At 65.6% G+C, this 42,675-nt stretch carries 36 protein-coding genes and 4 tRNA genes; 29 read left to right on the forward strand and 11 right to left on the reverse strand.

Annotated elements, in window-relative coordinates:
- The 4 genes from HMPREF3174_RS02375 to HMPREF3174_RS02390 form a co-directional block, all read right to left on the reverse strand.
- A partial coding sequence (locus tag HMPREF3174_RS02375; RefSeq protein ID WP_168160554.1) for an exo-alpha-sialidase occupies positions 1-2,928 on the reverse strand: 2,928 nt, incomplete at its 3' end.
- A gap of 396 nt (positions 2,929-3,324) precedes the next feature.
- Positions 3,325-3,400 (reverse strand) — tRNA-Phe (locus HMPREF3174_RS02380).
- A gap of 35 nt (positions 3,401-3,435) precedes the next feature.
- A tRNA-Asp gene (locus HMPREF3174_RS02385) sits at positions 3,436-3,509 on the reverse strand.
- Positions 3,510-3,544: 35 nt separating this feature from the next.
- Positions 3,545-3,617 (reverse strand) — tRNA-Glu (locus tag HMPREF3174_RS02390).
- A gap of 260 nt (positions 3,618-3,877) precedes the next feature.
- Between HMPREF3174_RS02390 and HMPREF3174_RS02395 the strand changes: the two genes are divergently transcribed.
- The 13 genes from HMPREF3174_RS02395 (at position 3,878) to pstB (ending at position 17,292) form a co-directional block, all read left to right on the forward strand.
- The gene (locus tag HMPREF3174_RS02395) at positions 3,878-5,404 is read left to right on the forward strand and encodes a mechanosensitive ion channel family protein (RefSeq protein ID WP_070447700.1); all 1,527 of its coding nucleotides are present in this window, start codon (positions 3,878-3,880) and stop codon (positions 5,402-5,404) included.
- The gene (gene msrB, locus HMPREF3174_RS02400) at positions 5,401-5,802 is read left to right on the forward strand and encodes a peptide-methionine (R)-S-oxide reductase MsrB (protein WP_070447703.1); all 402 of its coding nucleotides are present in this window, start codon (positions 5,401-5,403) and stop codon (positions 5,800-5,802) included. Before HMPREF3174_RS02395 ends, msrB begins: the two co-directional genes overlap by 4 nt.
- Positions 5,786-6,751: an endonuclease/exonuclease/phosphatase family protein gene (locus tag HMPREF3174_RS02405; RefSeq protein ID WP_083297654.1), complete on the forward strand. Its 966-nt coding sequence runs from the start codon at positions 5,786-5,788 to the stop codon at positions 6,749-6,751. The genes msrB and HMPREF3174_RS02405 overlap by 17 nt, the downstream gene beginning before the upstream one ends.
- Positions 6,752-6,760: 9 nt before the next feature.
- On the forward strand, positions 6,761-7,264 hold the full coding sequence (locus tag HMPREF3174_RS02410; RefSeq protein WP_070447711.1) for an AEC family transporter: 504 nt from the start codon (positions 6,761-6,763) through the stop codon (positions 7,262-7,264).
- Positions 7,257-8,294 carry an EamA family transporter gene (locus HMPREF3174_RS02415; protein ID WP_083297655.1) on the forward strand — a complete coding sequence of 346 codons (1,038 nt, stop codon included), beginning with the start codon at positions 7,257-7,259 and terminating at the stop codon, positions 8,292-8,294. Before HMPREF3174_RS02410 ends, HMPREF3174_RS02415 begins: the two co-directional genes overlap by 8 nt.
- A gap of 215 nt (positions 8,295-8,509) precedes the next feature.
- Positions 8,510-8,586 (forward strand) — tRNA-Lys (locus HMPREF3174_RS02420).
- 183 nt (positions 8,587-8,769) lie between these two features.
- Positions 8,770-9,384, forward strand: a complete 615-nt coding sequence (locus tag HMPREF3174_RS02425; RefSeq protein WP_070446212.1) for a hypothetical protein — start codon at positions 8,770-8,772, stop codon at positions 9,382-9,384.
- A gap of 240 nt (positions 9,385-9,624) precedes the next feature.
- A complete protein-coding gene (locus HMPREF3174_RS02430; RefSeq protein WP_210382918.1) occupies positions 9,625-12,054 on the forward strand; it encodes an RNA degradosome polyphosphate kinase in 2,430 nt (809 codons plus the stop codon).
- Positions 12,055-12,063: 9 nt separating this feature from the next.
- Positions 12,064-13,020 (forward strand): NUDIX hydrolase, encoded by a 957-nt coding sequence (locus HMPREF3174_RS02435; RefSeq protein ID WP_062613197.1) that lies wholly within the window; start codon positions 12,064-12,066, stop codon positions 13,018-13,020.
- A 120-nt stretch (positions 13,021-13,140) separates the two neighbouring features.
- Entirely contained in the window at positions 13,141-14,277 is a 1,137-nt protein-coding gene (locus HMPREF3174_RS02440; RefSeq protein ID WP_070447719.1) for a phosphate ABC transporter substrate-binding protein PstS, read from the forward strand.
- Between the two features lie 59 nt (positions 14,278-14,336).
- Positions 14,337-15,449, forward strand: coding sequence for a phosphate ABC transporter permease subunit PstC (pstC, locus tag HMPREF3174_RS02445; RefSeq protein WP_068538727.1), 1,113 nt, complete (start codon positions 14,337-14,339; stop codon positions 15,447-15,449).
- On the forward strand, positions 15,446-16,489 hold the full coding sequence (pstA, locus tag HMPREF3174_RS02450) for a phosphate ABC transporter permease PstA (RefSeq protein WP_068538586.1): 1,044 nt from the start codon (positions 15,446-15,448) through the stop codon (positions 16,487-16,489). The genes pstC and pstA overlap by 4 nt, the downstream gene beginning before the upstream one ends.
- A gap of 23 nt (positions 16,490-16,512) precedes the next feature.
- Positions 16,513-17,292 carry a phosphate ABC transporter ATP-binding protein PstB gene (gene pstB / locus HMPREF3174_RS02455; RefSeq protein ID WP_062613203.1) on the forward strand — a complete coding sequence of 260 codons (780 nt, stop codon included), beginning with the start codon at positions 16,513-16,515 and terminating at the stop codon, positions 17,290-17,292.
- Between the two features lie 221 nt (positions 17,293-17,513).
- On the opposite strand, the gene HMPREF3174_RS02460 is transcribed toward pstB, so the two are convergent.
- The 3 genes from HMPREF3174_RS02460 to HMPREF3174_RS02470 all read right to left on the reverse strand — a co-directional run bounded on the left by HMPREF3174_RS02460 (position 17,514) and on the right by HMPREF3174_RS02470 (position 19,470).
- A complete protein-coding gene (locus tag HMPREF3174_RS02460) occupies positions 17,514-18,518 on the reverse strand; it encodes an inorganic phosphate transporter (RefSeq protein ID WP_070447722.1) in 1,005 nt (334 codons plus the stop codon).
- Between the two features lie 3 nt (positions 18,519-18,521).
- Positions 18,522-19,151 (reverse strand): DUF47 domain-containing protein, encoded by a 630-nt coding sequence (locus tag HMPREF3174_RS02465; protein ID WP_070446264.1) that lies wholly within the window; start codon positions 19,149-19,151, stop codon positions 18,522-18,524.
- Between the two features lie 127 nt (positions 19,152-19,278).
- Positions 19,279-19,470, reverse strand: a complete 192-nt coding sequence (locus tag HMPREF3174_RS02470; protein ID WP_062613210.1) for a hypothetical protein — start codon at positions 19,468-19,470, stop codon at positions 19,279-19,281.
- Here HMPREF3174_RS02470 and HMPREF3174_RS02475 point away from each other — a divergent pair.
- From HMPREF3174_RS02475 to HMPREF3174_RS02510, 8 genes are all read left to right on the forward strand, one after another.
- Positions 19,469-21,028 (forward strand): alanine/glycine:cation symporter family protein, encoded by a 1,560-nt coding sequence (locus HMPREF3174_RS02475; protein ID WP_062613212.1) that lies wholly within the window; start codon positions 19,469-19,471, stop codon positions 21,026-21,028. The two genes, HMPREF3174_RS02470 and HMPREF3174_RS02475, sit on opposite strands and share 2 nt — an antisense overlap.
- 315 nt (positions 21,029-21,343) lie before the next feature.
- Positions 21,344-22,174: a hypothetical protein gene (locus HMPREF3174_RS02480; protein ID WP_143601971.1), complete on the forward strand. Its 831-nt coding sequence runs from the start codon at positions 21,344-21,346 to the stop codon at positions 22,172-22,174.
- A gap of 9 nt (positions 22,175-22,183) precedes the next feature.
- Complete coding sequence (locus HMPREF3174_RS02485; RefSeq protein WP_062613215.1) at positions 22,184-22,792, forward strand: heme-binding beta-barrel domain-containing protein; 609 nt, start codon at positions 22,184-22,186, stop codon at positions 22,790-22,792.
- Positions 22,792-22,983 (forward strand): hypothetical protein, encoded by a 192-nt coding sequence (locus HMPREF3174_RS02490; RefSeq protein ID WP_070446268.1) that lies wholly within the window; start codon positions 22,792-22,794, stop codon positions 22,981-22,983. The genes HMPREF3174_RS02485 and HMPREF3174_RS02490 overlap by 1 nt, the downstream gene beginning before the upstream one ends.
- Positions 22,980-24,062 carry a CAF17-like 4Fe-4S cluster assembly/insertion protein YgfZ gene (locus tag HMPREF3174_RS02495; protein ID WP_070447725.1) on the forward strand — a complete coding sequence of 361 codons (1,083 nt, stop codon included), beginning with the start codon at positions 22,980-22,982 and terminating at the stop codon, positions 24,060-24,062. Before HMPREF3174_RS02490 ends, HMPREF3174_RS02495 begins: the two co-directional genes overlap by 4 nt.
- 8 nt (positions 24,063-24,070) lie before the next feature.
- On the forward strand, positions 24,071-24,403 hold the full coding sequence (locus HMPREF3174_RS02500) for a DUF2516 family protein (RefSeq protein WP_062613221.1): 333 nt from the start codon (positions 24,071-24,073) through the stop codon (positions 24,401-24,403).
- The gene (gene dtd, locus HMPREF3174_RS02505) at positions 24,403-24,852 is read left to right on the forward strand and encodes a D-aminoacyl-tRNA deacylase (protein ID WP_068538593.1); all 450 of its coding nucleotides are present in this window, start codon (positions 24,403-24,405) and stop codon (positions 24,850-24,852) included. Before HMPREF3174_RS02500 ends, dtd begins: the two co-directional genes overlap by 1 nt.
- Before the next feature lie 240 nt (positions 24,853-25,092).
- Positions 25,093-27,723, forward strand: a complete 2,631-nt coding sequence (locus tag HMPREF3174_RS02510; RefSeq protein ID WP_062613225.1) for an ATP-dependent Clp protease ATP-binding subunit — start codon at positions 25,093-25,095, stop codon at positions 27,721-27,723.
- 196 nt (positions 27,724-27,919) lie between these two features.
- On the opposite strand, the gene rbsK is transcribed toward HMPREF3174_RS02510, so the two are convergent.
- The 4 genes from rbsK to HMPREF3174_RS02530 form a co-directional block, all read right to left on the reverse strand.
- Positions 27,920-28,819 (reverse strand): ribokinase, encoded by a 900-nt coding sequence (rbsK, locus tag HMPREF3174_RS02515; protein ID WP_062613227.1) that lies wholly within the window; start codon positions 28,817-28,819, stop codon positions 27,920-27,922.
- Complete coding sequence (locus HMPREF3174_RS02520) at positions 28,819-29,835, reverse strand: aldose 1-epimerase family protein (RefSeq protein WP_070447728.1); 1,017 nt, start codon at positions 29,833-29,835, stop codon at positions 28,819-28,821. Before HMPREF3174_RS02520 ends, rbsK begins: the two co-directional genes overlap by 1 nt.
- A 32-nt stretch (positions 29,836-29,867) precedes the next feature.
- The gene (fucP, locus tag HMPREF3174_RS02525) at positions 29,868-31,229 is read right to left on the reverse strand and encodes an L-fucose:H+ symporter permease (protein WP_070447731.1); all 1,362 of its coding nucleotides are present in this window, start codon (positions 31,227-31,229) and stop codon (positions 29,868-29,870) included.
- A gap of 225 nt (positions 31,230-31,454) precedes the next feature.
- Positions 31,455-32,408 (reverse strand): sugar-binding transcriptional regulator, encoded by a 954-nt coding sequence (locus HMPREF3174_RS02530; protein WP_070447734.1) that lies wholly within the window; start codon positions 32,406-32,408, stop codon positions 31,455-31,457.
- 334 nt (positions 32,409-32,742) lie between these two features.
- Between HMPREF3174_RS02530 and HMPREF3174_RS02535 the strand changes: the two genes are divergently transcribed.
- From HMPREF3174_RS02535 to HMPREF3174_RS02570, 8 genes are all read left to right on the forward strand, one after another.
- Positions 32,743-33,762 (forward strand): DUF7973 family transport facilitator, encoded by a 1,020-nt coding sequence (locus tag HMPREF3174_RS02535; RefSeq protein ID WP_062613233.1) that lies wholly within the window; start codon positions 32,743-32,745, stop codon positions 33,760-33,762.
- Positions 33,763-33,918: 156 nt separating this feature from the next.
- Positions 33,919-34,770 carry an HAD-IIA family hydrolase gene (locus tag HMPREF3174_RS02540; RefSeq protein ID WP_062613234.1) on the forward strand — a complete coding sequence of 284 codons (852 nt, stop codon included), beginning with the start codon at positions 33,919-33,921 and terminating at the stop codon, positions 34,768-34,770.
- A gap of 164 nt (positions 34,771-34,934) precedes the next feature.
- A complete protein-coding gene (locus tag HMPREF3174_RS02545; RefSeq protein WP_082661124.1) occupies positions 34,935-36,518 on the forward strand; it encodes an FGGY-family carbohydrate kinase in 1,584 nt (527 codons plus the stop codon).
- 11 nt (positions 36,519-36,529) lie between these two features.
- A complete protein-coding gene (locus tag HMPREF3174_RS02550; RefSeq protein WP_070445992.1) occupies positions 36,530-37,318 on the forward strand; it encodes a DeoR/GlpR family DNA-binding transcription regulator in 789 nt (262 codons plus the stop codon).
- On the forward strand, positions 37,311-38,678 hold the full coding sequence (locus HMPREF3174_RS02555; protein WP_082661125.1) for a sn-glycerol-1-phosphate dehydrogenase: 1,368 nt from the start codon (positions 37,311-37,313) through the stop codon (positions 38,676-38,678). The genes HMPREF3174_RS02550 and HMPREF3174_RS02555 overlap by 8 nt, the downstream gene beginning before the upstream one ends.
- Before the next feature lie 49 nt (positions 38,679-38,727).
- Positions 38,728-40,389 carry a ribulokinase gene (locus HMPREF3174_RS02560; RefSeq protein ID WP_070447737.1) on the forward strand — a complete coding sequence of 554 codons (1,662 nt, stop codon included), beginning with the start codon at positions 38,728-38,730 and terminating at the stop codon, positions 40,387-40,389.
- Positions 40,390-40,391: 2 nt separating this feature from the next.
- The gene (locus tag HMPREF3174_RS02565; protein ID WP_082661126.1) at positions 40,392-41,165 is read left to right on the forward strand and encodes an L-ribulose-5-phosphate 4-epimerase; all 774 of its coding nucleotides are present in this window, start codon (positions 40,392-40,394) and stop codon (positions 41,163-41,165) included.
- Entirely contained in the window at positions 41,158-42,642 is a 1,485-nt protein-coding gene (locus tag HMPREF3174_RS02570) for a xylulokinase (RefSeq protein WP_070445998.1), read from the forward strand. Before HMPREF3174_RS02565 ends, HMPREF3174_RS02570 begins: the two co-directional genes overlap by 8 nt.
- Positions 42,643-42,675: the final 33 nt, after the last annotated feature.

The raw sequence follows: 42,675 nt of genomic DNA on the forward strand, positions 1-42,675 counted from the left end.
GTCAGGCCCCGGCTCGGGGTCAGGCCCCGGCTCCGGCTCAACAACCTTCGGCGACACCGTGATCGTGAAGGTCTTGGAGGACGTGCGCGGGATGCCCGTGCCGTCGTCGGCCTCCGTGACAGTCACCGTCACCTCGAAGGCCTCTTGCGCGGCATTATCCACCGCCGGCGTGCCCGAAATGACGCCGGTCGCGGCATCGATCTCCAGGCCCGCGGGCAGACCTTCGGCCGTGAACGTGTCGGCCAGCGCCGGGTCATTACCGGTGGTCTTCAGCTGGATCGGCGCGATCTGCGTGCCATCTGTCGCCTTCACGTTGCGCACCTGGTTCAGCTCCAGCTCGAACGGTAGCTTCTTCGTCAGGTACTTCAGGGTGAAGTTCACGTAGCCGATCTTGTTGAACACATCCGGCTCCATGAGCAGGCCGATCGAGCCGTCGGGCTGCACCGCCATCGTGGTGTAGCCTGTTCCGCCCTGGCGCACCTGGCGGGAAATCGGCCAGGTGGTGCCGTCGTCATAGCTCATCTTGACCGTGCCGTTCGTGCGCCCAGACTCCGTGTTCGAGAACAACAGCACCTTCGAGCGCAGCGTGCCCTTCTCGGCCGTCGGGAACGCGCGGATGATCTGGGCGTTGTTCGTGGCGTCCACGAGGTTCTTGTCCACGTGGATGTCCTGCCAGGTCACGCCGCCGTCGTCGGAGGTTGCGACGATACGGTAGCCCGACGCTGTCCCACCCGACACGCGCGAGTTCAGCATGAGCCGGCCGTCGGACAGCTCGACAATCTTGTTCTCGTCGTACTGCCAGCGGCCGTTCGTCGGCGCGCCCTCCGTGGCCGAGGCGAACTCGCCACCGTGCCAGGTCTTGCCGTGGTCGTCCGAGTAGATCGTGATCGCCTGGAACGTTGATCCCTTGACACGGCACGCGGCCTGCTGCAGCAGGCGGCCCTTGTACGGTTCGTGCATCTTCTGGATGCCCGCGCCCGACGTCGCGAAACAGCCGTCCAGCTGCGCCGCGCGCGCCCCGAGCACCTCGTTCGTGATGATGCGCGAGGACCACGTGTAGCCGTTATCGGTGGAAGACGTGAGCGCGAAGTTCATCGTCTTGCGGTAGGTTTCATCCACATTGCCGTTCTCGTCCACGCGGTAGCCCGGGCCGTTCGGCAGACCCGCGTCCAGCGAGCCGACGTGGAAGTTGAAGATCTCGCCCGTCGTGTAGTCAACCACGTACGACGGGTCCGACCAGCCATAACGCTCACCCGCCGGCGCAACCTTGCCCTCGGCGATGACCGTCATCGGGCCCCAGGTCTTGCCGCCGTCGGTGGAGCGGCGCTGCACGATCGAGTTCTCATTCGGCGAATCGCCGCCGTTCCACGCGCCGTTGGTGGGGCGCAGGTCGTAGGAAGCGAGAATGTCGCCGTTGGAGGCCACTGCGATCGCGGGGATGCGGATGTTGTAAGCCGACGTGTTCGACTCCAGGATCTGCAGGTCGGTCAGATTCGCCTCCAGTCGCGGATCCGCGTTTGGCGGGGTGAACGCCGTCGCGGCCGGGCGGATGGTGGGGGTCGGCGTCGTCGCGCGCGCGGTCTCGACGCTCGTCCGGTCACCTTGGGTCGCGTTCACGACGACGTCGGCCTGCGCCTCCCCACGCTCCAGGTCATCGTCGGTGACGGCGTACGGCAACTCGCAGCTGTGGCTCTGGCCGGGGGCGATGGTGGCCTGGCAGTCGCCAGCCGAAATCGAGATGTCGGCGTCGGTGGGATTTTCCACGGTCAGCGTGGCGGTCAGCTCGTCGCCCACCTGGTAGTTGCCCTTGCCCGTGCCGGCCGTGAACTCGAAGGAGGTCACCTCCGCAAGCTTCGCCACGACCTCCGTGGGCTCACCCGTAAACGGGGCGAACGGCGTCGTGGCACCCGAGTAGCCCGTGTTCTCGTAGTACTGGAACGTGATCGACGGGGTAAACGAGCCGCGCTCGACGTCCTCGGCCGTCACCGTGTACGTGGGGAACGGACAGGCCTTAGTGGCGCCCGCCTCGAAGGTGTTCCACTTACAGCCCGACCAGTTATCAAGGTTGGAGTCGGTGGCCTCGAAGGAGCGGGTCTTGCCCGTGTCATTCGTGACGTTGATGGTGTAGCGGATCACGTCGCCCACCTGGAACGGGGCGCCATCCGGGTTCGGGTTCGTCACCGCGAACGTGGCCTTCAGCGTGGGGACCTGCGGCTCGGGCTCGGGCTCGAGGCCGTCGATCTCGGCGCGGACCTCGTCCGCCGTGAGTGCGCGGTTATAAATCTTCAGCTCATCCACGACGCCGGTGAAGCCCTCGCCGCCCAGGATATCGAGCGGGGCCGCCACCGGGTTGGTGATTCCCCAGGACTTCAGCTCAAGAAGGCTGCCGTTGACGTAGAGGGCGATGCCCTTCGTGGAGGAATTCGTGGCGGTGATGTGCGTCCACGTGTTGTTGGCGAGGGTGTAATTGTAGGTCAGCACCCCGCCCGCCCCCGGCAGCACGTGGAAGCCGATCTTGTCCTCCCGATTCTCGGCGAGGCGCTGGGAAACCGCGCGGACGCCGTCAGCGGACTGGATGATCGACGCACGACCTGTGGCCGTGGGCGCCTTCACCCAAAAGCCGATTGACCAGTCGTGGGGGAGGTTGAGCTCCGGGTAGGTGATCTTGGCGCCGTCCTTGATTTCTACCGCCTTGCCGACCTTGCCCTCGACGAGCGGCAGGTCGCCCGTGGGGGTGCCATCGCGGCTACCCCACTGATCCTTCGTGGCGGATTCATCGAAGGAATAATAGGAGATGTGAGTATCGGCGGGGGCGCCCGAGTCGGCGACCGCCACCGGTGTTAGTGGGGCGAGGGGCGTCAGAGCGAGCGCCCCGATGGCTGTGGCGGCGAGTGTCCATTTCCTCCGCCAGGCTCCGGCTTTCTTCATTCGATTGTCCTTTCGCGTCATTGCGATGGTGTGGCCGCATCGGTGCGGGCACGACGGAGGTCAGTTGTCTGACAACCGTACCGTCAACATTAGGTGAGGTCGGCGCCGGGCGCAATGGATTTGACGCGATGGAGTGGTCAAAAAGGCCGGCTTTGAGGCCGGGCTGCCGGGGGCGCCGGCGGAAGTCGTGAATCTGGGGTGGGGCAGGACGGTATGCGAATCGGTAGCCGGTATTTTCACGAGTTGTTTTGGCCGGATCTCCGGTCAGACCTCCGGGGTTCGGTTTTGTGGTGCAGGGTTGGGTCTATGCCGGGTTGGGTCTATGCCGGGCCGGGTCTGCGCGGACTGGGCCTGTGCCAGGCCAGGCAAAGAAAAAGACCCCCGCGGGGGTCTTGGTGGTGGCTCCGACCGGCGTCGATCCGGTGACCTTTCGATTTTCAGTCGAACGCTCTACCAACTGAGCTACAGAGCCTTAAGAAAAAGCCCGGATTGCCGGGCGTTTCCTTGCGACCCTGACGGGACTTGAACCCGCGACCTCCGCCGTGACAGGGCGGCGCGCTAACCAACTGCGCTACAGGGCCAGATGTGGAATTTCTTCCTGCTTCTGGTGAAGCCGTACCCCCAACGGGATTCGAACCCGTGCTACCGGCGTGAAAGGCCAGCGTCCTAGGCCACTAGACGATAGGGGCTCGTTCCGTCTTACCGGGGAACGTCGACAAGCTTATGCGCATTTCGCGATCTTGCCAAATTGGTCGGACGTGTTATGCGCCACTCTACCACAGGTGTGTGCCGCGGCGAGGTTTTTGCGCTGTCAGCCGGGCCCTCGTGGAGGTGAGGCGGACGCGAGGGGAGGGGCGGGGGTACCGGGGCCGGGCGCGCGGGAGGGGCGCCGTGAGTTGTCAGCGAAACGCGGTGAGTGTTTGTCGGAGGGGTGGTTTAGCCTTGAGACATGGATATGTTTGGTGCGCTGCCAGTGTTTGTGGAGGCCAACGGTGAGGATACCGTGGAGGCCGCCGTTGAGGTGACTTTTGACGTGGTCAAGATGATCCTGACGATCGGTGCGGGCATGCTCGTGGGAATTGTCGCGGGGCTGCTGCTGATCGCGGGGTTGCGGATCCTCACGCGACGTAGCGTGCATATGGACAGGGTGTACCGCGCGGTCAGTCGGCGGCTGGAGGTGCTGCTCGCGCTGGTGGGCGCGTGGCTGGGCTTCCATTATCGGCTGACGGTCATGCCGGCAACGCCGCCGGATTGGCTGAATTGGGTGGGGCACGGCTTCGTGTTGGCGATTATTGGCGCGGTGACATGGGTGTTGTCGGGCCTGGTGGGTGGGGTCACGCGGGCGATTAATGACCGGATGGCGGAGACCTCGGAGGGGCGCGCGGCGCGGGTGAAAACCCAGACCCAGATTCTGCGACGCGTGATCAAGGCCAGTGTGTGGATCCTGGGCGTGGCGGTGGCGCTGCTGACGTTCCCGGGGGCGCGGGCGGCGGGGGCGTCGATTTTCGCGTCGGCGGGAATTATCTCCGTGGTAGCCGGCCTCGCGGCGCAGACCACGCTCGGGAATGTGTTCGCCGGGCTGCAGCTGGCGTTTACCGATTCGATCCGGGTGGATGACGTGGTGCTGTACGAGGGCAACTATACGAAGGTGGAGGAGATCACGCTCACCTACGTGGTGCTGGCGGTGTGGGACGGGCGGCGGATCATTGTGCCGTCCACGATCATGACCACGAAGTCGTTCGAGAACTGGACGCGCCGGGCGCCGGACATGATGGGGGATGTGATCATCACGGTCGATTGGGCCGTGCCGATCGACGCCGCCCGCATGCGTTTCGAGCAGATCTTGCGTAACACCGACCTGTGGGACGGGCGCACGGGCGTGCTGCTGGTGGCTGATGCGGCGTCGATGGATCGGATCAACTTGCGTTGCCTGGTGTCGGCGAAGAACTCGCCCACGCTCACCGACCTGCGCAACCACGTGCGCGAGGAAATGGTGCGCTGGATCCAGGAGGAGGCGCCGCAGTCGATCCCGCACGAACGCTACTACTCGGGTCAGATGGGCGACATGGCTGCGCGGAATGAGGAGACGCTCGCACTGGTGCAGGAACGCGGCGAGGGGCAGCCGCCGGCGTTCGAGCCGGAGGGCGGGAGCGTGGACGACACGCAGGAGACCGAGGTCATCTCGACGAAGGACGTGGCGAAGTTCTTGCGCGTGCCGCTCGCGGAGCGGGAGGCTGAGCTGGCCGCGGGGAAGGGCGCTGGGGGCGGCGCAGACGGTGGTGCCGAGGGCGGGGAGCCCACGGTCGAAACGCCCACCACGGCCGCGAAGTCGGCGATTTTTACCGGGTCGACGGAGGCGGAGGAACGGGCGAAGGAGTTCGCGGGTCCGGGCGAGAAGGTCTACGAAGAGCGTAAACTAAGCGCCGAAACTCAAAAACTCCCTGTCACGGATACGGAAACGAAGGAGAATATATGACCTTCCGAGTGAACAAGACCGACGACGAGTGGCGTGACATCCTCACTCCCATGGAATTCAACGTGCTCCGTCTCGCGGGCACCGAGCGCCCCGGCACGGGCGAGCTCCTCAACGAGGACCGGCCTGGCGTGTACCACTGCCGCGCGTGCGATGCCGAACTGTTCCGCTCCACCACGAAGTTCGACTCCCACTGTGGGTGGCCATCGTTCTACGACCCGAATGAGAAGGGCGCGGTGATCTACGTGGAGGACCGCTCGCACGGGATGGTCCGCACAGAGGTCCAGTGCGCCAGCTGCGGATCGCACCTCGGCCACGTGTTCCCCGATGCGCCGCACACCCCCACGGGCCAGCGTTACTGCATGAACTCGGTGGCGCTCCGCTTTGAACCGGACGCCTAACGTGCGAGTCCTCACCTTCAACATCGAATATGCGACGCCCGTGCCGGCCGGCCAGCCCACGGTGTCGGTGGAGGTGGGGAAGCGCGCCGGACGGGAATCGGCGCGAGTGCTGGCCGATGAGGTCGCGCGCATGGGCGCTGACGTGGTGGGCCTGCAGGAGGTCGACCGCGGGAAGTGGCGCTCGGGTGGCGTAGACCAGCTGGCCTTGGTGGCGGAGGCAGCCGGGTTGCGGGCGCTGTTCGCGCCAACACGCCGCCGGTATGGCATGGGACTACTCACGCGGTGGCCAGTAGTTCGCGCGCGGGTGCTCCGCCTGCCCGGGCGGCACACGCCTCTCGTCCGCGGGGAGGATCCGGCCCGGTGGCGGGATATCGGGCGCGGCATGGTGGATCTGGTCGGTGGCCTATCGGCCGCCCGCGCCTCCCGGCGCGGGCGGCAAACCTCCTGGCGTGTGAAATGGCCCGACCGCCGAGCCTGCCTGTATGCGCTCATCGACACCCCGGAGGGTCGGGTGGTGGTGGGCGTAGCCCATTTGTCAACGGTTCGCTCCACCGCCCGCGAGCAACTCCAGGTAGCCCTGCGTGGATTCGACCACTTCGCGCCCGGCATGCCGGCCCTCCTCATCGGCGACCTCAACCTGCGCATCAACCACGTGGAGCAGGAGCTCGCCCGCTTCGCGGCAGCCACCCCCACCGCGCCCGGCCAGCCAGTCTTCGAGATCCTCCACCGCGGCAACGGCACGCCCAGCTGGGCGCCCCGCATCCAGATCGACCACGTGCTCGGCCGCGGACTCCACGCCCATCAAGACCGCACGGTGTGCCTGCCGGTCTCGGACCACGCGGCCGTCGTCGTGGACGTGACAGCCCGGGCGTCGTCGTCAAGGCCCTGCCCCGAAACCGCGGGCGTCCTCGACGTGGACGGCCCCGAAACCCGCCGGCCCACCGAGTAGGCTGGGCGCGTGGGTGACGTTCTCTTAAGCATTTGGACGCTCCTGGTCTACACGGCGATCGGCTTCGCGCTCGTAAAGTTCCGCGTGGTCGGGCCGGGCGCGGACCGGGGGCTATCTAGGATCGTCTTCTTCGTGACCATGCCGCGCGCGCTCACCGTCCCGATCGACGCCCTCGCCGACGCCACCGTGCCCGTCATGATGATCGCGATGGGAGTCTCTCTCGCGTCGGCCCAGCTGCGGCGGGGGAGGGACGCCCTGCCGCTAGCCGCGTCGGTCGGATTCCGCGTGTTGCTTTCGCCCATCGTCACATTTGCCCTGGCCATGGCCCTGGGCCTGGAAGGAAAACAACTGCTGGCAACGATGGTCGTGGCCGTGTTCCCCCCCGCCAACACCCTCTTCGCCATCGCCCACCGCTACGAGGTGGGCGTGGGGCTGGTCCGTGACGCCGTCGTTATCAGCGCGCTCGCATCCATGCCTATGCTTGTTGTCGTGGCGGCGATTTTCTATGGCTAGGGCCGACGGCCGGTGGGGCGGCCGAGACAGCAGACACCTCACAGGGAGCCTCAACTTCACCGAGACCTCCATGCGCTCCGCCGCGCCCGGAATCCTCATCGCGGCCGGACTCATCCAGTACTTGGGCGCGTCGATCGCGGTCACCCTGTTCGCGGTGGCGGCCGTGGGCGCCGTGGCCTGGGGGCGCGTTGCCGTAGCCGCGGTTTTTATGATGATCTGGCGACGGCCGAAGGTCGACTTCCGCAGCGAGCTCGGCCGGCGCCGGCTCGGACTTACCGCGATCTACGGCCTGGCGCTCGTGACGATGAACCTGCTGTTCTACCAGTCCATCGCGAGGATCCCGCTGGGGACGGCCGTTGCGCTCGAATACCTGGGGCCCGTGCTCCTCGCGGCCGTGACCGGGCGCGGCTGGCGGATCTGGACCGGGATCGTGTTCGCGTTCGGCGGGGTGTTTGCGATCTCGTGGGTCGGGGTGGATTTGGCCGCGCCGGGAGTGCTCGCCGGCGTCGTGCTCGCCATCGCGGCGGGCGGGGCGTGGGCCGTGTATATGTGGGTCGGGTCGAAGGTGGCGCGTGCCGGGCTAGGTGCGGATTCCCTTGCCCTCGGCATAGCGATCGGAGCGCTCGCGTTCGTGTGGCTGGCTATCCCAGGCTTCGCCGTGATCGCGACTAGCCCCAAGCTTCTCGCCCTGATGATTGCCGTGGGCGTGTTCTCTTCGGTGGTGCCCTACGGGTTGGAAGTCTTCGTGCTGTCGAAGATCCCGGCCGGCACGTTCGCACTCCTCGGGGCGCTGTACCCTGCCACGTCGTTGCTGGTCGGCATGATCATCCTGCGCCAGATCCCCACCCTGGGCGAACTCGGGGGACTCGTGTTGATCACCGTGGCCGTCATGCTGGTGACCTGGACGCCGCGACTTCGCCGCGCCGCCCCCGGCCGGGCCGGCAGGTCTGGGCAGGGGCGCAAGCCGGGCGAGTCTCGCAAACCCGGCCAGCACGGCGAGCCCGGCCAGGGCCGCAAACCGCACCGATAGGGTGCCGCGTCGCCTCGGCCGGTGATGCTTGCCTCCGGCCCGTCACCGCTTCGTGGTTGCTTGTTGCCTCCCTTCACCTGGGGTGCGTGGCGCGGTCGGAGATTTGGTCCGAACCGCGAATTCCCACTGCTTGCGATTTTTCCGTGGGCGCCAAGCGGGGTAGACTTTCCGGGTTGGACGCCGCCGACTCAGGCGTACCAACCGCGCACTCGCGCGGGCCTCTAGCTCAATTGGTTAGAGCAGCGGACTTTTAATCCGTTGGTTGTGGGTTCGAGTCCCACGGGGCCTACCACTAGCTCCTACAGGTTTCTCGTCACCAAACGAATTTGTTCGTCACCAGAATCAACGATTTGAGTGACGAGAAATCCCTTTTGGTGACGACAAACTCCCGCCGCGCCCTGCGGCGACTTTCCTCTATCTGCCCACATCGCCCCTGATCTGCGAGACAATGGGAGCACAACGCTAGGAGGTAGTCATGTCAACACCACGCAGGCCGGCCCAGTTGAAGCCTGAGCAAGTCGAAATGATTGAAGGTGGCGCGGACACGGCCGCGACCTCCGAGCTCGCCCATACGTCGGCGCAGGCGATTGTGCCGTTGGGGCGCACCCATGAGGAGGATCCGGAGGTGCGCGAACGCGTGCTTGCCCTCATTACGGACGAGGGGGTGGATACGATTGCGGAGTCGTGGGTGAGTTCGCCAGAGGAGTCGTTGCCGGGTGTGCTCTGGCGTGGGTTCTTGCTGTCTGAGTGGATTCGCCGGTATCCGCAGGAGGCGGAGGAGCGCTTCGCCGCGGCTCGTCTCGCGCTCGCGGATGATGAGCCCGAGAAGGCTGAACAGGTGGCGGCGCCACGTGAGGTCCGCGCCCTGTGGGACGAGGTGTTCAAGGGTAGCTTCACCGGCGACTTCGCCGGCGTTCTGCGCGCATCCGCCCGCCTCACGGACTTCCTCGGCCGCGTGCAGCCTACGTGGATCTCCTCGGACGACCACCCGATGGCCACCGAAGTCACCCGCCGCGACACCGCGATGCTTCGCACCGCCGACGACTTCCGCCTTGCCGGCGAGCGCCTCCTCCGCGGCGGCCTCGACTAGCCCGCCGGCCTCCGCCAGTCCGACGACGCCGTCCGTCCACTTCACGACGACGCCGTCCGTCCACTTCACGACGACGCCCGCACCAGCGGGCCGGCCGGCGCCCGCTCGGCCCAATCTGCCCCCCACGGGGCCAACCCCATCCGCGGAGCTAACCTGCATTCGCGGGCCCACCCTGCCTCGCGCGGCTTGCTCTGCGCGGGGGTATTGATACTCCCACATGAGATCTGAGACGATTCGGATATGAGCGACGAACACCTTGCTGACGATTCCGCTCTCGTGGAATCCACCCCGAGTGACCACCTTGATTTTGACGACGTTCCCGAGCCCGCCATCCAAGAATTCCTCGACGAGGATGAGGACGTGAGCGAGCTGACCTCCCAGGAAATGGCGAACTTGCGCGCCCGCGTTCAGGAGATGCGCCTGGGCGCGTCGGTGTCCACGGCCGCGTTGGTGGAGGAGGCCGAGCGCTTGGTGCGCGAGACCGAGGCTGCCGAGGAGGCGCGCCACAACCAGCCCGACGGCGAGCCCGGCGATCCTTCCAACTCAGCGCTGGGCATGCTCCCCGAGGGCCGCTTCCTTGACCGCGAGCTGTCCTGGCTCGCGTTCAATGAGCGCGTGCTGGAGCAGGCGGAGGATCAGACACTGCCGGTGCTCGAGCGTGGGTGGTTCCTGGCGATCTTCGCCTCGAACCTGGATGAGTTCTATATGGTCCGCGTGGCCGGCCTCATGCGCCGTATTGCCACGGGCATGGCGGTCACGAAGGCGTCGGGCCTGACCCCGCGCCAGGTGTTGGAAGGCATCACGGTCCGCACGAAGGAGCTGCAGGAGCGCCACGCCCGCGTGTTCGCGGAGGACGTCCAGCCGAAGCTGGCGGAGGTCGGCATCGTGATCCAGCACTGGTCGGACCTGGGTGAGACGGAGAAGGATCGCCTGTCGAAGTTCTTCCGCAAGCAGATCTTCCCGGTGCTCACCCCGCTGGCGGTGGACCCGGCGCACCCGTTCCCGTACATTTCGGGCCTGTCGCTGAACCTCGCGGTGTTGGTGCGCAACCCGAAGAATGACAAGGAGCTCTTCGCCCGCGTCAAGGTCCCGCAGTTGCTGCCGCGTTTCATCGCGGTGGATTCGGAGGGCCGCCCGTACCGCCCGGAGGACGTTCCGGCGGACGAGCAGGGCAAGACCTCCTACATCCCGCTGGAAGAAGTGATCGGCGTCCACCTGGATGCGCTGTTCCCGGGCATGGAGATCGTGGAGTACTCCACGTTCCGCGTCACCCGTAACGAGGACCTGGAGGTGGAGGAGGACGACGCCGAGAACCTCCTCAAGGCCCTGGAGAAGGAGCTCCTGCGCCGCCGCTTCGGCCCGGCCGTGCGCTTGGAGGTGGAAAACGACATCTCGAAGCGCGTTCTCCAGATGCTCACCCGCGAGCTGGGCGTGCGCGAGGAGAACGTGCTGCACTTGCCGGCCCCGCTGGACCTCACGGGTCTCAACGTCATCCATGACTTGGACCGCCCGCAGCTGAAGTTCAAGAAGTTCGTGCCCGTCACGGCTCGTGGGATTTCCGACGTCGAATCCTCCCGTGCCGCCGACATCTTCGCCGCGATCCGCCGCCGCGAGATCTTGGTCCATCACCCGTACGAGTCGTTCTCGACGTCGGTCCAGCACTTCATCCGCCAGGCGGCGGACGATCCGAAGGTGTTGGCGATCAAACAGACCCTCTACCGTACGTCGGGCGATTCCCCGATCGTCGATGCCCTCATCCGGGCGGCGAACTCGGGCAAGCAGGTGCTGGCGGTCGTGGAGATCAAGGCCCGCTTCGACGAGGAGAACAACATCGAGTGGGCGCGCAAGCTGGAGCAGGCGGGCGTGCACGTGGTCTACGGAATCGTGGGCCTGAAGACGCACTGCAAGCTGTCGCTCGTCGTGCGCCAGGAGTCGGACGGGCTGCGCCGCTATGTGCACGTGGGCACGGGTAACTACAACCCGAAGACCGCCCGCGGGTATGAGGACCTGGGCCTGTTTACGTGCGACCGCGATGTAGGCCAGGACGCCACCCGCCTGTTCAACCAGCTCTCGGGTTACGCGCCGAAGGTGAAGTTCCACCGCTTGCTGGTGGCGCCCACGGGCATCCGCTCGGGCCTGATCGAGCGCATCGAGCGCGAGATCGCGAACAAGCAGGCGGGCCGCAACGCGTGGATCCGTTTCAAGGCGAACTCGCTGGTGGACGAGCGCGTGATCGACGCCCTTTACCGCGCCTCGCAGGTCGGCGTACCGATCGACATCCAGGTGCGCGGGATTTGTTGCCTTCGCGCGGGGATCCCGGGCATGTCGGAGAACATCAACGTCCGTTCGATCTTGGGCCGCTACCTGGAGCACTCGCGCGTCTACGCTTTCTGCAACGACGACGACCCGGAGGTTTGGATCGGTTCGGCGGACCTCATGCACCGCAACCTCGACCGCCGCATCGAGGCGCTCATCAAGATCGTGGAGCCGGACCAGAAGGAGTTCCTCATCGAGATGGTGCGCCGGGCGACGTCGGACGACGTGCGCTCCTGGCGTATGACGGCCGACGGCTGGGTGCACACTATCCGGGATGCCGAGGGCAACCTGCTGGCCGACACCCAGGAGGAGTTGATGGCGCGCGCCCGCGCCACCGTGGCGGATCGTCGCTAGGGGCCGCGCGTGTCGGTTGATATTCGGGCCGCCGGCGCCGTTGTGTGGCGCCGGCGTTCCCGCACGCTTGAAGTGCTCATTGTCCACCGTCCCACGTGGAAGGATTGGTCGTTGCCGAAGGGCAAGGTCAAGGGCGAGGAGACGTTGCATGAGTGTTGCATCCGTGAGATGAAGGAGGAGACGGGCCACGACGTCGTGCTCGGCGTCCCGCTCGGCTGGCAGCACTACACGGTCAGTAGTGGGAAGAGCAAGGAGGTGCGCTACTGGGCGGCCACCGTGGCGGATAAGGGGCATCCGGCGCTCGCGGCGCGGGGGAAGGTGCAGCCGGCGTCGAAGAAGGAGATCGACGACGCGCGGTGGGTCACCGTCAAGGACGCCCACAAGATGCTCACCCACAAGGGCGACCGCAAGATGCTTCAGCGCCTGATGGATCTGGAGGAGGCGGGCGTGCTTTGCACGACGCCGGTGCTCGTCACGCGTCATGCGCGGGCGACCAAGCGCTCGGTTTACAACGGTCCGGAGCAGACCCGGCCGCTGACGACTACCGGGGTGGTGAGAGCCAAGAGGTTGGTGCCCCTGCTGTCGGTGTACGGGGTGGACAGGGTGGTGACGTCGCCGTGGAAGCGGTGCCTGGACACCGTGGCCCCGTACGCGAAGGCCACCGGTCTGGAGCTCGAGACCCGCGAGGCGCTGACCGAGGCCGCGCACGTGAAGAAGCCGAAGAAGATGGCCGCCGTGCTGAGCCAGGTGCTGGGCAAGGGAAGGGCTACCGCGGTGTGCGTGCACCGGCCCACGCTGCCCACCGTGCTGGACGTGCTCAAGGGCGTGACCCCGCACCACCTTCGCCGCCAGCTGCCGGGGAAGGACCCGTGGCTGAAGACCGGGGAAATCATGGTGGTGCACGTTGCGAAGAAGAAGGACAAGGCCGTCGTCATCGCCTTTGAAAAGATCCGCCCAGCGATGTGAAATACTTGACAGCCAGTTCACCTCGCGTTAACCGGACGTGTGCTGTGCAGAAAGGTGTCCCTCTTAGCGTTGAACTTAAGGGAGTTCTCCCTCAAGTTCTACATCAAAGGATGGAATACTGTGAAGATTGCACGTCACCGCGCAGCCGCCGGCCTTGCCCTTTCGCTTTCGCTCGTTCTCGCCGCCTGCTCGAACGGCGGCAGCGATTCGGAGACCAACGGGGCGACAGATTCCCCCAGCGCTTCCGACTCCACGAGCGCCGATAAGACCGGCTCTGGCTCGCTTTCCGGCACCATCAACGGTTCTGGTGCCTCGTCGCAGGTAAACGCCCAGCAGGCGTGGCGCGACAACTTCACCGCCAACACCGGCGCGATCGTGAACTACGACGCCACCGGTTCCGGCACCGGCCGCGAGCAGTTCATCGCTGGCAAGGTTGACTACGCCGGCACCGACTCGGCCCTCAAGGAAGAAGAGCTCACCGCTGCCACCGAGCGTTGCGGCGGCGAGAGCCCGATCGAGGTGCCGCTCTACATCTCCCCGATCGCCATCGCCTTCAACCTTGATGGCATCGACTCGGTCAACATGTCGGCCGACGTGATCGCCAAGATCTTCAAGCAGGAGATCACCAAGTGGAACGACCCGGCGATCGCCTCCCTCAACGAGGGCGTCGAGCTGCCCGACATGCCGATCATCCCGGTCAACCGCGCTGATGATTCCGGCACGTCGAAGAACTTCCAGCAGTACCTCGTGGAGTCCTCCGGTGAGTGGGACTTCAAGCCCGAGGACACCTGGCCGATCACCGGCACCCAGTCCGCTGAGAAGACCTCCGGTGTGGTCAACCTGGTCAGCTCCACCCCGGGCGCCATCACCTACGCCGACGCCTCCCAGATCGGTGATCTTGGGACCGTCGCCGTCGAGGTTGCTGGTGAGTTCCTCGCCTACTCGCCCGAGGCCGCTGCCGCCATCGTTGACAATTCGGCCCCGGCTTCTAACGCCACCGACCGCATCCTGACGGTTGACCTCAAGCGTGACGGCACGGTCGCGGGCGCCTACCCGGTGGTCCTGGTCTCCTACCTGGTGGCCTGCACCCAGTACAACAACGCGGACACCGCGAACATCGTCAAGGAGTACTTCACCTACATGGCCTCGAAGGAAGGTCAGGACGTCGCGGCGAAGGCTAACGGCGGTAACGCCCCGATCTCGGACGCCCTGCGCGAGCAGGTCATGGCCGCGGTCGACCAGATCAAGACTAACTAAGAGTTGACCAGCGTGGGCCAGCCCCTCGGGGGCTGGCCCACGCCAGGATCGGAGCTGTGGTGTTACAAACCTCTGAGCCGGCGGCCGAGCCGGCTGACCAGACGGAGAAAGCAGTCGCGGCGCCGGGAGCCTGGGCTCCGGCGTCGGGCCGTGCCCGGTACGGCGACCGCGTCTTCCGCGGAATCTCTAACCTTTCCGGCATCAGCATCCTTGCCCTGCTGGCCGCCGTCTTCATATTCCTCTTGCTGTCGTCCGGCAACGTGCTCATCACGCCGAACGATGAGATCGTGGAGCAGGTCGGCTTCGCCCGGGGCCAGAACTTCTGGCAGTTCGCCGGCACGACCGTTTTTGGCACGCTACTCGCCGCCATTATCGCGCTGGTGATCGCCGTGCCTTTCGCCGTGGGGATCGCACTCTTCATCTCGCACTACGCCCCGCGCAAGCTCGCCGCCGCCTTCGGCTACGTCATCGATCTCCTTGCAGCCATCCCCTCCGTGGTGTTCGGCCTGTGGGGTATGTGGACGCTGGAGCCGCTCATGCGCCCGGTCTTCAGCTGGATCTCCGACGTGCTCACCCCGATCTTCACCTTCCTCAACGGCAAGCCCGGTGCCGACGGCGCTTGGGAGGGCGGCCTTCCCGGCCTGTCCTGGCTCGCCGAGCACTACGAGTGGTTTCCCGACGGCACCGCCGCGGCTTTCGTCCCGCCGGCACGGAACATCCTCATGGGCGGGATCATCCTCGCCATCATGATCCTCCCGATCATCACCTCCCTGGCCCGCGAGGTCTTCGTGCAGACCCCGCGCCTGCAGGAGGAAGCCTCCCTGGCGCTTGGCGCCACCCGCTGGGAAATGATCAAGATGGTGGTGCTCCCGCACGGGCGCTCCGGCATCGTGTCGGCCTCCATGCTGGGCCTCGGCCGCGCACTCGGTGAAACCATGGCCCTGCTCATGGTGCTCTCGCCCGGCATGATGATCAACTTCAAGCTCATGAGCCCCGGCCAGCACTCCACGATCGCCTCGCAGATCGCCCTGCGCTTCCCCGAAGCCTCCGGCATCGAGTCTGACTTCCTCATTGCGCTCGGCCTGATCCTGTTCGTCATCACGTTCGTGGTCAACTTCATCGCCCGCGCGATCGTTGCCCGCTACGCCGAGTTCTCAGGAGCGAACGCATGAGTACCGCTGTTGCCACCACTCAAAAGCGCCTGCCCGCATGGTTCACCGCCGCGGCCCTGGTCGCGTCCGTGGTTATCGGTGTCGTCGGCGCCCAGATCTTCGATTCTGGCGCGGTGGGCGTCATCGTTTTCCTCTTCCTCTACCTGGCCATCGTGGCCGGCGCCGGATTCGGTGTCGAGGGCCGCCGCTACGGCACCGACCGGGTGATGACGTCGATGATCATCGGCGCGTTCGTCGCCGCCGTCATCCCGCTCCTGTCGCTGCTGTGGACCGTGCTCGCACAGGGCTGGTCGCGCATGTCAGCCGCCGGCTTCTTCACCTCCACCACCTTCGGCCAGTCGATGGCCGACTCGGTGACGGGTGCGGGCCACGCCGTGGTCGGCACCCTGCTGATCACGGGCTTCGCCGCGCTCATCTCCGTGCCTCTCGGTGTGCTCACCGCAGTCTACCTAGTCGAATACGGCAAGGGGAAGCTCAAGCGCTTCATCACCTTCATGGTGGACATCATGACCGGCATCCCCTCGATCGTGGCCGGCCTCTTCGCCGCCGCCATGATCCCCATGATCAACCAGGCACTCTTCGGCCAGGCCCAGTTCAAAAACGGCTTCGCCGGCGCGATCGCCCTGGTGGTGCTCATGACCCCGATCGTCGTGCGCAACACCGAAGAAATGCTCCGCCTGGTGCCCAACGAGCTACGCGAGGCCTCCTACGCGCTCGGCGTCACCAAGGCGGGCACGATCATCCGCGTGGTGCTCCGCACCGCCGTGTCGGGCATTATCTCCGGCATCTTCATCGCCATCGCCCGCATCATTGGCGAGTCCGCACCGCTCATGATCACCGCCGGAACCACCGACTTCTACAACTACAATATCTTCCAGAACCAGATGTACACCCTGCCGGTTTACGTCTATAACCAGTACGTTTCTGGTAACTCGGCTGAAGCATGGGCCGGAGCCCTCCTGCTCATCCTGGTGGTTCTCATCCTCAACCTGTTGGCTCGCTGGATCGCAAAGCGGTTCGCCCCCAAGGGCGAAAAGTAGCCGCTGGGAAAGAAAGGATTCTTATGTCTGAAGGCATCAAGGTGCGTGACCTCAATATCTACTACGGCGACTTCCTCGCCGTGGAGAACGTCAACGTCGATATTGAGCCCCGTTCCATCACCGCCCTCATCGGCCCGTCGGGCTGTGGCAAGTCCACCTTCCTGCGCTCCCTCAACCGCATGCATGAGGTCATCCAGGGCGCCCACGTCAAGGGCCTGGTGGAGATCGACAACCAGAACATCTACGGGCCGGGCGTGGACCCGGTGCAGGTGCGCCAGCATGTGGGCATGGTGTTCCAGCGCCCCAACCCGTTCCCCACGATGTCGATTGCCGACAACGTGCTGGCCGGCATGCACCTCAACAACAAGAAGCTGCCGAAGGCCGAGGGCGAGCGCATCGTGGAGGAGTCCCTACGCGGCGCGAACCTGTGGGAAGAAGTCAAGGACCGGCTCGACCGGCCCGGCTCCTCGCTATCGGGCGGCCAGCAGCAGCGCCTGTGCATCGCCCGCGCGATCGCCGTCAAGCCCGAGGTGCTCCTCATGGACGAGCCCTGCTCCGCGCTCGACCCGATCTCCACGCTCGCGATCGAGGACCTCATGCAGGAACTGCGCTCCGATTACACGATCGTGATCGTCACGCACAACATGCAGCAGGCGGCCCGCGTCTCGCAAAAGACGGGCTTCTTCAACATTGAGGGGACGGGCAAGCCCGGCCACCTCGTCGAGTTTGATGACACGGAAAAGATCTTCTCCAATCCGACTCACAAGGAGACGGAAGACTATGTGTCCGGTCGTTTCGGGTGACGACCGGCGGCGAAAGGCGGCGCTACCTTCGGGTGGCGCCGCCTTTTTATGGGCCCCGGAGGCGGGCCAACCTGGCCAGGCGGGCCGGGCGGGCCCCGCGGATTGAAATTTTTTGGACGTTTTCGGGCCGGTCTTCGTATATGAGGAGATCGGCCCGGATTCGTCCAGTGTTTTCAAATCGGCAGCGGCCTGGCCGCGCCTGGCGGCACCAGGCCGCGGACCTAAACGAAGAGGTGCAGCACGTAGCTGACGGCCGCCGCCACCAGGCCGGCCGCGGGGAAGGTGATGAACCAGGCCCCCACGATGTTGCCGGCAGTGGACCAGCGAACGGCCGACCGGCGTGTGGTGGCCCCCACGCCCATGACTGAGGACGTGATAGTGTGCGTGGTGGAAATAGGCGCGTGCCAGAAGTACGCGGTGGTGTATAGAACCGAGGCGGCCACGGCCTCGGCGGCGAAGCCCTGGGCGGGGTTGAGGTCGGCGATCTTGGTGCCGAGCGTCTTCATGATGCGCCACCCGCCCGAGTACGTGCCGAGCGAGATCGCGGTGGCCGCGCCGAGCTTGACCCACAGCGGCACCGAGCTGCCCTCGTGGTACCCGCCGGCCACGAGCGCGATGACGATGACGCCCATGGTCTTTTGTGCATCCTGTAGGCCATGACCGAGCGCCACGGCTGCCGCGGACACGGTCTGGGCCACGCGGAAGCGCTTCATCGTGGTCTTGTAGGTGGCATTCTGGAAGGCACGCCGGATGAGCGACATCAGCAGGTAGGCCAGCCCAAATCCGACGAACGGTGAGACGAACATCGGCACGATGACCTTCATGCCGATCACCGACCAGTGCACTGTAAACGCGGCCGCCAAGCCTGCGCCGGCCAGGCCGCCGATAAGCGCGTGCGAGCTCGACGACGGCAGCCCGAACCACCAGGTGGTGAGGTTCCACACGACGGCGCCCACCAGGCCCGCGATCACCACGAGCAGGCCCGATATCCCGTCTGAGGGTGCTACTTCCACGATGCCCGAGCCGATCGTTTCGGCCACGCCCGTGCCCAGCAGCGCTCCAATGAAGTTCATGACGGCGGCCATCAGCAGGGCCACGCGCGGGGTCAGCGCCCGCGTGGCGACCGACGTGGCGATGGCGTTAGCGGCGTCGTGAAAACCGTTCGTGTAGTCGAAGACGAAAGCGAAAACGACAACAAAGATCACTAACGCCAATACCGGATCCAAGGCTTAGGACTCCTTCAGCGTGAGCAGCTCGATGCGGCTGGCGAGGGTCTCGAAGGAATCGACCGCGGCCTCGTATGAATCCAGCGTGATCTTGCGGGCCAGGATCTCCTTGCCCGAACAGTCTGATTCGAACAGGTCGATGATGAGTTCGCGGTAGATCTGGTCCGCACGGTTCTCCAGATTGTTGATCTCGAGCCACTCCGTGCGGATCGACGGCTCGATCTTCTTTAGCTTGCCCACCGCGGTGATGGCGTGCTCGGCGCACTGAATAATGATGTCGGCCATTTCGAACAGCTGCTCGTGGACCTCGCCGATCTTGTACAGCACCAGGTTGTTGCCGGCCTCGTCAATCAGGTCCACGCACGTGTCGATCTGGCCGGTCAGCTCGATGAGGTCGCCGCGATCGTAGGGGAGAATGAAGCGGGAGCCGATCTCCTGCAACACGAGGTGATTGCACGCGTCGGCGTCGTTTTCAATCTGGTGCAACGCACGGTTGAGTTCCACCCGCTGCGTGGTACCCGCGGCGACCATATCAGCCAGCGTCCGGGCCGACCGGACAAGGAAAGATGCCTGCTCGTTAAGAAGGTCCTGGACCTTGTGTTGAGTGGCAAAGCGTGACAGGAATCCAGCCATGCGGCGTACGCCTCCGAATAGGTTAACAGCTCTCAACGCCAAGGCTACGCGAGGATGAATTACTTTTCCAAGAAATGAGAAAACGGACCGTGCGCACCTGGGTATTTCGGTCAAACGACCATCTATTTCACACCGTGAGCCGCCCCGGCTGGCGTAGGTACCATGTGTGAGACTTGAGGGGCGTCAGCAGTTGTTGCACGACGTCGACCGGGGCCACGACGCCGGGCCCGACGATCGCCGAGAGGCGGACGAAAGCTGGGCCGAACGGCGAAAGCCGCACCACGGCGTCGTGAACGAAGAACGAGAAGAGGAAGATCATGCAGGAATGGCAGGAATGGATCGACGAGCTGACCGGGCCGGCCACGGCCGCGCTGGGGTCGGTCAGTGATTGGCTGTATGCCTGGATCATGATCGCCGTGCTCATGGGCGCGGGCCTGTATCTGACGTTCCGCGGGCGCGCCCTGCAGGTGCGCCGCTTTGGCGACATGCTGCGGTACGTGGGCCACTCGCGCGCCGGCTCGCAGGGCGGGATCTCGTCCTTCCAGGCGTTCGCGATGGGCATGGCCACCCGCATCGGGATCGGCAACATCACGGGCGTGGCGCTCGCGCTCATCCTGGGCGGACCGGGCGCCCTGTTCTGGATGTGGCTGGTGGCGCTCATCGGCATGGCCACCGCGTTCGCCGAGGCCACACTCGCCCAGATCTTCAAGTCCGCCCACCATGATGGCACCTTCCGCGGCGGGCCCTCCAACTACATCTTGCGCGGGGCGAAGTCGCGCGGGCTGGCGGTCGCGTTCTCGGTGGCCATGGTGTTTTCCATGTTCATCGCCATGCCGATGGTGCAGGCCAACTCGATCGCCGGCGTGCTCGACGCCTCCCAGGGCGTGCCCGCCTGGGTGACCGGCGCGGTGGTGTCGGTGCTCGCCGCCGTGGTGGTGCTGGGTGGCGTGCGCGGGGTGGCTCGCTCCACCGAGATCATCTCGCCCGCGATGGCGCTGGCATACTTGCTGGTGGCGATCATCGTGATCGTCATGAATATCGGGCGCGTCCCCGAATTTTTCACGGACGTCTTCTCCTCGGCTTTCGGGCTGAATGAGGCGCTCGCGGGCACGGCCGGCGGGGTGCTCGCCGCGCTGGTCAACGGCATGCGCCGCGGTCTGTTCTCCAACGAGGCCGGCATGGGCACCAACCCCAACGCCGCCGCCACTGCCACCGTGGCCCACCCCGTCCAGCAGGGGCTCATCCAGTCCTTCGGCGTGTTCGTAGACACCATCGTGATCTGCACCGCCACCGGCTTCATCATCATGACCGCCGGCGTGCTCGACCTCACCACCGCCATTCCCGACGACGCCGGCCACCTCACCACCACCGCTATCACCTCCACCATGGGGTCCTGGATGGCGTGGCCCGTGGCGATCATGATCTTCTTCTTCGGCTTCTCCTCCATCCTCGGCGCCTACGCATACGGCGAGGCCAACCTCGTGTTCCTGCGCGCCCCGCAGTGGACGATCACCGTGGGCAAGGTGGCCATCGTTGTCTTCTCGTTCGTTGGCGCGGTGCTGGCGCTGACGTTCGTGTGGGCGCTCATGGACCTAGCCATGTTCGTGGTGACCGTGCTCAACCTCGTCGGCGTGCTGTCCCTGTCCGGCTGGGTCATGGCCGCGCTACGCGACTACGAGCGGCAAAAGGCGGCTATCGCCCGCGATGGGTTCGTCGAGGTGCCGGTGGGCGCTGGGGCGGGCGCTGCTGGAGCCGGGACGGCTGGCGCGCGCCGCGTGACCGAGCCCGTGTTCGTGCCCTCCCAGGCCGGCCTGCCTGGCGTGCTCGAGGGCAACGTGTGGGACGGCGCGGTGAACTCGGCCAAGGCCTACGAGTAGCCGGCACCCCGCGGGCAAAGGGAAGGGCCGCACGAGAAGGTGCGGCCCTACGCTTAGGACACCGAACCCGAGAGCGCCTGTCGGCGCTAAGGCCGCTCGCAGCGGCAAATATTTGGAGCCCGGGGCTTTCGCGATCCGGTGTCTGGCTCTAGCCTAACTCACGTTCCCCGCCCTGTCACGCCCCAAGTTACGCACGGTTTCTGCGCCCGCCACGGGCCCGTGCACGTTCTCCGCTCTTGCCTCAAAACCGCGCCACGGCGCCGTTTTCCGTGGTAAAGTCCTACTACCGGAGTTTGGGGAGATACACTTTTGGCTATGACGTCCTCTACGCAAGAGCCCGGACGCACGCCTTCGCTCCTTGATCGGCTGTTTGATCGGGAGTCCCCGGCTCGTCCTTCCACCGATGTGCGCCCGCCGTTTGTGTGGGCATCCATCGGCGCGTTCTATGCCGCCCTCATCGCGCTCGGGGCGTCGCTCGGCCCGCTCGCGGCGGTGATCGCGGTGGCGCTCGCGGCAGCCCCCCTGATTTCGGGCTGGCCGGTGCTCCTTGGCCTGACCAACCGGGCCGTCTCGCGCGTCGTCATGACGTTGACGCTGGTCGCGGGCCTGGTCGCGGCCAGCTTCGGCTCGATGCCCGGCATGATGTTGGCCGCCACCTTCGCCATCTTTGCTTCGTTCGTGGGGGAGATGATGCGCCACGACGGCCGACTCCACCTCATCGAGCACATTTCGGCGTCAGCGGGCGGGGCGATGCTGATGATCTCGGCGTCGATGTGGGTGTTCGCGGCGGGGGACTGGCACGCCACCAGCCGGGCGCTGCCGGCGGCGGGCACGTTCGTCGGGTTGCTGACCGCTATCGTCATCGCGGTGGCGGCCCTCATCCACGGCTTTGACCTCGACCACGCCAACCTCCTCGGCCTCCTCAACACCACGGTGGTGGGGCTGGTAGCGGCCTTCCTGCTGTCGGGCCCGGTGTGGGTGGGCGGCGCGATCGGCGTGTGCGTGGGGCTGGTGTTCGCCTTCATCCGCCGGTGCATGCGCACCTTCGAGCGGCCGCTGACCTGGGTGCAGGGGTATGTGAAGGCCGTGATCCCGCATTGCGCGCTGGGCATGATCGGCTACATCTTCACGCTTGTTGTGCTCTAAGCTGAGGGCATGACTTTCCGACTTCCTGAGAACCTGGCCCCGGAGAACTACCCGCTGGGCTGGCTGATTGACTCCTGGCACGGCGGCGGTGTGCTCGAATATGACAACGTGGACGCCGCGGCTTACCTCCACGAGCTCACCATTGACGCCGTGGATGGCGGCCCGTACGTGCGCCTCAATTCGCGGATTTGGCTGGCGAAGGAGCCGGCCTCGGAGGTCGACAAGGAGGCCCCCGGCCAGTGGACGTACGACCACCTGACGAAGGACGTGCTGTGGTCGGCCCAGACCGGCTACCTGCGCGTCACGCCGGACGCCCCGAAGCGGGAGGACGGCGCGGTGGAGCTCGAAGCCACGGTCGCCACACCGATGGGAATTTCCCAGCTGTGGGTGGGCCTCATCAACGGCCCGCGCCTGCAGATGGTCACCGACACGGTGATCCGCTCCGGCGCCGCGGCCGACTTCACGGCGGCGAAGTTCCTGGGCGGCAACGTCGCCTCGGATTTCTTCTACGCCTACGACATGGAGGCCTTCGGCTTCGAGATGCGCAATTACCTTGCGGGGCGGCTGTCGCGCCAGTTTGACGGCTCCGTGGACGCCCCCAGCACCGAGGAGGAGTGATGACCGACAAGAAAGACGGCCACTGGGGCATGAGCTACTTCGCGGACAAGGGAGGCAAGGCTACGGGTAAGGCCGACGGCGCCGCCCGCCCGGTCTGCGACCCCGCGGCTCCCGAATCGCCCGTCAAGGGCGCCGAGCCCGAGGGCCACTGGGGCGTGAGCTATTTTGCAAGCAAGGCGGATGAGGAGTGAGCCCGGCTCGCTCGGTCGATCTTCCTGGCGCCGTGCTGGATGAGACGCACGGCGTGCCGGCCCACTATGGCAACCCGTTTGCGGAGGAGAACCTGCTGGCCCGCGGGCGGGCCTTCACCGACCTGGGTTTCATCGAGGTTCTCGCGGTCTCCGGCCCGGACCGTGCCACGTGGCTGCACAACCTCACCACCCGTGACTTCCTGAACCTGCCCGCCGGCGAAAGCTCGGAGATGCTGCTGCTCGACCCGAACGGCCACATCTGCACCGCCGCCGGCGTCATCGACGACGGCGAGCGCACCTGGTTCTTCCTTGACCGTGGCCAGGCTGAGCCCTTCGCCGCGTTCCTCGAGTCGATGGTCTTCCGCATGCGCGTGGAGGTCGCCCGCCCGGACGTGCGGGTCTTCGGCTTCTTCGCGCCCGCCGGCGTGCCCGAGGCGATCGCCGCGCTGTCGGCCGTCGTCTGGTACGACCCCTGGCCGCGCACCCTACCCGGCGGTGCGCATTACGGCGTTCCCGACGCCGACCACCCGGCTTGCGACTCGGCGCGCGTGGTCATCGCGGCGCGGCCCGAGGAGGCGGTCATCGAGACGTTTGGGGCGGCGGGCTTCGTGCCGGCCGGCCTGCAGGCGTGGGAAGCGAAGCGGATTTCGGATTGGCGCCCGCGCCAGAACACGGAGGTGGCGCAGCGGGCCCTGCCACACGAGCTCGACTGGCTGCGCACCGCCGTCCACCTGGAGAAAGGCTGTTATCGCGGCCAAGAGACCGTGGCGAAGCTGGTCAACCTCGGCCGCCCGCCGCGGCGGCTGGCCTACCTCTACCTTGAGGGCCCGGAGGGAGAGCTGCCCGAGCCGGGAGCGGAGGTGAAGGCGGGGGAGAAGGTCGTGGGTCAGCTGACCTCGGTCGCCCGCGATTCGGAGGAGGGCCCCGTGGCCCTGGCTCTGCTCAAGCGCAACGCCCCGGAGGGCGAGCTGGCCGTTGGCGCGTTCGTCGCCGCCCAGGTACCGATCGTGGCGCGCGAGGGCAAGTCGTCGGCGTCGCCGGACGAGCGGCCGGGCGCCGGCATGCGCGCCCGGCGGTAGGTAGACCCATGGGACAGATCAACTACACCTTCTACATCCTTTTGAACGTGGTCCTGCCGGTGGCGGTGACGGGCGTGTTCGTGTGGGCCTTCATTGACGCGGTGGCCCGCCCGCCCCGCCAATTCGCGCTTGCCTCCCAGTCGAAGAACTTCTGGCTGGCCATGCTCGGCGGTGGGACGCTCGCCTACGCGGCGATGAGCTTCCTCCATATCTATCTGCCGCTGGCCGGCTTCATCCGCCTGGCCCTGTTCATCGCCGTGGTCTACTACCTCGGCCCGGAGCGCTCGAAGATGGGCCCGGGGGCCGGGCGCGGCCGCGGGCCCCAGAGGGGGAGTTGGTAATGCGCGCGGTCATCCAGCGCGTCAAGCGGGCTTCGGTCACGATCGAGGGCCAGGTGGTGGGCCAGATCGGCCCGGGCCTATGCGTGCTCGTGGGCGTCACTCACGGTGACGGCCCGGCCCAGATCGAGAAGACCGCCCGAAAGATCGCCCAGCTCAAGCTCTTGCGAGCCCCCGATGGCAGTGACGACCCAGCCGCCCGCGTCAGCGCCGAGGAATCCGGCGCCCCTGTGCTACTGGTCTCACAGTTCACGCTGTATGCGGACGTACGCAAAGGCCGCAAACCCAGCTGGTCCCACGCGGCCGGAGGCGAGGTGGCCGAGCCGGTCTTCGACGCGGTGGTTGATGCTGTCCGAGGCTACGGGTTACACGTGGAGACCGGAGTGTTCGGCGCGATGATGGACGTCGAGCTGGTCAACGACGGCCCGTTCACCATCCTCGTGGAGGTTTAGGCGCCCGGCACCGCCGGGGGTGGCCGTTCGTGGGACGAGGTTCCCATAGGCCCGGCCGGCGGCGGGAGCCGCCCGCCGGGGAACCATACAGATTCCGGCTTTTCGCACAGGGCACAAGTCACGGGCCGTCTCACGCCTGTGGCGAAACGGCGAACGGGCGGGGCGGTGGCGTCGTTAAGGTAAATGAGGAATCGCGGGGAGATGCACGACCCCCGCGGAATTATTTGTAAGGAGTCCAACTTGTTTGAACGGTTTACGGACCGCGCTCGGCGGGTCATTGTGCTCGCTCAGGAGTCTGCGCGGAACCTCAAGCACAATTACCTCGGCACCGAGCACATTCTGCTGGGCCTCATCAAGGAAGGTGAGGGCGTGGCGGCCAAGGCGCTCGAGTCGCTGGGGATTACGTATGACGCCGTGCAGGAGCAGGTCATCGAGATCATTGGCGAGGGGCAGGAGCAGCCGTCGGGCCATATTCCGTTCACCCCGCGCGCCAAGAAGGTGCTCGAGTACGCCATGCGTGAGGGGCTCCAGCTCGGCCATTCCTACATTGGTACCGAGCACCTGCTGCTCGGCCTGTGCCGTGAGCAGGATGGCGTGGCCGCCCAGGTGCTGGTGAAGCTGGGTGCGGACCTGGGGCGGGTGCGCCAGCAGGTCACGCAGCTACTGTCTGGCTACCAGGGGAAGGAAGCCGTGGGCGTGGGAGGCGGCGGGCCGCGCGAGGGCCAGAAGGCCGGCTCCACGATCCTTGACCAGTACGGGCGCAACCTGACCCAGGCGGCGCGTGAGAACAAGCTTGACCCGGTGATTGGGCGCCACAATGAGACCCAGCGCGTGATGCAGGTGCTCTCCCGGCGCACGAAGAACAACCCCGTGCTCATCGGTGAACCCGGCGTGGGTAAGACCGCGGTGGTGGAGGGCCTGTCGCAGGCGATTGCAGCGGGCGACGTGCCGGAGACCTTGAAGGACAAGCAGCTCTACTCGCTGGACATGGGCTCGCTGGTGGCGGGTTCGCGCTACCGCGGTGACTTCGAGGAGCGGATGAAGAAGATCCTCAAGGAGATCAACACTCGCGGGGACATCATCTTGTTCATTGACGAGATCCACACGCTCGTGGGCGCGGGCGCAGCCGAGGGCGCGCTGGACGCGGCATCGTTGCTCAAGCCCATGATGGCGCGCGGCGAACTTCAGGTCATCGGTGCCACCACTCTGGATGAGTACCGCAAGTACATTGAGAAGGACGCGGCGCTCGAGCGGCGCTTCCAGCCGATCCAGGTTGAGCAGCCGTCGGTGAAGGAGACCATCGCGATCCTCGAGGGCCTGCGCGACCGTTACGAGGCCTACCACCGCGTCACGATCACGGACGAGGCGCTCGAGGCGGCCGCCACGCTCGCGGACCGTTACATCAATGACCGCTTCCTGCCGGACAAGGCGATCGACCTGATCGACGAGGCGGGCGCGCGCCTAGCGATCCGCAAGATGACCGCGCCGCCCGAGCTGCGCGAGCTGGACGAGGAGATCGGCGAAGTCAAGCGCGCGAAGGAGGCCGCGATCGACGGCCAGGACTTCGAGAAGGCCGCCGCCCTGCGTGACCAGGAGCAGCAGCTTTCTGCCAAGCGCGCCGAGCGTGAGAAGGCGTGGAAGGAGGGCGACCTCGACGTCGTGTCGGTGGTGGACGAGGACCTCATCACCGAGGTGCTGTCCATGGCCACGGGCATCCCCGTGTTCAAGCTGACCGAGGCCGAGTCCGCCAAGCTGCTGCGCATGGAGGACGAGCTACACAAGCGTGTCATCGGCCAGGATGAGGCGGTCACGGCGCTGTCGCAGGCGATCCGCCGCACGCGCGCCGGCCTCAAGGACCCGAACCGTCCCGGCGGCTCGTTCATCTTCGCCGGCCCCACCGGCGTGGGTAAGACGGAGCTGGCGAAGGCGCTCGCGGAGTTCCTGTTCGGGGACGAGGATTCGCTCATCACGCTCGACATGTCGGAGTACTCCGAGAAGCACACGGTGTCGCGCCTGTTCGGTGCGCCCCCGGGATACGTGGGCTACGAGGAGGGCGGCCAGCTGACGGAGAAGGTGCGCCGCAAGCCGTTCTCCGTGGTGCTGTTCGACGAGGTGGAGAAGGCCCACCAGGACCTCTTCAACTCCCTGCTCCAGATTCTGGAGGAGGGGCGCCTGTCCGACTCGCAGGGCCGGGTGGTGGACTTCAAGAACACCGTTATCATCATGACCACCAACCTCGGCACGAAGGACATCGCCAAGGGAGTGCAGACCGGCTTCCAGTTCGACGCCGACACCCAGACCTCGTACGAGCGTATGAAGGGCCGCGTGTCGGAGGAGCTGAAGAACCACTTCCGGCCGGAGTTCTTGAATCGTGTGGACGACATCATTGTGTTCCCGCAGCTGCAGAAGCACGAGATCCTGCAGATCGTGGACCTCATGATCGCCAAGCTCGGTGCCCGCCTGTGGGACCAGGGTATGTCGATCGTCCTGACGGACGCGGCGAAGGACCTGCTGGCCGACCAGGGCTACGACCCGGTGCTTGGCGCCCGCCCGCTACGCCGCGCCATCCAGCGCGGGATCGAGGACATGCTCTCGGAGAAGTTGCTGTTCGGCGAGTTCACCAAGGGCCAGACCATCGTGGTGGATGTGGATCACGACGCCGTCCCGAAGACCTTCACGTTCACCGGGCACGACTCGGACTACCAGCTACCGCAGGGTGTAAAGCCGGCCGCGGAGTCCGAGCAGATCGACGGGCTGGCGCAGGCCACGTCGCTGGTGCCGGAGGGTGAGGACTCCGGCGCGGGTGCGAGTGCCTCGGGCAGCGAGCAGCCTGCCGGCGAGGACGCTTCCCCGCGCGTCGGACAGGAGTAGTTGGCTTACCCGGACCAAGCGCACGAGGGCGGCCCCGCGATGATCGCGGGGCCGCCCTCGTGCGCTTGGCTACGTGTAGCTTCCTATTTGTAACGCTAATTCCCGATGTGCAACACCAATTAAACGCTTATTGCCGTTGCATATTGCGGATTGGTGTTGCACATGCGCCCAGGGGCTGCGGCGTCCAAGCGGCGGGTTAGCCGGCGAACTCCTCGGCGGTGGCGTAGGAGGTCTGCGTGCCCTTGCGGGTCACGGAGTCGGAGGCGTAGCGGATCGCGGTCTGGATCGCGGACTCCACGTCTCCATTGGCAACCAGCTCGTGGGAGAAGCACCCGATGAAGGCATCTCCAGCCCCGGTGGTGTCCACGGCGTCAACCTTCGGCGCTTCGAAAAGCCGCGCCCCGGCGTCGTTGACCCACAGCGCGCCCTTGGAGCCGAGCGTAACGATGACGTCGTGGATGCCCGCGTCGAGGAGGGCGTGGGCGGCGTTTTCGATGTCGGCGAGCGTGTCTACCGGCATGCCCGTCAGCAGTGACAGCTCGCTTTCGTTCGGCACAAAGTACGTGCAGTCCTTGACCTTCTCCAGCTCGAGGTCCGGCTGGGCGGGCGCCGGGTTGACCAGCACCGGGATGCCGTGCTCCTTGCCGAACTGGATCGCGGCGTAGACCGTCTCGAGCGGGATCTCCAGCTGCAACACGATGAGGTGGCAAGCGGAAATCTTGTGGGCGGCGTCGTCGATGTCGGCTGGGGAGAGGTGGCCGTTGGCGCCCTTGACGATGATGATCGAGTTGTGCGACTGCGGGTCCACAAAGATCGGCGCCACGCCCGAGGTGGTGTCGGTGCGGAGGACGAACTCGGTGTCGATACCGTTGCGGCGGAAGTTGTCGATCGTGTTGTCGGCGAAGACGTCGTTGCCCACGCGCGTCAGCATGAACACCTCCGAGCCGAGGCGTGCCGCGGCCACCGCCTGGTTCGCGCCCTTGCCGCCACAGCCGATGGCGAAACTGGGCGCCTCCACCGTTTCGCCCTCGCCGGGCATGCGGTCGATATACGAGATGAGGTCGACCATGTTGGATCCGATAACTGCAATGTCCATTAGTTGCGTACTCCTGTCTTCACCGTGAACTTCTTTGTTTCGCCTGCGTTGAGCATGATGAGCATGCCGCACTTCTCGGCCGCGTTGTACCCCTCAGGCCGCGATGTGCCGGGAAGTACGAAGGCTGCGACCTGTTGATCAGCATTATAGAGAAGCCACCGTGTCGCCACGGGGAAATCCTTCGAGGAGAACTCGACGAAGAAGGCGTGCCCCTCCGGGCTCCTCAGCGTGAATTCGAGGTCGTCGCCGTAGGAGGGGAGGTCGTCGGCGAAGTAGACGATCTCCGGGTCGAACTCCTTGGCGCGATCCAGGGAGTCGGCGTCGATCTTGCCCTCGAGGATCTGCTCGTTGATCTCGGTCCACCGCGGGGTGGGGGTGACGTGCGCGGGGACGGAACGGCGTAGCTGGAACGCACCCTCGGGCAGAGACTGATTCATCGTGCCGCCCTCGACGAAGGCGTAGTTCATGTGGCACATGTACTGCAACGGCATGGGCTGGTACTCGCTGAGGTTCGTCACGGACAGGGCGATCTCGAAGTCGGATGCGCCGGCTTCGAGCCGCACCGACGGCGTCGCGCGATAGTGATGCCCGAAACCGCGCACATACTCGCGCATCGAGACCACGCGGATCGCGTCGTCGTCAATCTCCAACCAGGCCTCCTGCATGGGGGCGCAGGGGAACTCGCCGTGGAGCGGGTGGTCGTCGTCGGGAGCGGGGCAACCCGCCGCGAGGAGGCCGGAGTGGAAGGCGAAACAACCGTAGATGTCCGAAATCTCGGTGGCGGGCCGCGGCTCGGAGAACATGTTCTTCATGCGCAGGCTGTGACCGTCGAAGGCGGCGTCCCAGATGATCTGGCCCATGAAGGGCAGGACCTCGACATAGCCGCGCTCGTTCGCGATCGTCAACGATGCGATGCCACTGGGGTAACGCTTGGTCGTCGCGCGCAGGTCGCCCGAGTCGATGATGGTTTGTGGGGCGGGCTCGAAAAGAGTCTCACGAAGGGGAAGGGTGTACATATTTCCTCGAATTCTGTGGTGGTAGGAGATGGTTAGGCGACGTCCGACGACGCCGACACGCGCCGCTGCCACGCGAAGTACAGGAAGACGACGGCGAAGCACACGAGCGAGACGACGAAGGCGGTCTGCATCGAGCCGGTCGAATCGGAGACGAAGCCCTGAATCACGGGGATGACAGCGCCGCCCACGATCGACATGACGATCACGGCACCGCCGGTCTCGGTGTGGCGCTTGTCCTTGATCGAATCTAGGCTGCGGGCGTAAATGGTTGCCCAGCACGGACCGAAGAGCCCCGAGGTGAGGATCGCGAAGTACACCGCCACGATCGACGGGATGAGGATGACGCCGAGCAGGGCGGCGCAGCCGGCGGCGGCGTAACCCATCAGCACCAGGTTCTCGTCGTACTTCGTCATGAGCACGTTGGCGATCACCTTGCCCAAGAAGAACGCGATGAACGCTGCCACCATGTAGTTGGAGGCGGACCGCTCGTTGAGGTTCGGATCGAGGTTGAGGGCGAGACGAATCGTGAAGGACCACACCGCGGTCTGCATGCCGACGTACATGAACTGGGTGAAGATGCCACGGCGGAACATCGTGTTGCCGGCAAGGTAGCGCAGGGTCTCGCCGATCGAGGCCTTCACCTCATGGCCGGCCACGAGCGGCTTAGCGTGTGGCATCTGGGTCAGCACCACGAGGATCAGCAGGATTGCGAGAACGATGATGATGAATCGGTAGGGGCCGAGCGTGCGCTGGAGCATCTGCTCAGCGAGCTCGCGCTGGGCATCGGTGCCGAGGCTGCCGAACTGCTTGTGGAGGGCCTCGCCCTCGGTGAAGACCAGGTACTTGCCGAGCAGGATGCCGAAGATCGAGCCGAGCGGGTAGAAGGTCTGCGAGATATTGAGGCGGAGGGTGGCCAGGCGGCGCGGCCCGAGCATGGAGGAGTACGTGTTGCACGACGTCTCCAGGAAGGACAGGCCGGTCGCGATCGCAAACAGTGCCGCGAGGAATACCGAATACGTGGCCATGTGCGAGGCGGGGAAGAACATCGTGCACCCGATGATGTAGAAGCACAGGCCGATGAGGATGCCGCTCTTGTAGCTCCACTTGCGGATGATGCGCGACGCCGGAATCGCCAGGAGGAAGTAGCCGCCGTAGAAGGCGGACTGGACGAAGGCGGAGGCGAAGTCCGACAGGGTGAAGATGGTCTTGAACTGGGTGATGAGGATGTCGTTGAGGCTTGCGGCCGCGCCCCACATGGGGAAGCAGATTGAAACCAGGATGTATTGGAACATGGGTGTCTTGGACAGGTACCCGTCGGGCATTTGTCGTGAGGTGTCCTTGATGACACCGAAGGAGGTGTTCTTCTTCCCGATGACGTCGTTGTCGATACTCATGTCTTCTTCCTTGATGACGAGTAGTGTGTGACTTTGCCATGACGGCTATCACGTTGCGGTGCATTGAGAATAAGACGGCGCAAGGTACCTGGGAAGGGGGCGGAGGAACGAATGTTCGCGCCGCGAAACGTTGCTAGAAAGCCGAAAAGTGACAGTTTTGAGCGGGTGTAAAGCGGCGATTTGGATCAAATGACGCGAAGTGGAACATTTGTTCCGCACGGGCTTTTAGCCTTGTCGCATGTGAAGAATTGCCGTGGCAGTCGTGTAATCGAGCACGACCCGGTTCGCGTACCCGTTCTCAAGGCAGGCGAGGATGGCGTGCATCTTGTCTCCTCCTCCAGCGATGAGGAGCTTCTGGTCCTTGGCGCGCAGATCGGGTAGGGAGATCCCGATCGTCTTGTTGTTGATGTCGGGCAGGCAGATGCGCCCGTGCTTGTCGACAAAACGCCCGCAGATGTCGCCCACTGCGCGCCGGCCGAGCACGTCGACGTCGTGCGCGGAGAGTGTCATCTTAGGCAGGGTGGGGAGGCTGGCCCCGACTCTCCCGACCGTGAAGATCGCGATCCTCGCCCGCGCGCCGAACGCCAGAATCGGGCGGACGTGGTCTTCTTGGGCGAGGCGGTTCCTCATCGACACCGACTGGACGAACGCGGGAACGGGCAGCGTGTGGCAATGCGCGCCGAGCGAGCCGGCGAACGTGGCGACGACGCGCTGGTTTTCATCCCCACCCAAGAAACCGCCGGCGAGTTGGACGACCGTCAGATTCTGGCGGCGCGAGACCTCCAGGTGCTCGGCCACGGCACGCATGGTTCGGGACGGGGCGACGCCGATGATGTCGCCGTCGCGCACCATCTCGCCGATGGTGCGGGCGGCGGCTGCCGCAAGGGAGTTGCGCAACGAATCCTGGGTGGGAAGTGGGGGTGAGACGAGCACGACGTCGATCAGCCCATAGCGTTGCTTGAGCTTGGTGATGACGTCCTTGCTTTGGTCGCGCGGATCGATGACGCTGATGCGGATGAAACCCTGCCGCTGTGCGTAGGCGAGCATTTTTGATACGGTGGGCCGCGAAATGTGCAGGTCGCTGGCCACCTCGGCCTGGGTCTTCCCCGAGTAGTAGAGCTTGGCGGCGTTGATCGCGAGGATGTCGCGTTCGGTCAGCTCTTCGGGTGTGTTAGGCATGCTTCATTATAGGGCGCGCCCTGGTTGGCGCTAGTGGCGTGCCGACGACGCCGTCGCCCGGCTCGCGCCCGCCCGGCCCGGCATCTCGGGCGCAGTGCGCCCCGTCACAGCACCTATGAGCAAATTGACGTCACCTATGTGAAAACAAACAAATCCAATGCTACTTTGGGCTTCAGATAGTGAACTGGCCCGGCACAGCCTGGCCGAAACGTCGCCGTAGCACAACGGATGTGGTGCGGGGGCGGGTCAGGGATCTAGCTACGGATGATCGCCGGCCACGTTGGCTTGGCGTTCAGCTCACACACTCGTATATCACCTTGACAAAGGAGTCCACATGGAAATTGATATCTTCTGGCTGGTCGCCGCCTTTGGTGGTGGCGCATTTGGTGCAGCCATTGGAGGTCAGACGGCCTTTATCTTCACCGGTCTCATGTACCTGATCGGCCTCGGCGTGTACATGGCTGGTATGGATGCGAGCCCGTACATGGATTCTGTGGTGTTCGGCCCGGTCTTCGGCCCGCACATCGCATTCGCTGGTGGCGCCACGGCGGCCGCCTACGCCGCGTGGAAGGGCGCGATGCCGAAGGGGACGAACGGTAGAGATATCGTGACCCCGCTGGCGGGCCTGGGCCGTTCGGACATCCTCGTTGTCGGTGGTGTGACCGGCATGATCGGTTACATCCTGAACCTCGCCATCGCTCAAGTGCTGCCCACCCTTCGGACTGACCCGCTGCTGCACTACGGCAATGAGGCGCTCGGCTCCACTGACACGGTGGCTCTGACGATTATTATCATCGCGATTGTTACTCGTTTCGTCTTCGGTAAGACGGGCATTTTCAACAAGGTCAACGGCCTTGGCCTGCTCGAGGTTGGCGAGGGCAAGCACTGGGTGGAGCACCAGGAGAAGTGGTCGGTGACGGCCACTCACGGTCTGACCTCCGGTCTGCTGTCGGCGTTCGGCACGCTCGTGGTTGTCCAGCACTTCTTCGAGGTGTCGGGTGGCGCGATCGCGAACCACGCTCAGCTGCTCGGCTGGGCGATCTCGGCTGTCACGCTCATTTTCCTCACCTGTGGTCTGCCCACGCCGGTGACCCACCACATGACGATCCTGGCCTCGATCGCGGCGCTGCGCTTCATGCCGATCATTGCTGGCACGTCGGATCCGGCGATGTGGACCGCGGGTAACCTCGCGCTGGCCTGCATCATCGGTGGCATCTTCGGCATCCTCGGCGGTCTGCTGGGTGAGCTCCTCGCTCGTATGACGAACTCGAACGGCGACACCCACATCGATCCCCCGGCCTTCGCCATCTGGATCGGTACCACCCTCATCCACGTCACCGCTGTCATCATGTAGCGTGTGCTCCCGCCCGGCTTTCGGGCCGGGCGGGAGGGCACTGCCCCACGACGCCGTCGCCCCGGCACCCCGCCCAGCACGGCAACTCTCGTCCCCAACGGCCACCTGGACACTTGGCCACCAACCCCCGCCGCCACTTTTCGAACAGGGATTTTCATGCAGTACTCTTCTCCGACCAAGCTCTATGACGCCTATGTCTTTGACCAGGACGGCACGATTTACCTCGGCGACCACCTGCTACCGGGCGCGAAGCGCCTGATCGAGGGCCTGCGCAAGCTGGGCAAGCCGGTGCGTTTCCTGTCGAATAATCCCACGAAGGATCCGCAGGATTACGTGGAGAAGTTGGAGCGGCTGGGGATTCCCGCGCCCTTGAGCGAGATCGCGAACACGGTGGTGACCACCACCCGTTGGCTCAAGGCTCACTATCCGGACGCCACGGTCTTCCCGATTTCGGAGGAGCCGCTGAAGAAGGCGCTGCGTGAGGCCGGCATCAAGATGAGTGAGAACCCGGAGGAGATCGACATCGTGATCGCCTCCTACGATCGCACCTTCGATTACCGCAAGCTTCAGATCGCGTTTGACGCGATCTGGTTCCACAAGCGGGCTTTCCTTATTACGACGAACCCGGATCGTTACTGCCCGTTCCCCGGCGGGCGTGGCGAGCCGGATGCGGCCTCCATCGTGGCGGCCATTGAGGCCTGCACGGGAACGAAACTCAAGGCCAATATGGGAAAGCCGGAGCCGGCGATGCTCGAGGCGGCTCTCGGGGATCTGGATGTAGATCCCGCCAACTGCATGATGGTGGGCGACCGTCTTCACACCGACATCGGTATGGCGGTCAACACCGGGATGGCCTCCGCCCTGCTGCTGACGGGTGATAGCACGGCCGAGGAGGCCGAGGCGCTTGACCCGGCCCACCAGCCCACCTACGTCCTGGACCGCATTGATCACCTCATCCCCGACGATATCCGCGCCCAGTGGGGGTGGTCCGATTCGGATGAAGATTAACGCTTGCGCCTGACGGGTGCCCGACGACGACGTCGTTCCGGCTCGCGCTCGCATCCCCGGCCCGCCGCCTGTGAGCGGCTCGCCCGCCGAACCCGCAACCTAGCTTGCTCCGCCCCAAGACGGCGCACCAACAGTTACCAATCATTTAACTCAAGGAAGAGAAGATGTCTACAGCAGCAGTCAACCGCTACACCATGGGCCCCTACCTCATGGGTATTGATTTCGGTACGGAGTCGTGTCGCGTTGGTATTTTTGACACGGTCGGTTCGCCGGTGGCGTTCGCGGCCACCCCGTACACCACCACCCACCCGCACCCGGGGTGGGCGGAGCAGAGCCCGGATGACTGGTGGCAGGCGCTGATCGCCTCCACGCACCGCGTGATGGCTCGCGCGGGCATTGAGCCGCCGGAGATCGCGGGTATTTCGTATGATGCGACCACGATGACCGTGGTGCCGATGGACCAAAACGGCGAGGCGCTGCGTAACGCGATCATGTGGATGGACGTGCGCGCCACGGAGCAGGCGGCCCGCGTGGCCGAATCGGATTCGCCGGTCACCCGCTACACGGGCGGTGGCACTCTGCCGCCCACGGCCGAGTGGTACCCGTTCAAGGCGGCGTGGCTGCGCGAGAACGAGCCGGACATTTACAAGCGCGCCTACAAGCTGCTGGATGCCCCGGACTGGCTGACCTACCAGCTGACCGGCCAGTGGACCCAGAACATCAACACCGCAGCACACCGCGCCTACTACGACCGTGACAATGGTGGCTGGCCGGTGGACCTGTACGAGCAGGCCGGCGCAGGCGACGTCTTCGACAAGCTGCCCGAGCGCGTGGTGGACCTCGGCGTGCCGCTGGGCGGCCTGACCAAGCGCGCGGCGGAGGCCCTTGGCCTCATCCCGGGCACCCCGGTGGCCCAGGGCGGCGGCGACGCCTGGCACGGCCAGATCGGCCTCAACGTGCTCTCCCCGGGCAAGATGTCGCTGGTGACGGGCTCGTCCCACGTCATGTCCGGCCAGGCTGTGGAGCCGGTGTCCGGCCCGGGCTTCTTCGGAGGCTACACGGACGGTGTCGTGCCCGGTCAGTACACGGTGGAGACGTCGCTGACGTCGTCGGGATCGGTGCTGAAGTGGTTTAAGGACCAGTTCTGCCAGGACATCGAGAAGGCGGCCAACGAGATCGGCATCGGCGCCTACGACGTGATGAATACCCGTTCGAAGGATATCCCGATCGGTTGCGAGGGCCTCATCATCAACGAGTACTTCCAGGGCAACCGCACCCCGTGGTCGGACGCGAAGGCGCGCGGTGTGTTCACCGGCCTGTCGCTGTCCCACACCCGCGAGCACGTCTACCGCGCCATCCAGGAGGCGGTGTGCTACGGCGTCGAAGCGTCGATGCGTAAGCTGCGCGAGGCGGGCTTCGAGGTCCAGGAGTTCGTGGCCTGCGGTGGAGCTACGAAGTCGCGTGAGTGGACTCAGATGCACGCCGACGTCACGGGCGTGCCGATCACGCTCACGGAGGTCGGCGACGCCGTCACACTCGGCTCGTGCATCCTCGCCGCTTCCGGCGCGGGCCTGTACGACTCGGTGCAGGACGCCGCGAACCACATGGTTCACGAGCGTGAGCGCATCGAGCCGAACATGAACCGCCACGAGGAGTACAAGTTCTTCGCGGACAAGTACATCGAGCAGTACGCGGTCAACCAGGAGCACATCCACACGGTGGTTGACTACGTGGCCGGACAGCGCTGAGAGATCTGATCATGGCGAAGGCGACCCAGGAGGAGCGGCAGGCTCGCATTGTCGAGTTGATCATCGACCATGGCTCGCTGCGGGTCGATGACCTGGCCGACCTCTTCGGCGTCTCCGTCATGACCCTCTACCGCGATCTTGCGGCCCTCGAGGCCCACCAGGTCATTGCGCGCCACCGCGGCACGGTCTCCTTGCTGGTGTCCTCCATTTCGGAGGCGCCGTTCGCCTTCCGTCTCTACCAGGAGACGGAGGCGAAGGAGGCCGTGGCGCGGGAGGCGGCGCGGCTGGTCTCGCGGTACTCGTCGATTTTCGTGGACGATTCGTCTACGGCTTACCTGGCGCTTGACCACATCGGCGTTCCCGAGTCGAAGGCGTTCATCACGAACGCCTCACACGCGGCGATCAAGATCGGGGCGGGCGAGCACCAGTCGCTGACCATGCTGGGCGGCCGGTTCGACCGGGCCCTGGATGCCTACTTCGGGCCGACCACGAACCGGCAGGTGGGCGAGCTCGCCTTCGAGACGGCGCTGATCGGCGCGGCGTCGGTCAAGGATGGCTCGATCTACCACCCCTTCAGCGAGGCGGCCCTGTTCAAGCGCGAGGTCATCGCCCGCACCGAGGTGCCGATCCTCGCGATCACCGCAGACAAGCTGAGCCGCGTGGCACTCCACCGGCTCGCTGACCTGTCAGATTTTTCGTACCTGATCATTGATGACACCGTCACGGACCAGGACCTGAACTACTTACATACGCTTACCAATGTCATTGTTGCCAACAAGGAAGGGAAGGACAATGTCTGAGCTCATTAACAAGGCACTGAAGACTGCCACCGAAACGAAGGACATCATCTTCGGTGATGATGTGAACAAGGAGGCCGGTGCCCTGTTTGCGCGCCTCTACCCGGACCAGAAGGTGCTGGTGGTGGCAGACGAGAACACCTACGGCGCAGTCGGCGACACGGTGGTGGCCTCGCTGCGTGAGGCCGGGGTGGAGTTCGCGGACGAGCCCTACATTTTCCCCGGCACCCCCACCCTGTATGGCGACTACGTCAACGTTTCCAAGCTGCGCGAGGTGATCCGCCCGTACGAGAACACGGTGGTCATGTCGCTCGGTGCGGGCACGCTCAACGACATCGCGAAGCTGGCCTCGGGCGAGCTCGGGCGCGAGTACATCAACGTGTGTACCGCGGCGTCGGTGGATGGTTTTTGCTCGTTCGGCGCGTCGATCTCGAAGGACGGCTTCAAGATCACGCGTAACTGCCCGGCCCCCGCGGGCCTGGTGATGGACATTCAGACGATGATGGAGGCCCCCTACCGCCTCACCGCCACCGGCTATGGCGACCTCATTGAGAAGATTCCAGCGGGCGCGGACTGGATCCTGTCCGACGAGCTGGGCATCGAGCCGATCGATGACTACGTGTGGAGCCTGGTGCAGGGCCCGCTCATGGATTCGCTCGGCGACCCGGAGGCCGTGCGCAACTGTGAGCACGACGCGATCGCCAAGCTCGGCGAGGGCCAGGTCATGTCTGGGCTTGCCATGCAGGCACACCAGTCTTCCCGCCCGGCGTCGGGCGCGGGCCACCAGTTCTCCCACGTGTGGGAAATGGAGGGTCACGGCCTGGATTGGGAGCCGCCGCTCAGCCACGGCAACAAGGTGGGCGTGGGCACGGTGGCCTCGCTCGCGATCTGGGAGGAGTTCTTGAAGCTGACGGAGGCTGACTTCGACGCCGAGCGCGCCGTGGCCGCGATGAAGACCCCCGAGGAGGTGGAGGCGAACGTGCGCGCCACGCTCATCCCTACCATCGCCGAGGAGGCGGTCAAGCACTCGGTGGGCAAGCTCTTGCCCGAGGATCAGCTGCGTGAGCGCATCGCGCTGCTGAAGGAAAAGTGGCCCACGATCAAGGCGCGCTGCGAGGCTCAGATCATCCCGGCCCAGCAGGCGTGGGACATGCTGAAGACCGCGGGCGCCCCCTACCACCCGGAGATGCTGAAGATCGATTGGGATCGCTTCCGCGAGACCCACTACAAGGCCCAGATGATCCGTCCACGCTACACGGTGCTCGACGTGCTCATGGACCTCGGCCTCTACGACGACGTCGTGGCCCGGCTCTTCTCACCCGAGGGCTTCTGGGGCCGTCACCCGCACCCGGACGCCGAATAGTCGGCGCCAACGCAAGAAGTAGACACGAACAACGCAAAGGAGCGTCAACATGTCAGAAAAGTATTTGGTCGGCGTTGACTTCGGTACGCTGTCGGGCCGCGCGATCGTGGTGCGCGCCTCCGACGGCGTCCAGGTGGGCACGTCGGTCAGCCACTACAAGCACGCGGTCATGGACCGCACCCTCGATGCGGGCGACGGCCAGAAGCTGCCCCCGGAGTTCGCTCTGCAAAACCCGGGCGACTACGTGGACGTGCTCACGGATGCCATTCCGGGCGCGATCAAGGACGCGGGGATTGACCCGGCCGACGTCGTCGGTGTGGGCATCGATGCCACCTCGGCCACGGTGTTTGTCACGGACGCTGAGGGCACCCCGCTGTGCGAGAAGGAAGAGTTCAAGAACAACCCGCACGCCTACGTCAAGCTGTGGAAGCACCACGGCGGGCAGGACCAGGCCGACCGCATCATTGCGCTCGCCGAGGAGCGCGGGGAGGAGTGGCTGGAGCGCTACGGCGGCATCCTGTCTTCCGAAATGCTCTTCCCGAAGATCCTGGAGACGTACGAGAAGGCGCCGGAGGTGTATGCGGCGGCGGACGTCGTCGTGAACCTGCTGGACTGGATCACGTGGAAGCTGACGGGCGAGCTGACGTTCGCGGCTTCCGATTCGGGCTACAAGCGGATGCTGACGGACGGGGAGTACCCGAGCCGGGAATTCTGTGAGGCGCTCGCACCGGGGTTTGGCCCGGTGTTCGAGGAGAAGATGAACGCGCCGATCAAGCAGTTGGGCGAGAAGGTGGGCGGCCTGTCGGCTGAGGCTGCCAATCTCACCGGGCTGCCGGAAGGCATCGCGGTGGCGTCGGGCAATATTGACGCCCACGTCGTCGTGGCCGGCGCTAACGCGGTCAAGCCGGGGCAGATGACGGCGATCATCGGCACGTCGGGCTGCTACGTCATCAACAGCGAAGGCTACAAGCCGGTTCCCGGCGTGTTCGGCAACGTTGAGGGCGGCGCGGTCCCGGGCCTGTGGGGCATCGAGGGCGGGCAGACCGCCGTGGGCGACGTCTTCGCCTGGTTCGAGGATAACGCCGTGCCCGAGCGCTACGAGCAGGCCGCCCGCGAGGAGGGCATCTCGGTGCTCGAATACATGATGCACCGCGCGTTCGCGATGGAGATCGGCGAGCACGGCCTCATCGCCCTCGACTGGCTCAACGGCAACCGCTCGATCCTGTCCGACGCGCGCCTGTCCGGCTCGATCATCGGCATCACGCTGCAGACCCGCCCAGAGGACATCTACCGCGCCCTCATGGAGGCCACAGTGTTCGGCATCCGCGTGATCGTGGACAACTTCGAAGAGCACGGCGTACCGGTCACGGAGATCGTGGCCGCCGGCGGCCTGCTCAAGAACCACCACTTCATGCAGATGCTCGCCGACATCACGCGCCGCCCCGTCTCCGTCTCCGACGCGGAACAGACGGGCGCGCTCGGCTCGGCGATCTTCGCGGCGGTCGCGGCCGGCGTGTACGACGACGTCTACGCGGCAGCCACGGCCATGTCCCACGTGACCGAACACAAGTACGTGCCGAACGAGGACGCCTCCGATAAGTACGAGGAGCTCTACGGCATCTACCGCGAGCTGCATGACTTCTTCGGCCGGGGCGAGAACCAGATCATGCACCGCCTGAAGGACATCCGCGCCCGGGCGTTCGGAGAGTGACGATGAAGCTTTCCGAGCTTTCACCGAAGGTGCAGGAGGCCGTGGCGGCGGCTCGGCGTGAGGTGTGCGACCTTCACGCCGAGTTGCCCGCCAACGGGCTGGTGGTCTGGACGGCGGGCAACGTCTCGCAGCGTGTGGCCGGGGCGGACCTGTTCGTCATCAAACCATCCGGCGTGCGCTACGACGAGCTCACCCCCGAAAAGATGGTGGTGTGCACGCTGGACGGCAACAAGATTGAGGACGGGACGGCGGACGCCCTGTCGCCGTCGTCAGACACGGCGGCTCACGCCTACGTCTACCGGCACATGCCCGAGGTGGGCGGCGTGGTCCACACGCATTCGCCGTACGCGTGCGCGTTTGCGGCCGTGCACCGGCCCATCCCGTGTGTGCTCACGATGATGGCCGACGAGTTCGGCGGGGACGTGCCCGTGGGCCCGTTCGCGATCATCGGAGACGACTCGATCGGCCGCGGCATTGTTGCCACCCTCGCGCAGTCGCGCTCGCCGGCGGTGCTCATGGGCAACCACGGCCCATTCACGGTGGGCAAGGACGCCACGGCGGCGGTCAAGGCCGCGGTCATGGTGGAGGAGGTGGCCAAGACCGTGGCCATCGCTGAGGGGCTCGGCACCCCGCGCCCGATCGCCCAGGAGCACATCGACTCGCTCTACGCCCGCTACCAAAACGTCTACGGGCAAGCCGACGACGCCGATGGCGCGGCTGGCGCTGTGGACGGGGCTGGCGCGGACGGCGTCGTGAAGGACGAGGCCGATGAGTGAGCTGGTTATTGCGATTGATTCGTCGACGTCGGCGTCGAAGGCCGTGGTGGTGGACGCGAGCGGGGCGGTGCTTGCCACCGGGCACGCGCCGATCGAGCTACTGACCCCGGGGATGGACCGCTACGAGCACGACCCACGCCAGTGGTGGACCTCCACCCACGCGGCGATCACCGAGGCGCTGGGCGCGCTGTCGGAGGCGGATCGGGCGCGGGTGCGCGGCATCTGCATCACGCACCAGCGCGAGTCCTTTGCGCTGGTGGACGAGGCGGGCGAAGCGCTACGGCCCGCGATCCTGTGGCTGGATTCGCGCGCGGGCGCGCAGATCAAGAAGTACGGATCGCTCGAGATTCACGAGCTGTCCGGCAAGCCGGCCGACACGACGCCGGCCATCTACAAGATGGCGTGGCTGAAGGAAAACGAGCCGGAGGTGCTTGCGCGGGCTGCGAAGGTGGTGGACGTGCATGCCTACCTCGCCAAGCAGTTGGTGGGCAGGTGGGTGTCGGCGATGGGGTCGGCGGACACGCTCAACCTCATGGACATCAAGGCACAGGACTACTCAGACAAGCTACTCGAGATCGCGGGCGTGCGCCGCGACCAGATGGCCGAGCTCGCCAAGCCCACCGAAACCATCGGCGCTCTCAAGCCGGAGCTGGCCGACGAGTGGGGGCTGGGCGAGGTGGTGCTCATCGCCGGAGTTGGCGACGGGCAGGCCTCCGGGCTTGGCACCAACGCGATCGACCAGGACACGGCCTACGTCAACGTCGGCACGTCCGTGGTGTGCGGGATCCACTCGCCCGACTTCGCCTTCGACCCCTCCTACCGCACGCTACTGGCCGGGATCCCGGGCCAGTACGTGCTGGAGATCGTGCAGAATTCGGGCTCGGTGCTGCTCAACTGGTTCCGCAAGGAGCTGGGCGACCCGGCGCTCGAGGGCAAGATCGACCCCGAGCTCGACGCGGCGGCCGCCAAGGTCCCGCTCGGCGCGGAGGGCCTGCTCACCGTGCCGTACTGGAACGCCGTGCAGTCCCCGTACTGGGAGCCGTTCGCGCGTGGGATCATGGTCGGCTTCGGCTCGGCCCACACCCGCGCCCACCTCTACCGCTCCCTCATGGAGGGCATTGCCCTCGAACTGCGCGAAAACATCCGCCGGGTGGAAGCCTCCACCGGGCGCACCATCCGCGAACTGCGCGCCACCGGCGGCGGCTCGCGCAACCCGCTCTGGCGCCAGATCTTCGCTGATGCCACCGGAAAACCGATCGTGGTCTCCGGAGTGGACGAGGTCAGCGCCCAGGGCGCGGCCATTATGGGCATGGTGGGTATCGGCGCCTTCCCCGACGTGGCAAGTGCCGCCGACGCCATGACCAGCTTCATCGACCGCACCGAACCCGACCTCGACGCCCACGAACGCTACGGGAAGATCGCCCAGCTCCAGCAGAAGATCTACCCCGCGCTCGCGGACTTGTTCGAGCAGGAGTAGAGGCGGCGGGTGCGGCAGGGTGCCGCACCCGCC

Origin of the sequence: Trueperella sp. HMSC08H06, assembly GCF_001808465.1 — a bacterium.
GTDB lineage: Bacteria > Actinomycetota > Actinomycetes > Actinomycetales > Actinomycetaceae > Trueperella > Trueperella bernardiae.

Coding starts and splice junctions, on each gene's coding strand:
- HMPREF3174_RS02395 (WP_070447700.1), top strand. CDS start 3,878: ATGGATATGTTTGGTGCGCTGCCAGTGTTTGTGGAGGCCAACGGTGAG.
- msrB (WP_070447703.1), top strand. CDS start 5,401: ATGACCTTCCGAGTGAACAAGACCGACGACGAGTGGCGTGACATCCTC.
- HMPREF3174_RS02415 (WP_083297655.1), top strand. CDS start 7,257: ATGGCTAGGGCCGACGGCCGGTGGGGCGGCCGAGACAGCAGACACCTC.
- HMPREF3174_RS02425 (WP_070446212.1), top strand. CDS start 8,770: ATGTCAACACCACGCAGGCCGGCCCAGTTGAAGCCTGAGCAAGTCGAA.
- HMPREF3174_RS02430 (WP_210382918.1), top strand. CDS start 9,625: ATGAGCGACGAACACCTTGCTGACGATTCCGCTCTCGTGGAATCCACC.
- pstA (WP_068538586.1), top strand. CDS start 15,446: ATGAGTACCGCTGTTGCCACCACTCAAAAGCGCCTGCCCGCATGGTTC.
- pstB (WP_062613203.1), top strand. CDS start 16,513: ATGTCTGAAGGCATCAAGGTGCGTGACCTCAATATCTACTACGGCGAC.
- HMPREF3174_RS02465 (WP_070446264.1), bottom strand. CDS start 19,151: ATGGCTGGATTCCTGTCACGCTTTGCCACTCAACACAAGGTCCAGGAC.
- HMPREF3174_RS02475 (WP_062613212.1), top strand. CDS start 19,469: ATGCAGGAATGGCAGGAATGGATCGACGAGCTGACCGGGCCGGCCACG.
- HMPREF3174_RS02470 (WP_062613210.1), bottom strand. CDS start 19,470: ATGATCTTCCTCTTCTCGTTCTTCGTTCACGACGCCGTGGTGCGGCTT.
- HMPREF3174_RS02480 (WP_143601971.1), top strand. CDS start 21,344: ATGACGTCCTCTACGCAAGAGCCCGGACGCACGCCTTCGCTCCTTGAT.
- HMPREF3174_RS02485 (WP_062613215.1), top strand. CDS start 22,184: ATGACTTTCCGACTTCCTGAGAACCTGGCCCCGGAGAACTACCCGCTG.
- HMPREF3174_RS02490 (WP_070446268.1), top strand. CDS start 22,792: ATGACCGACAAGAAAGACGGCCACTGGGGCATGAGCTACTTCGCGGAC.
- HMPREF3174_RS02500 (WP_062613221.1), top strand. CDS start 24,071: ATGGGACAGATCAACTACACCTTCTACATCCTTTTGAACGTGGTCCTG.
- dtd (WP_068538593.1), top strand. CDS start 24,403: ATGCGCGCGGTCATCCAGCGCGTCAAGCGGGCTTCGGTCACGATCGAG.
- rbsK (WP_062613227.1), bottom strand. CDS start 28,819: ATGGACATTGCAGTTATCGGATCCAACATGGTCGACCTCATCTCGTAT.
- HMPREF3174_RS02520 (WP_070447728.1), bottom strand. CDS start 29,835: ATGTACACCCTTCCCCTTCGTGAGACTCTTTTCGAGCCCGCCCCACAA.
- fucP (WP_070447731.1), bottom strand. CDS start 31,229: ATGAGTATCGACAACGACGTCATCGGGAAGAAGAACACCTCCTTCGGT.
- HMPREF3174_RS02530 (WP_070447734.1), bottom strand. CDS start 32,408: ATGCCTAACACACCCGAAGAGCTGACCGAACGCGACATCCTCGCGATC.
- HMPREF3174_RS02535 (WP_062613233.1), top strand. CDS start 32,743: ATGGAAATTGATATCTTCTGGCTGGTCGCCGCCTTTGGTGGTGGCGCA.
- HMPREF3174_RS02540 (WP_062613234.1), top strand. CDS start 33,919: ATGCAGTACTCTTCTCCGACCAAGCTCTATGACGCCTATGTCTTTGAC.
- HMPREF3174_RS02545 (WP_082661124.1), top strand. CDS start 34,935: ATGTCTACAGCAGCAGTCAACCGCTACACCATGGGCCCCTACCTCATG.
- HMPREF3174_RS02550 (WP_070445992.1), top strand. CDS start 36,530: ATGGCGAAGGCGACCCAGGAGGAGCGGCAGGCTCGCATTGTCGAGTTG.
- HMPREF3174_RS02555 (WP_082661125.1), top strand. CDS start 37,311: ATGTCTGAGCTCATTAACAAGGCACTGAAGACTGCCACCGAAACGAAG.
- HMPREF3174_RS02560 (WP_070447737.1), top strand. CDS start 38,728: ATGTCAGAAAAGTATTTGGTCGGCGTTGACTTCGGTACGCTGTCGGGC.
- HMPREF3174_RS02565 (WP_082661126.1), top strand. CDS start 40,392: ATGAAGCTTTCCGAGCTTTCACCGAAGGTGCAGGAGGCCGTGGCGGCG.
- HMPREF3174_RS02570 (WP_070445998.1), top strand. CDS start 41,158: ATGAGTGAGCTGGTTATTGCGATTGATTCGTCGACGTCGGCGTCGAAG.